The sequence below is a fragment of the Bartonella sp. M0192 genome (assembly GCF_016102305.1).
GTDB lineage: Bacteria > Pseudomonadota > Alphaproteobacteria > Rhizobiales > Rhizobiaceae > Bartonella > Bartonella apihabitans.
In genome coordinates, this window is the sequence record NZ_JACFOU010000001.1 from 2,158,700 (window position 1) to 2,216,370 (window position 57,671).

The 57,671-nt window shown below is 45.0% G+C and carries 46 protein-coding genes, 1 tRNA gene, 1 pseudogene and 1 CRISPR repeat array (2 of these 49 running past the window's edge); of the genes and pseudogenes, 24 read left to right on the plus strand and 24 right to left on the minus strand.

The genetic code is table 11. The features are described from left to right. Window positions 1–632 carry the end of a formate--tetrahydrofolate ligase gene (locus H3S82_RS09405; protein ID WP_198237141.1) on the plus strand. It extends 1,042 nt beyond the left edge of the window, so 632 of the gene's 1,674 nt are visible here — the last part of the coding sequence; the start codon falls outside the window, past its left edge; its stop codon occupies window positions 630–632. A gap of 1,142 nt (window positions 633–1,774) precedes the next feature. On the opposite strand, the gene H3S82_RS09410 is transcribed toward H3S82_RS09405, so the two are convergent. Then, window positions 1,775–4,960, minus strand: a complete 3,186-nt coding sequence (locus H3S82_RS09410) for an efflux RND transporter permease subunit (RefSeq protein ID WP_198232757.1) — start codon at window positions 4,958–4,960, stop codon at window positions 1,775–1,777. Continuing rightward, on the minus strand, window positions 4,957–6,321 hold the full coding sequence (locus tag H3S82_RS09415; protein WP_198224118.1) for an efflux RND transporter periplasmic adaptor subunit: 1,365 nt from the start codon (window positions 6,319–6,321) through the stop codon (window positions 4,957–4,959). Before H3S82_RS09415 ends, H3S82_RS09410 begins: the two co-directional genes overlap by 4 nt. 219 nt (window positions 6,322–6,540) lie before the next feature. On the opposite strand from H3S82_RS09415, the gene H3S82_RS09420 reads away from it, so the two are divergent. Then, a complete protein-coding gene (locus H3S82_RS09420) occupies window positions 6,541–7,173 on the plus strand; it encodes a TetR family transcriptional regulator (RefSeq protein WP_077972250.1) in 633 nt (210 codons plus the stop codon). A 665-nt stretch (window positions 7,174–7,838) separates the two neighbouring features. On the opposite strand, the gene pgi is transcribed toward H3S82_RS09420, so the two are convergent. The 3 genes from pgi to H3S82_RS09435 form a co-directional block, all read right to left on the minus strand. Further along, window positions 7,839–9,488, minus strand: a complete 1,650-nt coding sequence (gene pgi, locus H3S82_RS09425; protein ID WP_198232756.1) for a glucose-6-phosphate isomerase — start codon at window positions 9,486–9,488, stop codon at window positions 7,839–7,841. A gap of 374 nt (window positions 9,489–9,862) precedes the next feature. Then, entirely contained in the window at window positions 9,863–13,105 is a 3,243-nt protein-coding gene (locus tag H3S82_RS09430) for an efflux RND transporter permease subunit (protein WP_198232755.1), read from the minus strand. Beyond that, entirely contained in the window at window positions 13,105–14,352 is a 1,248-nt protein-coding gene (locus tag H3S82_RS09435) for an efflux RND transporter periplasmic adaptor subunit (RefSeq protein ID WP_198232754.1), read from the minus strand. The genes H3S82_RS09430 and H3S82_RS09435 overlap by 1 nt, the downstream gene beginning before the upstream one ends. Before the next feature lie 369 nt (window positions 14,353–14,721). On the opposite strand from H3S82_RS09435, the gene H3S82_RS09440 reads away from it, so the two are divergent. Next, window positions 14,722–16,206 (plus strand): ATP-binding protein, encoded by a 1,485-nt coding sequence (locus tag H3S82_RS09440; protein WP_198232753.1) that lies wholly within the window; start codon window positions 14,722–14,724, stop codon window positions 16,204–16,206. Between the two features lie 376 nt (window positions 16,207–16,582). Then, window positions 16,583–16,659, plus strand: a tRNA-Arg gene (locus H3S82_RS09445). Between the two features lie 362 nt (window positions 16,660–17,021). Here H3S82_RS09445 and H3S82_RS09450 read toward each other — a convergent pair. Next, window positions 17,022–17,669: a helix-turn-helix transcriptional regulator gene (locus tag H3S82_RS09450; RefSeq protein WP_077972257.1), complete on the minus strand. Its 648-nt coding sequence runs from the start codon at window positions 17,667–17,669 to the stop codon at window positions 17,022–17,024. Between the two features lie 533 nt (window positions 17,670–18,202). On the opposite strand from H3S82_RS09450, the pseudogene H3S82_RS09455 reads away from it, so the two are divergent. Beyond that, window positions 18,203–18,589 (plus strand): annotated as a pseudogene (locus tag H3S82_RS09455) (ornithine cyclodeaminase family protein); the annotation flags it as partial. A 208-nt stretch (window positions 18,590–18,797) separates the two neighbouring features. After that, the gene (locus H3S82_RS09460) at window positions 18,798–19,148 is read left to right on the plus strand and encodes a hypothetical protein (protein WP_198232752.1); all 351 of its coding nucleotides are present in this window, start codon (window positions 18,798–18,800) and stop codon (window positions 19,146–19,148) included. Between the two features lie 5 nt (window positions 19,149–19,153). Here the strand turns inward: H3S82_RS09460 and H3S82_RS09465 are convergent, their stop codons facing one another. The 11 genes from H3S82_RS09465 to H3S82_RS09520 form a co-directional block, all read right to left on the minus strand. Next, on the minus strand, window positions 19,154–19,426 hold the full coding sequence (locus tag H3S82_RS09465) for a hypothetical protein (RefSeq protein ID WP_198232751.1): 273 nt from the start codon (window positions 19,424–19,426) through the stop codon (window positions 19,154–19,156). 1,315 nt (window positions 19,427–20,741) lie between these two features. Further along, the gene (locus tag H3S82_RS09475) at window positions 20,742–21,074 is read right to left on the minus strand and encodes a membrane lipoprotein lipid attachment site-containing protein (protein ID WP_198232750.1); all 333 of its coding nucleotides are present in this window, start codon (window positions 21,072–21,074) and stop codon (window positions 20,742–20,744) included. Window positions 21,075–21,428: 354 nt separating this feature from the next. Beyond that, window positions 21,429–21,779, minus strand: coding sequence for a hypothetical protein (locus H3S82_RS09480; RefSeq protein ID WP_198232749.1), 351 nt, complete (start codon window positions 21,777–21,779; stop codon window positions 21,429–21,431). Between the two features lie 346 nt (window positions 21,780–22,125). Next, entirely contained in the window at window positions 22,126–22,479 is a 354-nt protein-coding gene (locus H3S82_RS09485) for a hypothetical protein (RefSeq protein ID WP_198232748.1), read from the minus strand. 15 nt (window positions 22,480–22,494) lie between these two features. Next, window positions 22,495–22,788 (minus strand): hypothetical protein, encoded by a 294-nt coding sequence (locus tag H3S82_RS09490; protein ID WP_198232747.1) that lies wholly within the window; start codon window positions 22,786–22,788, stop codon window positions 22,495–22,497. Beyond that, window positions 22,781–23,014 carry a hypothetical protein gene (locus H3S82_RS09495; protein WP_198232746.1) on the minus strand — a complete coding sequence of 78 codons (234 nt, stop codon included), beginning with the start codon at window positions 23,012–23,014 and terminating at the stop codon, window positions 22,781–22,783. The genes H3S82_RS09490 and H3S82_RS09495 overlap by 8 nt, the downstream gene beginning before the upstream one ends. 251 nt (window positions 23,015–23,265) lie before the next feature. Beyond that, window positions 23,266–23,757 carry a hypothetical protein gene (locus H3S82_RS09500; protein WP_198224094.1) on the minus strand — a complete coding sequence of 164 codons (492 nt, stop codon included), beginning with the start codon at window positions 23,755–23,757 and terminating at the stop codon, window positions 23,266–23,268. Window positions 23,758–23,843: 86 nt separating this feature from the next. Next, entirely contained in the window at window positions 23,844–25,205 is a 1,362-nt protein-coding gene (locus tag H3S82_RS09505) for an aspartate ammonia-lyase (RefSeq protein WP_198232745.1), read from the minus strand. 14 nt (window positions 25,206–25,219) lie between these two features. Beyond that, window positions 25,220–25,582: a hypothetical protein gene (locus H3S82_RS09510; protein ID WP_198232744.1), complete on the minus strand. Its 363-nt coding sequence runs from the start codon at window positions 25,580–25,582 to the stop codon at window positions 25,220–25,222. Between the two features lie 991 nt (window positions 25,583–26,573). After that, a complete protein-coding gene (locus tag H3S82_RS09515) occupies window positions 26,574–27,005 on the minus strand; it encodes a carboxymuconolactone decarboxylase family protein (protein ID WP_246785262.1) in 432 nt (143 codons plus the stop codon). Beyond that, window positions 27,002–27,466, minus strand: a complete 465-nt coding sequence (locus H3S82_RS09520; protein WP_198232743.1) for a hypothetical protein — start codon at window positions 27,464–27,466, stop codon at window positions 27,002–27,004. Before H3S82_RS09520 ends, H3S82_RS09515 begins: the two co-directional genes overlap by 4 nt. Window positions 27,467–27,655: 189 nt before the next feature. On the opposite strand from H3S82_RS09520, the gene H3S82_RS09525 reads away from it, so the two are divergent. The 6 genes from H3S82_RS09525 to H3S82_RS09550 all read left to right on the plus strand — a co-directional run bounded on the left by H3S82_RS09525 (window position 27,656) and on the right by H3S82_RS09550 (window position 35,436). Then, window positions 27,656–28,825 (plus strand): hypothetical protein, encoded by a 1,170-nt coding sequence (locus tag H3S82_RS09525; RefSeq protein ID WP_246785263.1) that lies wholly within the window; start codon window positions 27,656–27,658, stop codon window positions 28,823–28,825. After that, window positions 28,822–30,033 carry an ATP-grasp domain-containing protein gene (locus tag H3S82_RS09530; RefSeq protein ID WP_198232742.1) on the plus strand — a complete coding sequence of 404 codons (1,212 nt, stop codon included), beginning with the start codon at window positions 28,822–28,824 and terminating at the stop codon, window positions 30,031–30,033. The genes H3S82_RS09525 and H3S82_RS09530 overlap by 4 nt, the downstream gene beginning before the upstream one ends. A gap of 563 nt (window positions 30,034–30,596) precedes the next feature. Then, window positions 30,597–32,060 (plus strand): PLP-dependent aminotransferase family protein, encoded by a 1,464-nt coding sequence (locus tag H3S82_RS09535; RefSeq protein ID WP_198232741.1) that lies wholly within the window; start codon window positions 30,597–30,599, stop codon window positions 32,058–32,060. 310 nt (window positions 32,061–32,370) lie between these two features. Further along, window positions 32,371–33,282 carry an aldo/keto reductase gene (locus tag H3S82_RS09540; protein ID WP_198232740.1) on the plus strand — a complete coding sequence of 304 codons (912 nt, stop codon included), beginning with the start codon at window positions 32,371–32,373 and terminating at the stop codon, window positions 33,280–33,282. Between the two features lie 52 nt (window positions 33,283–33,334). Continuing rightward, window positions 33,335–34,144 (plus strand): NADPH-dependent F420 reductase, encoded by an 810-nt coding sequence (locus H3S82_RS09545; protein WP_198232739.1) that lies wholly within the window; start codon window positions 33,335–33,337, stop codon window positions 34,142–34,144. Continuing rightward, window positions 34,144–35,436 carry an NTP/NDP exchange transporter gene (locus H3S82_RS09550; RefSeq protein WP_198232738.1) on the plus strand — a complete coding sequence of 431 codons (1,293 nt, stop codon included), beginning with the start codon at window positions 34,144–34,146 and terminating at the stop codon, window positions 35,434–35,436. Before H3S82_RS09545 ends, H3S82_RS09550 begins: the two co-directional genes overlap by 1 nt. A 167-nt stretch (window positions 35,437–35,603) precedes the next feature. Here the strand turns inward: H3S82_RS09550 and uraH are convergent, their stop codons facing one another. From uraH to puuE, 4 genes are all read right to left on the minus strand, one after another. Next, window positions 35,604–36,050 (minus strand): hydroxyisourate hydrolase, encoded by a 447-nt coding sequence (gene uraH / locus H3S82_RS09555; protein ID WP_198232737.1) that lies wholly within the window; start codon window positions 36,048–36,050, stop codon window positions 35,604–35,606. A gap of 3 nt (window positions 36,051–36,053) precedes the next feature. Continuing rightward, window positions 36,054–36,581: a 2-oxo-4-hydroxy-4-carboxy-5-ureidoimidazoline decarboxylase gene (gene uraD, locus H3S82_RS09560; protein ID WP_198232736.1), complete on the minus strand. Its 528-nt coding sequence runs from the start codon at window positions 36,579–36,581 to the stop codon at window positions 36,054–36,056. A 93-nt stretch (window positions 36,582–36,674) separates the two neighbouring features. Beyond that, the gene (locus tag H3S82_RS09565; RefSeq protein ID WP_198232735.1) at window positions 36,675–37,277 is read right to left on the minus strand and encodes an ureidoglycolate lyase; all 603 of its coding nucleotides are present in this window, start codon (window positions 37,275–37,277) and stop codon (window positions 36,675–36,677) included. Between the two features lie 39 nt (window positions 37,278–37,316). Further along, window positions 37,317–38,237 (minus strand): allantoinase PuuE, encoded by a 921-nt coding sequence (puuE, locus tag H3S82_RS09570; protein WP_198232734.1) that lies wholly within the window; start codon window positions 38,235–38,237, stop codon window positions 37,317–37,319. A gap of 666 nt (window positions 38,238–38,903) precedes the next feature. Here puuE and H3S82_RS09575 point away from each other — a divergent pair. The 10 genes from H3S82_RS09575 to H3S82_RS09620 all read left to right on the plus strand — a co-directional run bounded on the left by H3S82_RS09575 (window position 38,904) and on the right by H3S82_RS09620 (window position 50,185). Beyond that, entirely contained in the window at window positions 38,904–40,346 is a 1,443-nt protein-coding gene (locus H3S82_RS09575; protein ID WP_198232733.1) for an FAD-dependent oxidoreductase, read from the plus strand. Between the two features lie 805 nt (window positions 40,347–41,151). Next, window positions 41,152–42,378 carry an ABC transporter substrate-binding protein gene (locus H3S82_RS09580; RefSeq protein ID WP_198237142.1) on the plus strand — a complete coding sequence of 409 codons (1,227 nt, stop codon included), beginning with the start codon at window positions 41,152–41,154 and terminating at the stop codon, window positions 42,376–42,378. A gap of 44 nt (window positions 42,379–42,422) precedes the next feature. Beyond that, window positions 42,423–43,196: an ABC transporter ATP-binding protein gene (locus H3S82_RS09585; RefSeq protein ID WP_198232759.1), complete on the plus strand. Its 774-nt coding sequence runs from the start codon at window positions 42,423–42,425 to the stop codon at window positions 43,194–43,196. 1 nt (window position 43,197) lies between these two features. Beyond that, complete coding sequence (locus tag H3S82_RS09590; protein WP_246785265.1) at window positions 43,198–43,980, plus strand: ABC transporter permease; 783 nt, start codon at window positions 43,198–43,200, stop codon at window positions 43,978–43,980. 52 nt (window positions 43,981–44,032) lie between these two features. Continuing rightward, window positions 44,033–44,980, plus strand: coding sequence for a LysR family transcriptional regulator (locus tag H3S82_RS09595; RefSeq protein ID WP_198232730.1), 948 nt, complete (start codon window positions 44,033–44,035; stop codon window positions 44,978–44,980). A gap of 222 nt (window positions 44,981–45,202) precedes the next feature. Then, complete coding sequence (locus H3S82_RS09600) at window positions 45,203–46,024, plus strand: bifunctional allantoicase/(S)-ureidoglycine aminohydrolase (RefSeq protein ID WP_198232729.1); 822 nt, start codon at window positions 45,203–45,205, stop codon at window positions 46,022–46,024. Between the two features lie 329 nt (window positions 46,025–46,353). Beyond that, on the plus strand, window positions 46,354–46,614 hold the full coding sequence (locus H3S82_RS09605) for a transcriptional regulator (protein WP_198232728.1): 261 nt from the start codon (window positions 46,354–46,356) through the stop codon (window positions 46,612–46,614). After that, the gene (locus tag H3S82_RS09610) at window positions 46,611–46,922 is read left to right on the plus strand and encodes a type II toxin-antitoxin system RelE/ParE family toxin (protein ID WP_198232727.1); all 312 of its coding nucleotides are present in this window, start codon (window positions 46,611–46,613) and stop codon (window positions 46,920–46,922) included. Before H3S82_RS09605 ends, H3S82_RS09610 begins: the two co-directional genes overlap by 4 nt. Window positions 46,923–47,222: 300 nt before the next feature. Next, a complete protein-coding gene (locus H3S82_RS09615) occupies window positions 47,223–48,257 on the plus strand; it encodes a dipeptidase (protein WP_198232726.1) in 1,035 nt (344 codons plus the stop codon). Between the two features lie 716 nt (window positions 48,258–48,973). After that, complete coding sequence (locus tag H3S82_RS09620) at window positions 48,974–50,185, plus strand: MFS transporter (protein WP_198232725.1); 1,212 nt, start codon at window positions 48,974–48,976, stop codon at window positions 50,183–50,185. Window positions 50,186–50,414: 229 nt separating this feature from the next. Here the strand turns inward: H3S82_RS09620 and H3S82_RS09625 are convergent, their stop codons facing one another. Further along, window positions 50,415–51,791: an MATE family efflux transporter gene (locus H3S82_RS09625; RefSeq protein WP_198232724.1), complete on the minus strand. Its 1,377-nt coding sequence runs from the start codon at window positions 51,789–51,791 to the stop codon at window positions 50,415–50,417. Window positions 51,792–52,222: 431 nt separating this feature from the next. Between H3S82_RS09625 and H3S82_RS09630 the strand changes: the two genes are divergently transcribed. Together H3S82_RS09630 and H3S82_RS09635 are read left to right on the plus strand one after the other, a co-directional pair. After that, on the plus strand, window positions 52,223–53,617 hold the full coding sequence (locus tag H3S82_RS09630) for a DHA2 family efflux MFS transporter permease subunit (RefSeq protein WP_198232723.1): 1,395 nt from the start codon (window positions 52,223–52,225) through the stop codon (window positions 53,615–53,617). 649 nt (window positions 53,618–54,266) lie between these two features. Then, complete coding sequence (locus H3S82_RS09635; protein WP_198232722.1) at window positions 54,267–55,490, plus strand: acyltransferase; 1,224 nt, start codon at window positions 54,267–54,269, stop codon at window positions 55,488–55,490. 21 nt (window positions 55,491–55,511) lie between these two features. Next, a CRISPR array of direct repeats spans window positions 55,512–56,076; the repeat unit is 36 nt; unit sequence GTTGCGGCTTGACCGCATTTTCTAATCTGTTACAAC. A 637-nt stretch (window positions 56,077–56,713) separates the two neighbouring features. On the opposite strand, the gene H3S82_RS09640 is transcribed toward H3S82_RS09635, so the two are convergent. Both H3S82_RS09640 and rpmA read right to left on the minus strand, forming a co-directional pair. Then, on the minus strand, window positions 56,714–57,313 hold the full coding sequence (locus H3S82_RS09640) for a GNAT family N-acetyltransferase (protein ID WP_225868304.1): 600 nt from the start codon (window positions 57,311–57,313) through the stop codon (window positions 56,714–56,716). Between the two features lie 116 nt (window positions 57,314–57,429). Further along, on the minus strand, window positions 57,430–57,671 hold the 3' portion of the coding sequence (rpmA, locus tag H3S82_RS09645; protein ID WP_075868982.1) for a 50S ribosomal protein L27. It continues 28 nt past the right edge of the window; only the last 242 of its 270 coding nucleotides appear in the window; its start codon lies beyond the right edge, outside the window; its stop codon occupies window positions 57,430–57,432.

Sequence of the window (57,671 nt, forward strand, 5' to 3'; positions counted from 1 at the left end):
ATGAAAATGTCGAGGCATTGAAAAAAGGTACTGCCAATTTGTTGCGCCATATTTCCAATATGGAAAAATATGGTGTGCCGGTCATTGTGGCGGTCAATTATTTTAATTCCGACACCGATGCGGAAATTGACGTTTTAAAGAAAGCCGTTGCTGAAACCCACCATCAGGCCATTATTTGCCACCATTGGGAAAAAGGTGGTGAAGGTGCCGAGGAACTCGCCCGTGCTGTCGTGCAGATGATTTCAGAAAACAAAAGCAACTTTCACCCACTCTATGCCGACAACTTGCCGCTTTTAGAGAAGATCAACACCATTGTGCGCGAGATTTATGGTGGGCGTGGTGCCGATATTCCGGCCAATATTCTGAACCAGTTGAAAGCCTGGGACGAGGAAGGTTACGGGAACTTGCCGGTTTGCATGGCGAAAACACAATATTCATTTTCGGCCGACCCGAAACTCTTGGGCGCACCGCAAAATTTCACCATTCCTGTACGCGAGGTCAAATTGAGTGCCGGTGCCGGATTTGTTGTGGTGATTTGCGGTGATATCATGACCATGCCGGGGCTTCCCCGCCACCCCATGGCTGAAAAAATCCACCTTGATGAAAACGGGAATATTGAAGGCCTTTCGTAATCTTCAGTCCGTTTTCATGAATAAGATCGGCTAACGGGCAATATATCCTGTTACCTGCCATTTCACGCGCTCTATAAGGTCGAGGTGCATGAAACATCCGTTCTCGTGACTGTTTTTGTCAGGCTTAATAACATTCGAGCGGCCCTTTTCATGCGGCTTTTACGCCCTTGCCGTGAACTTTGCTGGATAGAACTTCGTAAGATTTATCTTGCGGTCGAGTGAAATCTTTTTACTCTGGTTCTTAACTTCATTAGATTTATTACTGCTATGGGGTAGCGCATCCCCTCTCTGTTCCTCAAACGCAGGGAATTTTTCTCGCTGGAAGGAACCAGCTTCTCATCCCATTCGCAAGCTTCAATGGATTTATTGGTGCCGCCGTATATCGCATCCTTGGCCTTTTTAGCGACTTTGGTAAATTTATTTTTCTGCCGAGCGCTAACTTGCTAACCTGTTTTCAAGCCTTCGGAGATCTATTCTTGCAGGTCAGCTGCGTTTTCTGCTCTGCTCCCTATTCAGAGGAATTTTTCTTGCTTGTGGGCACCGGCTTCTCATCCCATTCGCAGGCTTCAATGGATTTAATAGGTGTTGTGGCATCGCATTCTCGGCCTTTTTAGCGACTTTGGTAAATTTATTTTTGTTGCCGAGCGCTAACTTGCTAACCTGTTTTCAAGCCTCCGGAGATCTACTCTTGCAGGTCAGCTGCGTTTTGCTGCTCTGTTCCTCAATTCAAAGGAATTTCTCGCTGCCGAGCACCATCTTCTCGTTCTGCTCCTAAGCTTCAATGGATTTATTGGTTTTACAAAGTAGCGCATCCCCGCCCTTTTCCCCGAGTTTGATGATTGTTCCTGCCAGCGGTACTCCTTCTCTTATCCTCCCCCTACCCTTTTTCCGCCGGCAGTCTGGTTTTTCTGCCTGCATCTTGCCCCTTTCCGTTTTCCATTCGTCGTCGGGCTATCATTTTATTCAAATCCTTAAAATTACATCGCTCCCCCAATCCTTTGGCTTGTACCGTGTGCCGCTGTGGAACCCGAAAGGATGACCGCGAGATTCAAGTCATTGAAATTCAAGTTATGGAACAATCGGGGCAATAAAAAACCCCGGTTGGAGACCGGGGTTTTGTTTTTGGCTTGGTCAACAAGCGATCAGGCTTGTTGGACATTATTGCCTGACTGATTATCGGGTGCGGATTGAGCTTCCGGTGCATTGCCGCCATTTGTCGGCTCTCCACCAGCAGTTCTTCCGGCACGGTTTCCGCTAAACAGCCTGTAGAACATCGGGATAAAGAAGGTTGCAATACATGTTGCAGCCAACATACCGCCGATAACACCGGTACCAATTGCGTGACGGCTAGCGGAACCGGCACCGGTAGATCTTGCCAAGGGGACAACACCAAGGATAAACGCCAGAGATGTCATCACAATCGGGCGGAAGCGAAGACGTGCTGCAGAAATCGCCGCATCAATAGCCGATTTGCCGTTTTCACGCTCGAGCACAGCAAATTCGACAATCAGAATAGCGTTTTTCGCAGCCAGCCCCACAAGTGTAACGAGGCCGATCTGGAAATAGACGTCGTTGCTCAGCCCCCTTAGGTAAGTGAATGTCAAGGCGCCGGCAATTGCGAACGGCACAGCGGTGACAACCGCAAAAGGCAGGCTCCAGCGTTCATATTGCGCAGCCAGAATGAGGAACACCATAATGATACCGAAGATCATAGCGGTTGAACCGGCACCACCGGCCACAACTTCCTGATAGGCGGAACCTGTCCAGGCGATCTGGTAGGTATTGGGCAAAACCTTACCGGCAACTTCGGTCATGGCCTTGATCGCATCACCGGAGGTAAAGCCTGTTCCCGGATCACCCATGATCTTGGTGGCATAGAAAGCGTTGAAGCGTTCAAGCTGGTCGGAACCGGTAATACGCGTTGTTTGGACAAGCGCATTCAACGGTATCATGCTGCCGGAATTGGACCGCACAAAGACCTGCTTGATGTCTTCCGCACTTTTACGGAACTCGCCTTCGGACTGGATTTTAACCTGATAGTTACGTCCGTAAAGGGTGAAGTCATTGATATAGATGTTACCGAATGTTGCCGAAAGGGCATCATAAATCGAATTGATCGGCACATCCATAGCACGGGCTTTGACACGATCGACATGGAAGTCGTACTTCGGAACGTTCGGGTCAAAAGTGGTGCGGACATTCTTCAATTCTGGACGCTGGTTGGCAGCTTTGACGAGTTTCATGGTCATATTGAAGAGTTCGTCAATCGAGCCACCGGCGCGGTCTTGTAGATACACTTCAAAGCCGCCTGTTGTCGACAAACCGGTAATGGGCGGTGGGTTGAAAGCAATGGTGACACCGTCCTTGATGCCTGACGTCATGCCGATCACTTGTGGAGCAATCACACGTGCATCATCCTTTGGATCGGGTCTTTCTTTCCAATCCTTGAACATGACGAACATAGCGCCCGAACTTGTCTTCAAACCACCCGAAAGCAGGTCATAACCGGCAAGTTCTGCAATGTTCTCGACCGCAGGGTTCTGCTTGAGAATTTTATAGGCCTTGTCGACAACACCTTGTGTTCTTTCAAGGGAGGAAGCCGAAGGCAGGAACGAAACGGCAAGCACATAACCCTGATCTTCATCCGGAACGAGAGAGGACGGAACCTTCTCGAACATAAAGACAGCAAAGACACAAACCAGCACAAAACCGATAATGCCATACCAGAATTTATGGACGAAGAAGCCGACACCGGAAACATAAAGATTGGTGATCTTCTGGAATGTTTCGTTAAACCAGCGGAACGGTGCAATCGGTTCACGATGGCGCGGTTTCAACAAGAGCGAGCACAAAGCCGGTGTCAATGTCAAAGCCACAGTACCGGAGATCACAACCGAAATGGCGATTGTTACAGCAAATTGCTGATACATAACACCGGCCATACCGCCCATGAACGACACCGGAATGAACACGGCGCACAGAACGAGCACAATAGCGACAACCGGCCCTGTAACCTCGCTCATCGACTTGATTGCCGCATCATGAGGCGAAAGCTTTTCTTCCGACATAACGCGTTCGACGTTTTCCAACACCACAATCGCGTCATCAACCACAATACCGATGGCAAGCACCAGCCCGAACAATGTCAACATATTGATCGAAAAGCCGAGCACGTAAATACCCGCAAACGTCCCGATAATGGATATTGGCACCGCGATAATCGGAATAAGCGTCGCTCGCCAGTTTTGCAGGAAGATGAACACAACCACAATAACAAGCAGAATAGCTTCGATGAAAGTGTGGACAACTTCCTCGACGGAAACCTGAATGAACTTGGTGGTATCGTAAGGAACCGAATATTCAATCCCCGGAGGGAAGGCAACTTTCAATTCATCCATACGTTGCTTGATCGACTGCATGGTGGCAAGCGCGTTGGCACCCGGTTGCAAGAAGATCAGGATCGGCACCATCGGGTTGCCGTTCAAATTGGATTCAATGAAATATTGTTGGGTACCGAGTTCGATACGCGCAACATCTTTCAAACGCAATGAAGCACCCGTATCATCCGACCGCAGAATAATGTTACCGAATTCTTCTGTTGTAACAAGGCGGCCTTGCGTCGTTGCCGAATAGGTGAAAGCGCCATTAATATCTGGCTGTTCCCCGATACGACCGACAGGATATTGGTTATTCTGTTCCTTGACCGCGTTGATAACATCGGTCGGCGTCATATTATATTGGGCAAGCTTGTCAGGCCGCAACCAGATACGCATCGAATAATCGACATGTCCAAGGACCTGCGCATCACCAACACCGGGAATACGTTTCAAATCGTCAACAACGTTAAGCAATGCATAGTTGCCGACATAAATACGGTCATAGGCATTGGTTGTCGAACGCATGGCAACAAGACCGAGAATGGATGAAGAGCGTTTATCGGCAACAACACCGAGACGCTGCACTTCCTGCGGCAAAGTTGTCAAAGCACGTTGAACGCGGTTATTGACGTTAATGGTTGCCTGATCAGGGTCTGTTCCAAGCGCAAAAGTAACAGTGATCTGCAATGTACCGGACGCGTTGCTGGTTGATTGCATATAGATCATGTCTTCAACGCCGTTGATCTGCTGCTCAAGTGGCACAGCCACAGTCTGCGCCACTGTTTCGGCACTGGCACCCGGGTACTGCGCCGAAACCACCACTTGCGGTGGCAACAAATCAGGATATTGGGCAATTGGCAATATGCGCATACACATAAAGCCGGCCAATACGATGATAATGGATATAACCGACGCGAAAACCGGCCGGTTAATAAAGAAACTATAGCTCATTGTGCAGGTCCCGAAGCTTTTGCATTGCCCCCGTTAGGTGCCTGTTGCGGCGCGTCATCGGTGACATTAACCATCAGGCTCTTGCCCTCGGGAACACGCATCAGCCCCTGTTCAATATAAACCTGGCCTTCGGTGACAACTTCATCTCCGTCACGAAGCCCCTGAACGATCTTGTTTTTGTCTTTTGAATCAAATTCGGCACTGTCAATCAGCCAGTCGCCGTTTTGCATCTTGCGCACGGCCTTGACCGGACGTTGCTCGACAACCATCAACCGACCGGCCGGCTTTTGTGGCTGACCCTTGCCAGCATCGCCACCATTGTTGGCAGCCGGAGCTTGAGCCTCAGCACCTTTCGGAGCGTTCGGGTCGGCCTTTGGCGGCTCGGGCTTTTTCAACAAATAGACAAACTGGCCACTGCTGTTTTGGATGAGAGCCGATTCCGGAATGGTCATGGCATTTGCTAATTTGATACCGGTGACCGTCACGCGTACAAACATACCCGGAACCAGACGACGATCGGGGTTGGCAATAACAGCACGTGCACCCAAGGTTCCTGTCTGCTTGTCAATTGTCGGCGAGGTAAAATCGACCGTACCCTGTTCGGGGTAATCAACCCCTTCACCAAGGCGGACAGTGACTTTCAGATTGTCGATCTTTTCGCCGCGCTTCTGCATCTCGTCCATTAAATGGCGAATCTGGTCATATTCACCATCAGCAAAGGAGAAGTTGACATAGATCGGGTCAAGCTGGGTAATGGTGGTAAGCAAGCTCGACGTCGGGTCGGTTCCGATAAGCGAACCTTCCGAAACAGCCTCGCGACTGGTCAACCCGTTAATCGGGGCGGCAACTTTCGTATATTCGAGATTGAGTTCGGCAGTGCGCAATTCGGCTTTTGCCTGCATCAATGTTGCTTCATCGGCATCGCGTTTGGCAAAAGCCTGATCACGCAATGAAGTTGACTGGACTTTTTGCTTGACCAGTTCTTCGGCACGGTCGGCATCACGAACCGACTGGTCGTAATTGGCTTGTGCCTGCGCAACCTGTGCGCGCGCCGATGCAACAGCAGCCTCGTATTTGTCCGGATCAATCTCGAACAATATGTCGCCTTGCTTGACTTCCGAGCCTTCAACAAAATTGCGGTGCAACAAAATACCGCCGACACGGGCACGAACTTCGGTTTCACGATAGGCAACAACACGGGCTGCATATTCGTAATTTAACGGAACTTCTGCCTGATGGATAACCTTGCCGCTGGCTTGTGATGGCGGCGGCATATGTTTTTCCTGTTTGCCACAGGCAACGAGTCCAAAAGACAGCACGCCAACAAAAAGAGCGGCCGATATTTTCCTTAATAGTGTCATAGGATGTCAGACCTTGATATTTTTTTCGTGTCCGGTAAAATATACATACATGGATGTTTGTAAATAGCTAATTCGCTAATAACCACTTAATAACAGCAATAATAAGGCGTCACAACCGGCAGGAAAGACTTAATCGAACTTTTTTAATCAGGATTTTGCTTTTTTAGGACAAGATGTGGTGTTTGCGGGGACTATGACGGGACAAAAAGGGGTAACAAGATGCGCCGGACAAAAGCCGCGGCAAGCGAGACACGTGAAGCCATTCTTGACGCTGCAGAAACGGCTTTTCTAACCAAAGGTGTTTCCAAAACTTCGCTCAATGAAATTGCCGAACGGGCTGGCGTCACGCGCGGCGCAATCTATTTCCATTTCCGCGACAAACCGGCCATTTATAATGCCATTATCGACCGTATCAAATTTCCGCAAGAAGACCTTATTGATGAAGTAAGCCGCAATGATTCTATCAATCCGATTGATGTTTTAGAAAAATCGGCCTGTGCTTCACTCAGCCGTTTTGCCGAGGACGAGCACCAGCAGCGGGTTATGACAATCATCACTTTGCGTTGCGAATATGTTGATGAATTTTCGCAAATGATATTACGCTTAAGGGAAGCCCATGACAGCATGCTCGATCTTTTTACGCGCATGCTCTATGTGGCGCGAAGCCGCGATATGCTTTCCGATGAATGGGAGCCCGAAGATGGCGCGCGCGTGCTTGTGTGTGTGGTGGGCGGCATTCTCCACGAGTGGCTGAATTCGGCAAAGAATTTCGACCTCTATGCGCTCGGTACACGATTGATTCTAAGCCAAACCCGCTCTTTCCGAAAAAATTCCCGCGAACTTGTCGGATGAATAACTTTTCACTTTGCGCCCTCTCCTCAAAACACATAGCGAATCTATAAAATTGCCACGCTTTGGAAACATTTGCCCCACTCTATAATTATCCCGCTTTATAAATGGATTACCGCGCTTTTAAAAAATTATAGCATTTCATTTAAAAATCGCCCTGCCTTTTAAAAAAGCAAAGTGATTACACTATTTCTTATTTTGGCCTTTCCCCTGTTCTCTTTTGTTTTATTCGAGACCTTACTCTTGACCTACAGGTTTCGGCTTTTCATTAAATTAGCTATCGGCAAAGGGGACGGCAAAAGCGGGCGGCAAAATTTTTTTAGAGTTTTTATGTGAGCCTCGCCGCCCTTGAAATTCTCCAAAAAGAAAAGCCCGCTTCTCGAAGAGATTTTTTACCCCGCCTTCATATTTCTAACGAGCGGGAATTTTCAAAAACCGGATGAGTTATTTTGCTGAAGCTTGAAGAAAGGATGTAGGCAACAGAAAAGCCAGCCTGTCAGATGGCCACCATAACCCGAAAACGAGCTATTGTCCGAACTTCGAGACAAGTGAAAGAAAAGTAAGACGAAAAATAAAAAGCGCCAGAAAAGATAAAGCGGATATAAAGCCCGAAATAAAGGCAGCGTCTCTTTAGACACTGCCTTTAAAATTTTTTCAAACCCGGAATTTCAGTGCGTGCGGCGCTCTTTGACATAAGCGATCAAACCGCTTGTCGAACTATCGTGGCCGTCAGTACTTTCTTGACCTGAAACCATAGGCAATAATTCATTGGCAAGTTCCTTGCCCAATTCAACGCCCCATTGGTCGAAGGAGTTGATATTCATGAGCGTGCCTTCAACAAAAACCCTGTGTTCATAAAGTGCAATCAGCCGCCCCAATGTAAAGGGGGTGAGCTTGTCATGAACAAGCGTCAATGTCGGGCGATTGCCGACAAAGCTTTTATGCGGGGCCAGTTTTTCTGCTTCCGCTTCGCTCATGCCGCCTTTCATCAACATGGCTTTGGCAGCTTCTTGACTTCTACCGCGCATCAGTGCTTCCGATTGGGCAAAACAATTGGCAAGAAGCATGTCGTGCTGATGACGCAAGTTTTCTTCATGCCCGTTCACAGCAACAATGAATTCAACCGGTATAATATCGGTTCCCTGATGCAAAAGCTGGAAGAAAGCATGTTGACCGTTGGTTCCCGGTTCCCCCCAGACAACAGGGCCTGTCGGCATTGTAACCGGCTTGCCATCAATGGTTACATGTTTGCCGTTCGATTCCATGTCAAGCTGCTGGAGATAGGCGGGAAGACGCGACAGACGTTCTTCATAAGGGATGACAGTGCGTGTCGGATAGCCGCAGATGACGCGGTTATAAAAGCCGATCAACCCCAGCCGGACAGCAAGGTTTTCAGAATAAGGTGCGGTGCGGAAATGTTCATCCATTGCATGACCACCAGCCAGAAACTTTCTGAAATTTTTCGGCCCGATTGCCATCATCACCGAAAGGCCGATTGCCGACCAGACGGAATAACGCCCGCCAACCCAGTTCCAGAAGCCGAAAACACGCGACGGGTCAATGCCGAAATCGGCCACCTTGCCAAGTGCTGTCGAAACCGCTGCAAAATGTTTTGAAACCGCCATCTCGCCCAGTTTTTCAGCAATCCATTGACGCGCAACACGTGCATTGGTCATGGTTTCGGCGGTTGTGAAGGTTTTGGAAGAAATAATAATCAATGTTGTTGCCGGATCAAGCCGCGACAAGGTATCGGCAATATCGGCACCATCGACATTGGAGACAAAGTGGCTATTCGGCCCGTCATGATAGGGTTTCAAAGCAAGCGTTGCCATTTTGGGCCCGAGATCGGAACCACCGATGCCGATATTGACAACATCGGTAATCTTGCCGCCATGTTCTCCTTTCAACGCACCGGAGCGCACCCCTTCACAGAATTTTTCCATATGCGAGAGAACCGACTGCACATCCTCGACAATATTTTTGTCGCCAAGCATAATCGTGCTCCCCTCCGGTGCACGCAATGCAACGTGAAGAACCGCACGATTTTCGGTCAAATTGATCGCCTCGCCGTTAAACATGGCCTCGCGCCGCTCTTTCAAACCGGCAGCATCGGCAAGATTATCCAGAAGCTCCAAAGTTTTCGCTGTAACCCCGCATTTGGAAAAATCGAACAGCAAATCATCAAGCCGCAATGAAAAATGTTCGAAACGCTGCGGGTCATTTTTAAATAGTGAGCGAATATCGCCAAGCTCCGGATCTTTTGCATGGGTTTTTAATGCATTGAAAGCGGCGCGAAATTTTTCTTCGTTGCGGAACATGGCAAGCTACCCTCCATTGTGTAAATAGAATTTAAGATGAAACATAGTGAAGTAAAAGAGGTAAAATCGCCTTTATCCATTTCGCTTGAAAGAAAGTTCAACTTCACTGAAAAATAAACTCGACGGGGCTTTAACCAGAGCCCTTTATCGCGCCATTAAAGGCCGGTTTTCTTGAGGCTCCCGATATACGACCGGCAAGGCCGCCAACAAACCGGCAAAATAGCTTATCTCTATTATCCTGCCCGTGCTTTTTGTGTTTATCGTTTGCTTTTATCATCGCCGCTTGAGCCGAGTAAGACGATTTTAAAATTGCTCCCCTTTAAATGCGGGTGCATCACCGCACTTTTTTGTTTGTCTCCTGTTTCGCTCGTCATTCAGCCGGTTGTTTTGGCATTTTGTGCGGCATCGAGTTCTTCCTCAAGCTCGAAATCTTCTTCGGCTTTCGGGCGGATAAAGCGGCCAAGCAAGAGATAGGTAACAGGTGTCACATAAAGCGTTGCAATGGTTGCAAGGCCAAGCCCGCCCACAATCACAAAGCCTAAAGAAATTCTCGCTTCCGCACCCGCACCGCTTGCAAGAATGAGCGGTACACCGCCAAGAATGGCGCAAATCATTGTCATTGATACCGGCCGCAAACGTATATTGGCAGCATTTTCCACCGCCTCGCGCAAAGTTTGGTTGCGGTTTCTGAGCTGGTCGGCAAATTCGACAATCAGAATACCGTTTTTGGCCATAATACCGACAAGCAGCACCAGCCCGATCTCGCTATAGACGTTAAGGCTTACCCCGCTCACCATCATGGCAAAAACGGCGCTGCCAAGGCCAAGCGGCACTGTTGCCATGACTATGAGGCCGGAAATGAAACTTTCAAATTGTGCGGCAAGAACAAGAAGAATAATGACCAAGGCAAAGCCGAAGACGATAATAAGACCGGAAGAGGTTTCACTCAATGTGGCAGCCTCGGCAAGCGGAATGATATAGCTTCCCGCAGGCAATAGCGGTTTTGCAAGTTCAAGCGCCTGCTCAAAAGCTTCACCGAGTGCAAAACCCGGTGCAAGACTTGCCGTCAAGGCGATAGAGCGCATGCGCGATTCCCGTCCGAGTTCCGGCGGAACCGGCTTTTCTTTAACCGTTGTCACCACCGACATCGGCACGAAACGGTCATCTGCCGTTTTCATGAAAATATTTTCAAGATCGGTCGGGTCATTAACGGGTGTGCTATTCGACACGAGCTTCACATCATAGGAGCGGTCGCCAATATAGACCGAGCCGATTTTGCGCCCGTCAAGCATGGATTGCACGGCATTGGCAAGGCCGGTAATGTCAATACCGAGATCGGTTGCCCTTTCGCGATTAATGTCGATGAACAATTGCGGCTGCGTTGCTTCAACACTTAAGCGCGGCTGGACAAAACGCGGGTCCTCTTGCATTTTTCTGACAAGTTGATCGGCAACCGGCTGGAGTTTGGCATAATCGGTGCCGAGAATTGCAAATTGCAAGCCCTGTCCTGCTCCTCTGATACCGAGTGAATTGCCTTCCGCCGCAATGACACGCACAGCCGGAAAACCCTTCATTATTTGATTGATTTCCTGAACAATTTCCTGCTGGCTGCGGTGACGCTCGCCCCAGGGAGCAAGATTGAGCATGAGAAAACCGTTATTGGACGAGCCGAAAGTGCCTGATACCGCATAGGTATTGATGATTTCGCCCCTTTCTTTGAACGGCAAAAGCGCTTCCTCGATCTTGCGCATTTCATCATTGAGATAATCGACAGAAATTCCTTGGGGCCCGTTAATGCGCAAAAACACCTGTGCGCGGTCTTCCGACGGGGTCAATTCCTGCCGCAAAGTGAGGTAGCCACCCGCACTTAGGATAACAAAGCCGATCGAAAGCAAAACCACAATCCACGGATGGTCAAGAGCACGGTGCAGGCTGCGGGCATAAAAATTCTGTAATGCATGGGCAAATTTCAAAAGCAATGCCGGTTTGGAATGCCCGCCGCTTGGCCTCTCCTGCCCGTTGTTTTCCTGAACGCGCCGGTTTTTTTGAATGTTTAAATTTTCCTCGTTATTGGCAACGGCTCCGGCAGGCTTTTTGACATCTTTCAGAAATCTTGAAGCAAGCATCGGGCAAAGTGTCAAAGCCACAATTGCCGAAAGCAGAATGGCAATTGCCAGCACAAAACCGAATTCACGGAAAAGCCCGCCTGCCTGACCTGGCAAAAAGGAAATTGGTACAAAAACAGCAACGAGGGTGAGCGTTGTTGCAATCACGGCAAAAAACACTTCTCTTGTGCCAATGACCGCCGCAGCCCTCGGCCCTGCGCCAAGATTGCGGTGACGCACAATATTTTCCAGAACGACAATCGCATCGTCAACCACCAGACCGGTTGCAAGAACAAGCGCAAGGAGGGTTAGAATATTAACCGAAAAACCGGCAAGATAAATGGCGGCAAATGTGCCGATCAAGGCGACAGGAATAGAAAGGGCGGGAATGAAAGTGGCGCGCAAATCCCACAAAAACAGAAAAATGATCACCACAACGCTTAAAACCGCAACAATAAGCGCCACCTCGACTTCGTGAATAGCGCCTTTGATGAAGCTTGCATCATCACTCGTTATGGTAATCTGCACACCTTCAGGAAGCGTTTTGTTGAGATTGTCAACAGCCGCTCTTATCCCTTCGGAAATATCGAGTGTGTTTGATTGTGCCTGCCGCACAATACCAAGCCCGACACCGGGTTTGCCATTGACCCGCACAATCGAGGTTTCCACATCCGGCCCCAGAGTGACATTGGCAATATCGCCGATACGGACGCGATTGTTGAGATAGACATTTTCGAATTCTTCCGGCGTGGAGATATTGGCGGTTGCTCTCACCACCAGCGCCTGACTGGAACTTCTGAGCGAACCGGCCGGCGCATCAAGTGCCATATCGGAAAGTGTTTTCGTGACATCGGCAATGGTCAGGCCGTAACTTGCAAGTTTTGCCGGATTAATGTCTATTCTGAAAATCTTGTCACGGTCGCCATTGACCTGCACATCCGCAACACCGGAAACCGCCGAAAGTGTGTCGACAATCTGGTCTTCGGTCAAAACCGTCAAATCATCAACACTCATTGTTGTTGACGTGACCGCAAGGCGCATCACCGCATCGGCATTGGAATCTGCCTTGATAATGCGGGATGAATCGGCATCATCGGGTAAATCATTGGTAACACGCGAAATGGCATCGCGAATATCGGCTGCCGCCACATTAAGATCGACACCGTCATTAAATTCGACCGTTACCCGCGAGCGGGCAAAAGAGGAACGCGAGGAAATGGTTTTGACACCGGAAACACGCGCCACCGCATCTTCAAGTTTCTGGGTGATTTCACGGTCGATTGTTTCAGCCGCCGCGCCATCGAAATCGGTTGAAACGGTTACAACCGGACGGTCGACATCGGGCAATTCGCGCACATCAATGCCCTGAAGTGCGGCAAGTCCCGCCACCATGATGAGCACATTGAGCACAAAAGCCGAAACCGGCCGGCGGATGAAAAGCGCAACCAGCCCACCTTTATCCTTTTCGCGCTCCTTTTCGCGTTCACCGGATTTTTGAGAAGCGCCCGCCATTACCGGTTTGCTCCCTCAGGGGCTTTCTTTTCGTATCCCTTCACTTCGTGAGGTTCACCGGCTGTTTTCTGGGCTTCATCCGGAGTCCCTTCTGCTGCTTTTTCATGGTGTCCACTATTGCCGCCGGATTGAGCAGACCGATTATTCTGATTGCCGAGAGAAGCGCTTTTTCCCGCCTCTTTCACCCCTTCATCCGGCAAAATATCGACGGTACTTTTATCTTGCAGATTTTGGACGCCCTTGGTGACAACAAGATCTCCTTTTTGAAGTGCACCGGTGACCAGCACCGAATCCGCATTGCGCTGGACAATGCCGACACGCACATGCTCCACAACTCCATTTTTTACAGACCAGACATAGGCTCCCTCGGCGTTCCACTGGATTGCAAGCGGGTCGACGGCCGGATAAGGGTCACCCGGAAAAGCAAGAGACACAGAAAAAGACATGCCCGACTGGAGCACACCCGAGGCATTATCGACTTCCGCACGAATGCGCAAAGTGCGGCTTTGCTCGTCAATCATATTGTCAATGGCGCTGATGCGGCCGACAAATTCTTCACCGGGGCGGGCAATTGAGGTCGCTTTCACTTGTTGACCGATTTTGATGAGCGGGGCAAAACGTTCCGGCACCCAAACGTCAATCAGAATATGGTCGCGATTATCAATGCGGGCGATTGTTGTATCGGATGTCACGTAATTTCCCGCGTCAACCGGCAAAATGCCGACAATGCCGCTTACCGGCGCGCGAATTGTGCGGCGGTCGGCCGCAAGCTCGGCATCCCGCAGTGCAAGCCTTGCCTTGTCGAGTGCAAGTTTTGCCGACAATTCCTGCACTTCGGTTGCCGTATTGGAGGCACGCAACTTGACCGTTCTTGCCATGGCCAATTCCGCATCATCGACTTCCACTTTGGCGCGCTCGACGGCGATGTCTTCATTATCGGAATCAAGCTTTGCAACAGGATCGCCGACATTGACGTGCATTCCCGCACTCACATAGAGCTTGTCCATCACACCGCTAGACCAGGGGGTGACGGCAACGGTTGCAAGTGCCCTTCCCGTGCCGATGGCACTTAAACGGTCATTGATGAGTTTTTGGCTTACCGGTTTTACAGCCACCTCGTTATTTTTAGCAGATGAGGAAGACGCATGATCGGCATTTTTTCCGTTCTTTAAACCCTGCCAGACAAACAAGCCGACGATAATGAGACCAATAATGACGATGATGGTAATTTTCGACGGGCGTTTCATCGCGCTGCTTTCATCAAAGGATGAGAAAACCGGACAGATTATTATCCGATACTGTCTTTTGTCACTCTGTTTTTAAAGTCTTCTACAAATTTTAACATTCCTCGGAGTCTTGTGAAACGGAGTTTAGATTATTGCCCCGATTTCAATAAAGTTAATTCATGCAAAATCCGCAATTTTTAGTCCAGTTAATTTTCGGTAATATTAGAACGATCACAAATAGCGAACGCATAGTGCAAAAAACAATTTGTTCTTAATCAAGGATTTTTATAGAGTGAATTAAAATTGCGGGTTTTATGAGGCAAAATTGACTCGTTATAGGTCAAACCGACGCGACATTTTGCCGTGAGGACGGTCGTCAAAAGAGGTTGAATGGCTAAAGAAGAAACAAGCGGTAAACAAGCGCCGACATCGGCAGGCCTGTCGCTTCAACATGAGCATGAACAAATACCGTTCCACCGGCGTATGCGTGTGCGCCTTATATTGCTCATTACGCTTTCGGTCTTCATCACTGAAATTATGGTTTTCATGCCCTCTATTGCCAGCATGCAACAAAGCTGGCTTGAAGACCACCACCAGTCGACCAAAGCCATCAGCATGATTCTGGCTTCGAGCCCCGAAATAACCTTAAGCCCGAGCTTGCAGAAAAATGTTCTGACAGCCACCGACGCATTGGCTATCAGTATTGTTAAAAATAACCAAAGAATTAATTTTGCCACCTCGCCGGATTTGACAAAAGTCAATGAAACAATCAACCTTCCCGATTATAGCGAAACCAAGGCGCTGCTTGACTCTCTCTCGACGCTCTATTTTGGCGGCAATAATATCCTGCTCCTGCGCGGTCCCATTGAAGGGACAGATATTACACTTGAAGTAACAGTTGCAGACGCGAAATTGCGTGAGGCAATGATTGACTTTTCGTGGCATTTTATTGTCATCTCACTTACCATTGCGATTGTTGCGGCAACAACGATTTACTTGATTGTGCATGAACTTCTGGTGCGCCCTTTACAAAATATCTACACCAATATGCTGGATTTTGTGATGGAACCGCATAATCCGAGCAAAATCCTTGTTCCGGAAGCGCGGCGCGATGAACTCGGTATCACGCAGAAACGTATTTCGGTTATCGAAAGCGAATTGCAAAAAAGCTATGCCCACCAGAAACATCTTGCCAATCTCGGGCTTGCGGTTTCCAAAATCAATCATGATATGAGGAATATTCTGGCTTCCGCACAATTGATGTCGGATCACCTTGCCGATGCAAAAGACCCGATGGTGAAGAAGATCGCGCCAAAACTTATCCGTGCAATCGACCGCGCCGTCACTTATAGCCAGACCGTCATCACTTACGGGCGCACACAGGAAGAAGCACCAAAGCGCAAAACACTTCTTCTTCACGATCTTGTCGAAGACGTATTTGAATCGCTCACTCTTCCAGGTTCCGATCAGGTCGAATTTATTGATTCCGTCCCTTTTGATATGACCATTGATGCGGATGAAGAACAGCTCCACCGTGTCATCACCAATTTATGCCGCAATGCCGTTCAGGCAATGGTGGAGCGGGAAGACAGCGAAAAGTTCCAGAAAAAACTCACCATTAGCGGGCACCGAATCGACAATGTGGCCGTTATCGACGTCGTGGACACCGGCCCCGGTTTGCCGGCAAAGGCAAAAGAACATCTGTTTTCACCCTTTCAGGGGTCAACCCGCCGCAATGGTTCGGGTTTGGGGCTGACGATATGCGAAGAGCTTATCCACGCTCTTGGTGGCACAATTACACTCATCGAGGACGAACAGGAAGGCGCACATTTTGAAATCCGCGTTCCCGATCTCCCCTCACATAGCGAAGAATGAGAAAGAAAGCGAAAAATAACAGGGAACCGAAAAATGACAGGGGAGCGAAAAACTAAGCCGGAACAGTGATTTATTGCTTTTATGACAACAAATCATCATGGCTTTCACGAAGCCTTGCGATGTTAGAAAGCTTCACTCTATCGTTTTGCCATTATGAAACGCCAATAACGAATTTTTGCTTCCAACCTGCGAAAGGCTGGAATTTCTAGTTTATATGGGCGAATGAACAACAAGAATGAACAAAAAAATAAAATCTTCTCTTGCATTTCTTTCGCGAACCAATTAGGAAACCGCTTGTCAGTCGATTGAAGATATTCGAAACCGGATGTCGACGAGGAGACTGGCTGGAAACATCATTTCGGTGGTTTTCAAAAGTGCACCCGTAGCTCAGCTGGATAGAGCACCAGACTACGAATCTGGGGGTCAGGAGTTCGAATCTCTTCGGGTGCGCCATTTAATCTCCCAATAAATTCAAATAATTATCGAATATATTATCTTGATAAAAATATCATTTGTTTTTATCGAAAATTGATTAGGAGCACGCTGGGTACAACTTTCTATTTTGTCATGCGCATTTAAAATGGAACTATTGCCGTTAGATAAGCCACTTCCAACAGCTCATCTGCGGCGTTGTGCAATGTCGAAAATAGTTGGATTTTATTTCAATCGTCACATATGGAAGCACCAATTTCGCGCACGTTAAGCCTGTAGCCCCTTGCCCAAAGGATCCAGAACCAACAGTTCTCTAACTTCAAATAATCTTTTCGTAATATTGACTGGATTTTGCAGCCATATGCAACTTTTTGATAACGTTTTTACAATGTTTTTGCCAAAATTGGTAACGGCGAAAAAGCAACAATTTCGACGTCGTATAATGGCGGCATATTAGCACCAAAAATATCAAAACGATTTCGCAATTGACCGGAAACTACATGCCTTAATAAAACGCGCCCATCTGCCAGCCAGACGATATTGTTTCGCTTCAACATCATTGTTGTCGGGCCCTCTCGTTTTTCCAACGCGACCGCAATAGAATCAGAAAAGATAGTAGCCGGATTGTTTTTTATATCATAGACCAGCCCATAGCTCCCGGCAGGCGTTTTTATGTCTGTATGAACTGTTTTGAAATGCCTAGCTTCATAAAAATGAACAGCAAAGTTATCGTCAATCGAACCCCGAATATCTAACTTTTCGTTCGCTTCCATATCTTTTAAAGCAGACAGAAAATTGTAGGTCCGCCCGCCGAGTTTTTCAGCGAGATCAAATGGCGAAACTTTCAATACTTCCGCCATCTTTATCAAATTTTCCTGTTGGATGTTTCGTTGCCCCTGCAGCACAAGCGTAATTAATGTACGTTGCATCATTCCGCTTTTCCGCCCTAGCTCGGCATACGAGCGTATGCCCGCTGCCTTCATTTGTTCTTTAACCCAATTGACATCTACCTCATTATCGATCTTCTTCATTTTCTTACCTATGTTTAAAAATTACTGCCAATTATTCAAACAAGTACCTAAAAGTGTCGTCGTGCCCATTGCGCTTAATTTTCCTTGGCACATTTTTCATTAAATAATGATAAAATAATTGTCTACATACTGTCAACAAGTATAAAATTTAATTTTTAAAATTTAAACAAAATAAATAAAATTTGTGAATTTTATGTTCACATTTCGAAATTTTATAATTTGTCATATAAAATTATTTAGATAATTATGAACATACAATTTTCCATTCAAGAATAAGTTCTTATTAAAATTATATATAACAAAGCCAAATTGATATTTTTTAAAAAATTAAAAATCTGGCTGTTGCCCGTGATGCCCGTGAGAAGATTGCAAAACTTTCCGGTCCATTGGTTCTGATACATACGGCATTGACTATTAAACGCGATGGCAATGACAACGCCCATTGCCTGAGCTACTTGTCGGAGGACGTTTCAACTTCCGCCAATTCAGCCTCGGCAAGTGGCACGTGAGCCTGAAAGCTTGTCTCACACCTTAACGCATTAGGTTTTGCGGCCAAACTCAGCGAAAATCTGGAAGCCGATGTTAAAGAAGCAGATATTATAACGTCGGCAACTTTATCGACAGAGCCGATTATCAACGGTGACTGGCTTCAAGAAGGCACGCATGTGGATCTCATTGGTGCTTTTACACCAAAAATGAGAGAATCCGATGATCTCACAATCAAGAAGAGTAAGGTTTATATCGACACTGAAGAAGCATTTGATGAAGCAGGCGATATTGTACAGCCTTTAAAAAGTGGCATTATCAATAAAACCCATATCAAAGCAACATTAACAGATTTGATAAGGGGTAACGCAAAGGGACGCGTCAATGATCGGGACATAACGCTTTTTAAAGCCGTAGGGACCCGGATTGGCTGATTTGGTTGCAGCCCGACTGGTTTATAATTCTGCAACAAAACGGTAGAAAAAACGGACGAAACCTAGTTTTGTCTTCCTAAAGCATTTTAATTTATTCTTTTGTTACACAAAGATGTTTCTTGAATAAATTTTTGTGCAATAAATTGTTGTTTGACTATGTTACACTCCATAAAGATTAAACTTATCAACCCAACCGAGAGAAAAGCCAATGCGTAAGTCTCTTATTTTGGCACCACTGTTGGTGCTTTTGGGCGGCTGTTGGTTTTCAACCAATATCCCTGCTAAAATACAGGAAGCATGGCGAGGTCGGCCAATCAGTGATTTACAAAAAGCCATCGGGCCAGGTGGTGGTTTCAGCGTGGATGAAAAGGGCGAAAAATATTATTACCGACAAAAAGAAGGCAACTTCTTGGTAACTGGTTCAGGCAGTCCGCTCGGGGGCTATGTTACTAAATCATGTGAATTGCGCGTATATGTTGATAATGAGGACAAGATCACAAGATTTGTCACTTATAATAAAGGACTGAATTGCGCCCATTATAGTTCGGATTTGAAATAGTGGGGTTATCTACATTTATAAGGGCTTTCACTCTTTAATTCTTTTCCGCTATGAATATCCGTAATGTGGACGGTGGCTCCAGGGTTGTTGGCGCAAATTGCATTTCTCATCGTATAAATCATGCGTCCTTCAGCATAAATTTCAGACTTTTCCATAATCGGCTTACCTGCTTGATCGACTGCGGTGACTTTGTAGTCACCGCTCATTGTCAAACAACCACTTATGAAGATAGTCGCCATAGAGATTGATGCGATACCGATTGTTTTCATTTTCATCATGTTTTCTCCTGATTAGGGCTCACATACTGGCAGATGCTCGTCTTTCCATTCTTTGCAATAAGCACTATTCACTCTTCTCGAAACACTGCGGGATGGAATAACCGCATTCGGTTGACAAGCAGGTAGGTTTTGGTTCCTGTATGTATAACAGGCGGCATCTCTGCCTACACGTTCTATGACTCTAAAACCAGACTTTCCATACATGATGTGTACTCTACCGCCTGGTTATCTGTTAAGTCATAACCTTGCCATGTGACATAATAAGGTGCAGGATACCCACATTCCATGAGGGCTTTTTTGACCTCTAATTCATCAGCACCTCTTTTGACATAAAGATCGTGGATTGGCCCCGGTGGGTTATCCAAGTGACCAAGACTACAACCTGGCAAAATAGATATCAGAAGAATAGTGGTCATTTTTCTATAAATCATAACCTATCCCCCCTGCTCGCACGTGTAAGCCTTGTGATGGACCAAATGCGCCGCCACCAGATTAACCAGAGCCTTAACAGCTATGGATAGAAAAGCCACGCTTTCCATCAAAACCATCAAACATATTAACCCGTCCCAACAGCATATCACTACCGGAAGGCACCTGCCACGTCACGGCCGGATTTCCACAATATTAAAATAACATTTTTCTTTGCATTGCTTGCCGAATGGAAAAGATGAATGTCCTTATCAACCATCGTATTATTTATAGGCACCAGGTGTTATAAATATTGGAAGCTTGGAACCATGATATTTTGTATAGCTTTGACACGGAATTTTTGCAGATATACCCTGTCCTCTACAGCCTTTATCTTCCACGCAAAAATCACTACTCAGTGCATAATTCATACCGACGTCAGCAGATAGGGATAAACTTTGTAACCGGATTGCCGGCTTCAAGGTAATAGCCCGCCGGTATATTGTTTCTATACTCTCTTTCTTCATAAGTTTGGCAACATGCAGTCGCGTGACTTCATCGCGCTAAAGTCACCACCATGAATGTATCTCGTCTTTAAGGGGTTAAGTCTTTGCCCAAGTACAACTTTATTCTGACAACGCCTCTAAAGGCCATAAAAATAATTCAGGGTTATGGGTGATATGTCACATGACACCCTAGTCGTTCACAAAGCTTTTCGCTTTTTTTTACCATAGCCGGTTTTTCTTGAGACGACGTCGCAGTGGTTTGTTGACAAGCGGTGAGGAAGAGACCCGAAACGATGAAAACAAATATAGTTATTGCAAAGTTTTTCATTTTAACAACAGCCCTAATAAAGACAATTTTTCTACATGCTGAATAAATTAAAAACCAACCGATAACAACTGTTTTACTTTAGCGCGTCTTTAAAACCAAAAGCGCAATTAGCTCCTCTCGAATAAGTATCCAGCCTTGTAATTTTGCCGTGGTCGTCATAGAACGCGCGGGTTTCACAATAAGCTAACTCAGATCCTGTAGGTGTACTTTTTTGAAAAGATTGTTCCCAGTATATATATTTTTCTCCCTTTTTATTTTGTGCGGCATGGAATGGGCCTAACCGGTTGATGATATTTTCAATAGGTTGCCCACGCCATTTATCTTGAATTTCCTGACTAAAGTTGAGAGAAAGCCAACAGCCACTCAGCATAAAGACGACACATAAAAGAGAGAGAAATTTTTTCATTGAATCCTCACCTTGGATTATTTTTTGATAATATCATTTTCATGCATGGACGCCACTTGCAAGAACTTTCACTTTTTATCTCATTGCCCTTATCGGCATCAGTAATGCGCAAAGCCTCGTCTTTATGGCTCGAACAAACGCATTGCACACTCGACAAATACCATAACCGTGGACAGAATATTGAATTCTACTTGTTATTTCTTTTCAATTGGCGTCATAAGCCTCAAAATAGTAATTAACGCTCAATGCCAAACAACCGCGAACCTTTATCCCTAACTGAATGGTCAGCGGTCGTTTTTTTCATTTCAATTTCCTCAAAAAATATACGAATTGTAAAATACAATTTATACTTTTTTAATAAGCGCCTCTCGCCTCACAAATGGGAACTTTTGGATTACGAAAGTTTCTACAAGACTTTATCGCTCTGGTTCCATCCTTAGGCAAATATCCTTGATCTTCCATACAAAACAATTTTTGAAAGACGATATTCTCTCTAACATGTATGTCAAGTTTTGGATCATCTTGATAACGTTCGTCACATTTGTCATATGCTTCAGATATTTCTTCCGGTGTTGCACCTGGCTTTTGATACCATTGACTAGCAGATGGTGGGCCGTGATCTATATAACCAGGCTTAAACACACCACAACCACTAAAAACACTTAATGAAGACAAGCATAGTAATAGAACAATTTTTTTCTTCATATTTGTTTCCACATTTTTAAACGAGCGTCCTTAAACTTTTGTATTTGTAGATATTACAGAATTATAATTATCGCCACAACCAAGCTGTTGGTCTCTAGCAGCTATGAATAGAGAAACCACGCTTCCCATCAAAACCGCCAAACATATTAAGCCATTACAACAGCATACTACTACCAGAAGCACCCACATCGTGGCCGAATTGCCACCAATGAGCAGACCAACAAAATCCCGATTATGAAGTTACAAAGTCATTTCATCTTTTTTACCTACACTCAATTTGTTCAATAAATTGACAGTTGGTTATGCATGAGCTGCTGGGCCAAAGCTCAATAATTACTCCATTATTTTAATTATAAGCGCCCCTCGCCTCACAAATAGGAACTTTTGGATTATGAAAGTTTTTACACGCATCTATCGCTCTGGTTCCACTCTTTGGAAAATATCCTTGATCTTCCATACAAAACCTTTGTTTAAAAATGTTATTCTGTCTAACATTTGGGTCAAGTTTTGGATCATCTGGATAGCGTTCTTCACATTTGTCACTTGCTTCAGCTATTTCTTCCGGTGTTGCGCCTGGCTTTTGAAACCATGCAGCACGAGATGGTGGGCCGTGATCTACATAACCAGGCTTAAACACACCACAACCACTAAAAACACTTAATGACGACAAGCATAGTAATGTAATAATTTTATTCTTCATTTTTGTTTCCACATTTTAAAACGAGCGTCCTTGAGCTTTGATAATTTTAGATTTTGCAGAACCATACATATCACCACAACCTCGCTTCCCAAGACCATAACAACTATGAACAGAAAAGTCTTTGCCATCAAAACCAAACATACCGCCAATTGCTTTTAATTGGTTATAACCTTCGGGTGCCTCATACATTGTTGCAGGATTGCCACCAATGAGCAGACCAACAAAATCATACTTATGACGTTGCAGCTCAACACTATATTTGTTTCCATTACTTAATTTATTTAATAGATCAGCTGTTTTTTCACGCATTGGAGAGAGGTCCATAATAATGAACATCAGTATTGGATAGAACGCCTGTTTCTCCACGTTTATCAAGTGCTGCCATTGCATTAAACCATGTCATTGAACCTCGGCTATGCCCATAAATTTCTAGACCTTGCGAGCCATATCGTTCAGCATAATCTATCATAGCGGCACCCGATTTTGTCATACCCCGAAATTCATTTTCGGGTATTTCCTGATAATCAGAAACCATTATTTCAGGGCTAAACGAATTGGTTTTTTGGAAAAAACGGAAATATATAGAAGCATCAACAGCACCAGTACGCTGATGAGCATATTTGGCTGACAAATGAAGTTACAATTATTTTGATTCCGAAGGCTGATTGCAGCATCTCTATTCGGTTATGAAACGCAATTAATCGTATAGGAAACGAATTGACTATGTTAAACGTGAGTGAGGCCAACTAAAACCCGCCTGACTAAAAAACTCAATGAGGTTTCCCATCAGTTAGGTATCCAGTAATTATCTCTTTTTATCCCATGTTTCTTATCATATTCATACAACGCAGGATTTACTATATATGTAAGTTTGTTCAAATTTTCTATAGTCGGGCATCTAACGCTTCCTGATTCAAGAATATCTTCCTCATAATAAATGCTTTGAATGATATCTTGTTCATTCGTCTTTGCTACAACCCTACATGTATCTCTATTAGATCTTTTCATATCAGTTGATCCTATATTGCTCTGATTAACTGATGCATAAACCCATTTTTCTTCTCCCCATACCCAAATACCTAAACGTTGGTCATCCGGGCTACCCAAGTAGCGGTTTAAGGTTGAGGCAGGTTTACCCACAAAAGTTTGCAATATATCACGTTCGCTATCTGGTCTAGGACGATCTGGGTATTGAGACTCAAATCTGCTGTGGTGAGCTCCACATCCATACAGCACAACAATTGCCAGTAGGTTCATAAATAAGTTTTTATAATACATTATAGCCTCAATCTATTCTGAAGATCCTTATATAGGGGCTTCGAGATTATTGACCATTCAATTTCTGGCATTTTCATAAACGTATTTCAGATGAATTTTTCAGCATTTATTTCCTTATGTTTTTTAAGTGCCTCTGAAAAACTCAGGTCATTTTGAATAATTTCCTTAGCCAGTTGTGCAGCCTTTTCATAGCCTATTTGTTGTGACATGGCCGTGACCATTGCTGTGCTCGATTCCAAAAATTCAAGACAGACATTTTTGTTCGCGGTTATCCCTGCAACGCATTTTTCAGCAAGTGTATGAATGGCATTAGACATGAATTCCATTGATTCCAGAATTTTGAACGCAATGATCGGCTCCATCGCGTTGAGCTGCAATTGTCCGGCTTCAGCGGCAAGTGTGATGGTCTGGTCATTGCCCATGACCAGAAAAGCCGTTTGATTGGCGACCTCTGGAATGACGGGATTGATTTTACCGGGCATGATGGATGATCCGGGTTGCATTGCCGGAAGGTTGATTTCATGGAGACCGCCGCGTGGACCGCTTGAAAGCAAACGCAGGTCATTACATATTTTCGATAAATTGATTGCAGTCCGTTTCAAAGCACCTGAAATCGAAACAAAAGCGCCCATATCCCAACTTGCCGCGATTTTATCCGGTGTCTGCTCGAGTGTTAACCCTGTTGCTTCAGACAGTTCTTCCACAATTGATTTTTGATATTCGGGCTTCGCATTGATGCCGGTTCCAATGGCTGTTCCGCCAAGATTGACTTTTTGAACGAGTAAAACGGCTTGTTTGATGAGGCTGATGTCTTGCTCGAGTGTAGAAGCGAAAGCCTGAAACTCTTCACCCAGCGTCATAGGAACGGCGTCCTGCAATTGTGTGCGTCCAACCTTCTTTATGTCTTTGAACTCGACGCCTTTTTCCTTGAACCTCGCACATAAAACAGAAATGGATTTCACCAGTCTTTCATGAGTGAACAAGATGGCCAGACGCACGGCTGTCGGATAAACGTCGTTTGTCGACTGTGACATGTTGACATCATCATTGGGATGAAGTGCCTGATATTGTCCCCTCTTTTTGCCCATGATCTCAAGGCCGCGATTGGCGATGACCTCATTCATATTCATGTTGGTGGATGTGCCGGCTCCCCCTTGGATAAGGTCAATAGGAAACTGGTCGAGATGATCGCCCTTGATGATTTCGTCACAAACCTGACAAATAATTTCTCCCTTTTTTCGATCAAGCAGTCCAAGACGCATATTCACTTTCGCTGCCGACCACTTGATATAGGCGAGACTTTTAATCAAATCGGGAAAACGGCTAATGGGTTGTCCTGAAATCGGGAAGTTGTTTATTGCTCTCGTTGTCTGAGCCCCGTAATAGGCAGTGGCAGGTACAGTGACAGTTCCCAATGTATCCGTTTCAGTTCGTAATTGTAGTGTCATGATAATAGCTCTTTTTAGTGAACGATCTGGCTTAAAAACTCGCGCGCACGGTCGGTTTTCGGTGATTTAAAAAATGTTTCAGCTATGTTTTTTTCAATGATTTCGGCGTAATCCGTAAATACAATATGGTCGGCAACCTTTCGGCGAGCAAAGCCCGTTTCGGGATCAAGAACCGGACCGATAACTCTCTGTCTTACGTCTTCTACACAGCGTAGAATTTCTTGTGCTACGAGGTTGGCAACAATTCGGTTAGTTTTATCCAGTGGCCGTTCCGGTTCTTCTGAAATTTCAGTGGTAGAGACAGCTCTGAGAGAACTGGCAACATAATCCAAAACAGCAAACATTCGTTCGAAGGGTTTGTCCGTATTTTTGATCACCGAATAGATCCTCCACCCAAATAAATCCGAATTAGCACATTTCGAAGAGAAATACGACTTCTGAATCTTCTATTGGTCGTCGTCTGTTTATAAGGTGCGAGACGATCTTGCTATCTTCACTTATCAACCCGATCTTCGCTTTTCATCCCGCTCCTTGGCAAAAGTCCGAGACAGATTTTCTCATGCACATTCACCCGCTTACCTCAACCGTCGAGTTCGAACAGATCAACACTTCTGCACAATCCTTGCGCGGCACCAAAGCCTATTTTGAACAGATATTACCAAAAGATCTTAAGCGTTTGTCGGGGCGCATGGCGGTTAAGTCTAATCAAATCTGTTTCCGAACAAGCCCGAGCACGTGTTCACACTTACCATCAAAAAATTGTTTATGTTGACATGTTACAGCGTGAGGAATCCCGATCGCTCCCGAACAATAGCAAGTCATTCCTATATCATCGCCCGAAAACCAGTAAGTCCAAGATACGATCGGACAACTTCCATCTTCAAATGAGAAATGAAGTTTGCGTCGACAATTCTGATATTTTCACGTCTTTCAATGTTTGTTAGATCAAGTCTGGCTATCCGCAATACTTGAAGAAAACGCAAATTTCTCGGTTGATCCACCAAGTATATCAAAATGTATTTTTCTATTAATCGGAACGGGTCTTAAAAATAAACTATCGAGTGCTAAAAATGAATAATTCGTGCAAAACAAAATTCAACAAAATAAAAACAACGTATTTTTTATAAATTTTATCGTCTCAATACCATTCCACAATGCTTTTAACGTCTTCATGGAAAGAATTTAATCAAAAGCTTTTATAGACCTTTTGCTCAAACGCTGGTCATTTCTGTTTCAAGATAGATCTCGTCTCTATCCTGATTAAGCGCTTAAAGCTTTAGAAAAGAAATGACCAGCGCCTCAACTAAAATCCGTAAAATTACTTACGAGTTCCTTTACTCAACTGTTCGACATTGTCCTTAATAGAGGTCACTGCCGCATAGAAATGGCAAGTCTGTTCATTCCATTCATCAGCGATATTGCAAATGTAAGGTCTGATATTTCTTTGTCACTAAAGACCTTTTTTAATGCCTCGTAGGACTCGTCATCGGCGTGGCTTGTCGATATGTTGGTTAACTGCTCTGCCCAGTTCAGCGCTGCTCGTTCTTTTTCAGAATATTGGTCACTCACACGCCATCCCGCCACTTCCGCTATGCGGCGCTGTGTTTCACCATCTTTTAGCAGGGAATTTGTATGGAGATTGAGGCAATATGCGCATCCATTGATTTGAGAAACTCTGAGATAGACCAGTTCAATCAATTTTTGTTCTACAACGCTTTTTTCCAACGCGACTTTCACGGCTCTAAAACCACTCATGAGCTCCGGTGACAAGTCAAAATATTTCAATCTGAGATTTTTCATATTCTCTTCTCCTTATTCTCATTATTGTCTTCAAAATATATTAATAACGAAAGTGCAAAACAAACTATAACATTAAAATTAATCATCATTTTTATACTTTGAAAAAATGACATACTTATAATAAATAATATTAATATAAATATATTTGCAATGTTAATGAATTTGTTCTTTACGTTGATAATACATGATAAAGCGATAACTGCTTCTAAAACTGTGACCACCCAGCCAATAACAGGAATCATGTTTTCCGGAGCCCAGGGACACAGGATTGAGACATGTTTAAAAAATTGGGTCATCGAGCCCCATGAAACACCTGTTTCACCGAAATGGCCCCAAAAACCGAAACGGTCAAATACAGCCGAAAGATAGCTGATAGCTAAACTTACTTTAGCAAAATATATTCTCCCTTTAGCAAAAAAAATGCCCCGCCTTTGCGTAGACGATTTGCCAAAGTCAAACATGCTTCACCATTCTCAAATTCTGTGAATGAGACAATGTCGCAAACCCTTTGACTGCGATAGGGACATATCGGGACAATTTGATAGTGACATTCGAATTTTGGTTTCGAACACAAAGAATGCATTGTAGGGGTATGTCATCAGAACAAACGTAAAGATCTGTTTCTTGTCTTTTTGACCTCGAGCGCTGTCATGGAAATTATGAATCCACATGCCTACAGATTTTATTCTCTGCTCGTCCTTCTTTATTTTTCCGATATGGTGTTGTTGCTTTCCAATATCTGGAACTCTCTTCGGGTTACAAATTCACCATTATTCCTTGGCTGCATACTCTCGATAGGCGTGATATTTCCATTAATCTTGAAAAAATTGGCACGTGGTTACGAGCAGAAATCGATAAGTTTAGCCGGCCTTTATCTTCGAAGAATAATTGTATTCGGTTTGATATTGATGAGTAGCCTGTTTGCTATTGCCGACACGTGGATAGGTTTTATCATCACATCGCTTTGCATTGGTTATCTTTCCCTATTGACACTGACAGTATTGGAAGCGGCAAACACAAAGCTTGTCCTTCAGGGACACATCAGCTCGCAAATGGCATCGAGAACGATGCAGACAATCGTTCAGCTCGGTTCCTTTTTCGGAGCGATGGCGAGTGGATATCTGTTATTGTTTCTGAATTATAATAAGCTGATTACGCTGATATGCATTTTCGACATCATCGTCAGCGCAACAGCACGATTTATTTTTTCCGAAAAATCCGGACCAACAATCGGGGAAGCAAATCGACCAGCACATTTCTCAGGAAAGCCTCTCGCCAGAAGTCTGATTTATCTTTGTATCGTCATTGCCTTGGTGGGGCTTCATATTAGCGCATTCAACGTCCTTACACCGATCATTTTTCAAAAAGTAAAAAATTTGAACAGCGAATATTTTGGCTTATGCAGTGCCGTAGCTGGCCTTGGCGCTTTCTCGGCAGCCTTTATCAACATCGGCTGGTTCCGGTTTTTGATACCGGCAATCGTTCTCCTTCTCGCTGATTTGATTTTTACTCTTTCCTGGCATCCCTATATGGCGATCGTGGCATGTTTATTTATCGGTTTTTCGATAAACACGATACGCATTCACGCACGTAAAACCATCATTGATAAGACCAGCAATGATAGCGAGGCCGATCAGGTCAGTAGCGTTAGTGCGCTTATGTATACTTTAGCGCAGTCCATCGGGCCGATGGTTTTTGGCATCCTGACCGGTAAGGCCGTTCTTGGGGCTTATTCGGCAATATATCTTTTTCCGGCTGTCGCCTTGATCATGTTTGTTTGGATAGTCTTCGTTAAACGTTCATCGGGAGCAACGGAATGAATAAAAATTGCGTTATTATTGTTGATCCGATGTCAACCGGTGCTCTTTATGCCCCTTTAATATCGAAACTTGGATATTTGTGTTATTGCGTTCAATCTGACCAAAATCTTCCCCCCAAATTTGCGAATAGTTTTACCGGCGAAGGTTTTTTCGACAAAAATTTATATTCGGCTGATGAAATTAAAAATAAGCTCGGTTCTAACGATGTGTTTGCGGTCTTATGCGGTGCTGAAACGGGTGTCTACTGCACAGAAGCGCTTGCCGATTATTTCGGCGTTCCAGGCAATGATGTGCATCATACAAATTGGCGCCGTAGCAAGATTGACATGCAGAAGCGGCTCAAAATCAATGGCCTAAAACATATCAAGACAATCGAGATTACTCGGGAAACGACGGATTTTCCTATATTTTCATCTCCAACCGGATATGTATTAAAACCGAATGAATCCTGTTTAACCGATGATGTTCTGTTTTTTGAAAACCCTGATGACGTAAAGCAGCACATCAAAGAAATCGACTGGGATAGAACAAATGCTGTTGGCCAGAAAAACACGTCATTTCTCTTACAAGAAAGACTGACGGGCGATGAATATGTCGTTGATCTCGTTTCCTTCAAAGGAGTGACAAAAGTTTGTAGTCTATGCCGGTACAGAAAAGGAACGCATAATAACAGCCATTTTGTTTATGAAGCGCTGGAGGTTCTGGACCTGACAATCAAGGACTATGCGCCATTATTGTCCTATGCTGTCGAGTGCATCAAAGCTGTTGCTATCGAATATGGGCCGGCTCATCTGGAACTTATATGGACAAAGACAGGTCCGGTGATGGTTGAAGTCGGAGCGAGATTACACGGCGGCATTGCCCCGCTTTTGTTCAACGAGTGCTATAGTAACGGATTGCTCGAGACGGCCGTTTCTGTATGCTCGGATAACTTCAATTCAAAACCCGCAATTCTTGAAACAAATGGGCGTATCATCTTTTTGATAAATGAAAAAGCGGATAGACATGTCAGCGATACGTCACGCTTGATCAGAGATTTCCAATCTATTCCGGGTGTTTCCACTGTAAAACTTTTTTTCGGTGACAATAGTCCAATCCCTTTGACGACCGACTTGGCCAACTGTCCCGGTATCATCACGACCGTTGCAAAAGATCCGGCGAGTTTGGATGTGATCGAGGATAAAATAAGAGCGCTCTTTGCTGCATGAACCACTTCTTTGGCCCAAAAACCTATGGTCCAAGAATGATCGCTTGAATAAGAAAGTTCACTCTGGCACGCGGTAGGCTGTGCTCTTGATGGTGTCTGCTACCGTATTAATAATTCTGCTACCGCATGAAAAATAGAAAACGGCTTTTTCTACGCTTTTTTCACATCACTTTTTCGGCGCGTCTGGATTATAAATCCGACATGTTTTGTTTTCTTTTTTTGAAAAAAGAGATGCAAAAAATATCAAACATGCGTTCATTTTTCTTATGAAAACGACATTGTCCCGCCAACCCCTCTGCCATTCGTTAAACTCATGATGCCGACCTCTTGAAGAATGCCTTTACCGTCAACCGATGACGGGAAACCGGATTGTGATGAGCCGTGGGTCGCCTCGTCATGATTATAATTCGTTTAAGTCAGTAAAATCAAAGTCGGGCAGAAAAATCCGCTCTCGCTCATGTGTAAAGTTTTCGCGCTACTCTTCACCGGTTTGACCCATTCAATGCTAATATATATTCTTTCTAAAATCGATTGTTATGAATGTTTCTGACGGCGAGGAAACGAATGTCAAACGGGCTTAAAAACGTAAAATTGACGGGCACAAGCTATTCGCCCAAGTCGTCCCGCGCAGGAATTGGTGATAGGCTCTACCAAAAGATCATTAATTTAATTGATAGCGGTAGTTTTCAAATAGGACAGCGCGTACCCTCGATCAGGGCTCTTTCGCTTGAACTGGGGGTTGGAAAAAACACTGTGGAAAGCGTATATAGTCGTCTTATTGGCGATGGTTATCTCGTCTCCAGAGGGCCTGCCGGCACATATGTTGCAAGCCATTCCCTCGCCCCTGAAAGCTCGTCAAAAAAGACTAAGACCAATTCCGTAAAACATCGGTCCATTTATGCCGAAGGAACGGCCTTCAAAAAGCTCCAGATCGGTTTACCGGCCATTGATTTATTTCCCGCAAAATACTGGAGTGGTCTTCTCAAGCGAAAGATTGCTGAAACGCATAACTCGTTATTTTATCCCCATTCGACAGGGCTTAAAAAGTTAAAGGAAAGCATTACCCGTTACGTCGGGCTGTCCCGTGGAATCGTTTGCGAACCTGATCAGGTCTTCATTACTAGCGGCTTTCGCGGCGCTTTAAATTTGCTCATGCAAGCTCTTGGTAAACCGCAAGACACAGTATTTTTAGAAGACCCGTGTTTTCCGCCCACTTTGGACATTGTTAGAAGCTCGGGTGCACATATTGTACCCGTTCCTGTCGATCATAACGGAATGCAGATTTCCGATGCTTTGAAAAGCCATCCCGACGTTAAATTTATTATCGTCACAGCCAATCATCAAAGCCCTCTCGGCTACGTTCTGGGAGACGATAATCGAAATACATTATTAGATTGGTCTGAGAAAAATGGTACATTTATAATAGAAGATGATTACGATAGCGAATTCAGATATGACAACAATCCGCTACCGGCTCTCACCAGTCTCAATAATCATAGAAACGCCAATATGATCTATATCGGTAGTTTCAGTAAATTAATTAATCCTGACCTAAGACTAGGCTATTTTATTGTTCCAAAGTATATGGTTCCAAAAATAACCGATTTTTATCAAAGATGGATAGATGGATTTCCAATATTAAATCAATCTGTATTATCCGAATTTATGGATTCTGGTAATTTTGCCAAACATTTGAACAAAATGAGGCTTAATTATAAAAAAAGACAAATGTTTTTACAAAATGCATTGAATAGATATGTTTCCGATATATTCCATGTAAAAAATTTCAATCACGGACTTAATACATTATTGCTATTAAAGAATTGTTTTAAATGTAACGATCTGGCATTAATGAAAATCGCACAAAAAGAAAATTTTGGAATTGGTTGCATTTCAAACCGTCAAATAGAAAGAAGAGATTTGAGCGGATTAATATTATCCTTTTCTAATTTGAAAACCCAAGAAGAGGCATATAAAATAATCTCGGATTTCAATCGGATCATCAGACCATATGTTTCTTCGAAATAAATATTTTTATATTTTAGTATAACTCACATTTATGAATTATTTAAAAAAATCTATTTTGCTTGATGTTTGTTGATATTGCTGCTGTAATTGAAGCGAATTTCTGAAGCTTTCATCTGTCGAAGTGGCTTTTTTTCGATGAGCGTTGTGACCTCATGAGAAGCTTTTCAGTCTCTAAAGCGTGGCTTGATAAAAATTCTGTTTCTCCGATCATTCATGATTTTCATTCATCGTTCAAATGAACAATAATATCTTTCTCGTTTTTGAAAGCTCGATTATACTTGCACTCAACAAAAACAGGAAAGGCGCTAGAATGGACATAACACGTCGACAATTTGCTATCGCCTGTGGTGCAGCTTTCATGGTTAGCCCGACAATTTCGGCAAATACACAAGCCACAGCTTTAAAAAACCCTTTAATCCGTCTTAAAACCGGCCGGATGATCCCGACGCTTGGCATGGGAACATGGACACTTGCAGCCGGTCAACGCCCTCTTAAACAAGAAGAGGAAGCGCTTGCAACCGGTCTTGAACTTGGCATGAATCTGATCGATACCGCCGAACTTTATAGTTCCGGTAAAGCTGAAGAAATGGTTGGCCGTGTTATAAAAAAGGCCGGAACAAAACCTTACGTGGTTTCCAAAGTCATGCCTTCGCACGCAACAAAAGCCGAAGACATTCGCAATGCCTGCAAAAACAGCCTTCAACGCTTGGGATTAAAGCAGATGGATCTTTATCTTTTGCATTGGCGTGGCGGAATTTCAAACCTCAAAACTGTGGTTGATACGTTTGAAGAATTAAAAAGCGAAGGTGCCATTGTCGATTGGGGCGTTTCCAATTTTTCCGTCAATGACATGAATGATCTTTTCAGCCTTGAAAAGGGCGACCAATGCGCAACCAATCAGGTGGAATATTCACTTGTTGACCGCTCTATCGAAGGTGGCCTTCTCGATTGGTCAAAAAATAACGCTATGCCGATTATGGCCTATTCACCGCTTGGTTCCGGCAAGACACCACTTTTGCAAAATGCGGTTTTAAAAGATATTGCGCAAAAACATCAAATGACTGCTGCGGCCGTCGCAATCGGCTGGACAATCCGAAACAATTTTACCATTTCCATTCCCCAATCAGGTTCGCCCGCACATTGCCGTGAAAACAGTGCCGCACTTTCTCTTCATCTTGATGAAGACGATCTTGCAAAACTTGATAAGGCTTTCCCGATTTGAACAAGAAGGTTTACCGTTCTGGACAACAAAGTTCAAGACAAGAAGGTTCAACATGTCTCTTGATCGTCGTTTTATATTGAAATCGGCTTTGGCTCTGTCTCTTGCAGAGATTTTTTCGCTTTCAAAAGCTTTTTCACAAAATACTGAAAATTCGGCGGGGAAGACTTCAAATTCATCCAAAACAGAAACAGTCAACGATAGCCCCGCAACAAAAACGGAAGCCGATGTCAAAAAACTTAAAATCGGGGTCATTGGCGCCGGCTCGCTTGGCGGAACCGTTGCAACCCTTCTCGTGAAATCCGGCCATTCGGTGATGTTTTCTTCGCGCCATCCGGATGAGTTGCGGCGCTTGACAAACCCGCTTGGCGAAAAAGCTTCAATTGGCACTCCGCGTCAGGCGGCACAATTTGGTGATGTTATTCTTGTTGCAGTGCCGTTTTCGGCCTGGCCAGAAATCGGCAAAGATTTTGCCGCCGAAATGAAGGGAAAAATTGTTATTGACGCGACAAACCCGCCTTTATGGGGAGGAACTTTAGAGCCTCTTTCAATTGAAGCGAAGAAAAACGGCGTTGCCGAAACGGTAAAAAAATATGTGCCGGATGTGCGTCTTGTCCGTGCTTTTTCGGCGGTTGACGCCACAGTCATTGAAGATTGTTTCAATAAACGAATAGAAGCTGTGGGTATGCCGATCGCTAGTGACGATGAAAAAGCGTTGGACGTTGTAGCCGAGCTTGTGCGCGAAACCGGTTGCGAACCTATCATTACCGGCAAACTTGAAACAGCGCATATTTTTGCCCCCGGTGAGCCGGGTTTTCGTGCTCACCTTCCGGCAGATAAATTGCGAAAACGCCTTGGCTTATAATGACAAATAAGCTGCAACATATATTTGAACGTCTGTTCGCGCTAAAAGCGCATGAAACGGTTGCCTTTTTGGGCGGCTTTTTCACGCTTTTTCTTGTCTTTTGCAGCTATTTCATGTTGCGGCCGGTGCGGGAAACATTCGGCATTGCCGGTGGTGTCGATCACCTCTCATGGCTTTTTACTGCCACTTTTTGCGCCATGTTTCTCGTTGTGCCCGTTTTCGGCTTTATCAGCCAGAAAATTAAAAAGACCAATCTCTTTATCTATTCAACGCTCTTTTGTAGCCTTATTATGCTCGGCTTTACGCTAAGCCTTTATTATAATAGCGGCAATGTCTGGGTAGGGCGGGCATTCTTTGTCTGGGTTTCGGTTTATAACCTGTTCGTTATTTCGCTGACATGGAGCTTTTTGGCCGAGGTTTTTACCAAAGAACAGGCAGAACGCCTGTTTGGCCCCCTATCGGCAGGTGCAAGCCTTGGCGGCATAACCGGCCCGCTGATAAGCGCATTTCTGGTTGAAAAAGTGGGCTATGCCGGCCTGCTTTTAATTTCGACAGCGCTGTTTTTATCAACGCTTTTTCTCTGGCTTTTTCTCGTGCACTGGCGAAATGATTTCGGCCGCGGCAAAGACATGAAACAAGACAAACCCGGAATGATCGCGTCGGAAACAGCAAACGGTGAAACCTATTCCGGCATATGGATTGGCTTGAAACTTATCGTAAAATCGCCTTATCTGCGCCAAATTGCCGTTTATGCCATTTTCACTTCGGCCGGAACCACTTTTCTATATTACGCGCAGGCGCGCCTTGTTCAGGCGACCTTTACCAATCCTGCTGAACAGACACAGTTTTTTTCCATTATGGATACGGTTGTGCAAACCTCGTCCATTCTTATCCAGATGTTCGTTACCGCCCGCATTGCAAAAAAATTCGGCGTGACATTCTTGCTTGTGAGCCTGCCTGTCATGATGGTGATCCTGTTCGGACTACTCGGCATATTCTATTGTTTTCCGATTTTGGCAATTGCGATGATATTGCGGCGTGTGGGAGAATATGCACTTGCCCGCCCTGCCTGTGAAATGCTCTTTTCGGCAGTTGATGAAAATTCGCGTTTCAGTGCCAAAAACGCTATTGATACTTTTGTCTATCGCGGGTCGGATGCATTCTGGGGCTGGGTCGATACGCTTATGAACAAAGTTGCCTACCCGCCGGTTATTATGCTGCTTGCACTTGTTTTATCCTGTCTCTGGGCAATTTCCGGAAAGAAAATCGGCAAGCGTTACGACGAACTTTAAACCCAAGAGCGCTAAAAAAACTCAACGAGCCTGAAACATCGGCTTACAAACTTGTGCCTGAAAGTGGCGGCGAGAATGATGTGCGCGTCTCATTATATCCGGTCATAATATCCGGCCTCATTTTAATATCCGGCCTGATTTTATAACTGCATATCGAGCCTCGTTTTTCAACTGCCGCGATAGGTTGAATAGCTCCACGGACTTACAAGGAGCGGCACATGATAATGGGCGGTGTTATCGGCTATTGAAAAGCGGATGGTGATTTCATCAAGAAAAGGCGGGTTATCAAGTTTTGCGCCTTGGTTTAAAAAATAGGCTGCCGTGAAAAAATGCAATTCATATTGCCCTTTTTCCATTGCCTTTTCATCAAGAAGCGGCTTTTCCGTTCGCCCGTCCTGATTGCTCTTTGTTTCAACAAGCAATTTTTTGACGATGGATTGCGTTTCTTCGCACGCGAAATGCGTTTTTTCGTCCATTTCATGAGGTTTGTTTATTGTTCCGTTATTTTCATTTTCCGGAACATTTTTTTGGCAAAGCTTATAGAGCTGAATTTTGATGCCGGAAGCCGGTTTACCGGATGCCGTATCAAGAATATGGGTTGTCAAACCGGTCATGTTTTATCCCTCGCTGTCGATGAGATCTTCTAGCCGCAAGCGCGCAATGCGGAAGATTTCCGTCAACGCTGTGGCTTTTTCTTCATCTTTATCATTGTTCAAGCGCTTTTTCATATTGGCGAGAATGGAATATTTGTCATGGGCTTTGCCACCATGCCCCCGCACCGCAATGATAAAGGGAAAGGAAAATTTTGCCCGATAGGCTTCATTCAATTTCTGAAATTGATCGAATTCATCTTCGCTTAAACGATCAAGCCCAGCCCCTTTTTGTTCTTTTTCCGATTGCTCCGTCAATTTCGATGAACGGGCGAGTTTACCCGCAAGATCGGGGTGAGCCAAAATCAACCTGTCTTTCAACTCTTCCGGAGCTTGTCTGACCGCTTCGACCATGGCCTCATAAAGCGCATCGAGATTTTTAAATGGCCGTTTTTTCGCAACACTTTCCCCCACCCAAGGGGAATGCTCGAAAATGCCGCTTAAACAATCAATAAAAACGGCGGCTCTAAGAGTGTTCAATTGTTCAATTTTCACGGGGCCTATTTCCCTCTATTTGTTTGCCTGTATTTATTTTTTATATTTTGCTCAATTCCGTTTTTTAAAACGCAAATTCGCGAAGCCTTTCCGTCATTTATCAAAATCCGGCAACCGGCTTATTTGCCAAGCCTCATCTTCATAAAAATATTCTTCAAGATTGTTTTCGACACCACCGCGATCAACCACATAGAAATCGCTTGTCCTGAAAAGTGCCAGAAGCGGAAAATGCCAGACATTTTTATGATAATTAACGCCGACACGTGGCGGACAATAAAAGGCTTGCGGGGCGGAAGGTTTGCCCCCGTCATCCTTTGCCACAACAACGAGAAACGGATTGTCGCCCGCTGGCAAAAATGCCTGCGAGCCATAAGGGTGACGCTCCATCATGGCAATGATTAAGGGAAAACTGATCGGCAGAGACCGAAAGACATTGATGAGAACGCGGGACTTTTCCCCCTCCGCTTCAACCTTTGCAAGATCATCAAAGCGGGTTGCCCGCCCCTGATTGATCGGGATCATAACCGGATTTTTTTGGTAAGCCGAGCCTCTATTATTTTCTTTACCCATTTGGTCGGGCGCAATTGTTTCTTCCCTCACGTCGATTACATCGCCAAAAGGAGAAAATTCGGCTTTTCCGATTTTTAAAACGGCAAGCTCGTGCAATTGTCTTTTATGATTTTTGTGCTCGACCATTGTTTCCTGTTCTCCGGTTTTTCTTATTCTGTTTGAGGCTTATTTGGCCGGATGCACTTTTTGCCAATGGCGGGCAATATCTATTCGCCGCGCAATGTAAACCGACTTTTTGGCTGCCACATAATCGAGAAATTTTTCAAGCGCTTTTGCCCGCCCCGGATGGCCGACCAGGCGACAATGCAAGCCGATAGAAAGCATTTTCGGCGAGCCTTTTTCGCCCTCTTCATAAAGAACATCGAAACTGTCTTTAAGATAGTTGAAAAATTGTTCGCCACTGTTGAAACCTTGTGCGGTTGCAAAGCGCATGTCATTGACATCCAATGTATAAGGAATCATCAGAAACGGCTTTTCAATGCCTTCCACCCAATAGGGAAGTTCATCGGCATAAGTGTCTGACGAATAGATAAAGCCGCCCTCTTCCATGGTAAGCCGCAAAGTGTTGATCGACGGTTTTCCCTGATAGATTCCATATGGGCGTTCACCCGTTAGTGCTTTCTGGATGCGTATGGCTTCGCGAATATGAAAACGCTCTTCCTCTTCGTCGACATCCTTATATTCAAGCCAACGAAAGCCATGGGTGGCAATTTCCCAATCGGCCTCGACCATGGCTTTTGCAACAGCCGGATTGAGTTCCAAAGCCTTGGCCACGGCAAAAACTGTAAGCTTCATATTTCTTTCGGTAAAAAGCCGGTAAAGCCGCCAGAAGCCGACACGCGCACCATATTCATACAAGGATTCAATATTGAGGTTGCGCTGCCCTTCCCAAGGGACTGCGCCGACAATTTCGGACAATAAATGCTCGGAGGCTTTGTCGCCATGAAGAATATTGCTTTCCCCGCCCTCTTCATAATTGATGACAAATTGTACAGCAATTTTTGCCCCGTCCGGCCATTCGGGGTCTGGCGGGTTCGGCCCATAACCATAAAATTGGCGGGTGCGATAATCTTTCTTGGATTTCATGGTTCTTCTTCCCCAAACAACAAAATTGAAAAACACTGTCCGGAAAACACTTCGATCTAAAACCGCGTAGAATTTCCGCATCTGAACAGTTGCTGAAAATATGAAAAGCAAGAGCCATGCCACTTAACTTTCGGGTTATAATAGCGCCGACATTTCAGAAAAAACTTTTGTGCGTGTTTTTCCTTTCCGGCAGTGCTTTTTATCTGTCCGCTTTCATCCTTTCCGGAAGTGCTTTTTATGAGAACGTAATGCCCTTCCGGTGTTTCACTTGATTGTCGGAGCCTCGCTTAATTGCGGCGCAGCAGACCGCACTGATTGTTTCCGTTCCTTTATTTCACCTCGTACGAAATCAATACTATTGAACGAGCGACAAACTATCAAAAAAAGAAAAAACAAAACGAAAAACAAGCAAAATAAAAGCCCATTTATACGTGTTGCCCAATGGGTTATGCTTGAAATAACAGCAAATTATATTTGATTTTGCCTATTTTTTAATCTTGACAAGTTTCTGCCTTATATTTAGCCTTACAATCACCGGCATAAAGCGTATTGCGGGTCGATCGGGTCGATCCGGACAAAAAGTGTCATCCTCGTTTTAAACCGGCAGCCAAGGTTCTTCTAAAAGCCGGAGCTTGTTCCTTGGCCTGCCAATAATGGGGAATAGACATGCCAGAAAATAGCGAAATAAATCTTGCCAAGCTTGAGCGACAGGCAAAATATGATCTTGAATGTTTGAACTATCCTGCCCGTCAATGGGTAAAACCGAAGACATATCACGGCAATCCGGTGAAGGATGTTGTGATTATTGGCGGCGGACAAAGCGGTTTGACATTGGCGCTACAATTGCGGCGGGAAAGCGTTACAAACATTGCCATTCTGGATAAAAATGAAGCCGGTTTTGAAGGGCCATGGCGCACTTACGCCCGCATGCACACATTGCGCACGCCGAAATATGTGACAGGCCCTGATCTCGACATTGGCAGTTTGACTGTGCGTGCCTGGTGGGAAGCGCGTTTCGGGCATAAATCCTGGGAAGAGCTTTATAAAATCCCGACCAATCTTTGGGCGGAATATCTCGACTGGTTGAAAAAAGTTACCCATATAGAGGTGACAAACCGGACAATTGTAACCGACATAGAGCCGCTGCAAGATGGTGTTTTTGCAGTTCATATCGAAAGAAACGGCAAAGCCGATATGATCTATACGCGCCTTGTGGTTTTAGCGACCGGTATCGAGGGCAGCGGCCAATGGGTTGTGCCGGATATGTTCAAGGATGCTCTTGACAAGAAGGTTTATGCCCACACGGCCGAAGCAATTAATTTTGACAAACTTGCTGGTAAGCGTGTTGCCGTTGTGGGTGGTGGCTCGTCTTCTTTCGACAATAGTGCCACAGCTTTGGAACACGGTGCAAAATCGGTAAAGCATTTTGTCAGACGTTCCATTTTGCCGACAGTCAACCCTTACCGTTTTATGGAATATAGCGGGTTTTTGCGCCATTTTGCAGATCTTGATGACGACAAGAAATGGCAGTTCATGAAATATCTCTTCGATGTCAACCAGCCGCCAACACAGGATTCCTATTTACGGTGCACAAAATTCGACAATTATGAATTGAAACTTGCAAGCCCCATAAAAAGCTGCCGAATGGATGGTGAAAAGCTTGTCCTTGTCACACCGCATGAAAGTGATAAATTCGATTTTCTGATTGTCGGCACAGGCTTGATTATCGACCTTAAAACGCGGCCGGAAATTGCCCGTTTTGCTGATAAAATCGAAACCTGGGGCGACCATTTTACCCCGCCAGCGGGTGAAGAACATGCGGTGATTGCAAGCTGTCCTTATCTTGGGAAAAACTTCCAATTTCAGGAAAAGGTGAAAGGTGAAGCGCCTTACCTCAAGCGCATTTTCACTTATACTTTTGCCGGTATGCCGAGCCTTGCCGCATCGGCCGGAATTTCGGCTTTGAAATTCGGCGTGAGAAGACTTGCCTATGGGGTGAGCAGTGAATTGTTCTGCGAAGATGCCGATTATCATTATGATCTTCTGAGATCATTTGATGAGAAGGAGCTCACAGCACCCCAACCGGTCGCCATGGGAAAAGCCGGTTAAAAGCCATTCGGGTGAACGGATAATTGGCAATTGCCAAAACCGGCTCGCTTGAAAAGCAACAGGAACTTTCATGTTCCTTTCAATCATTTAGAATCGCGCCCTTTGTGGCGCGATTTTTATTGTTTTCCTGTTTGATTTTTTAAGCCCTGATTTCACTCTTTCCCCCGCTCGAAAGTCGAAAGCAATATTAAGAGAATTTAGATCAACCCGTGCGAATTTTAAGAACGCTCAATAAAAGCGCAGAGGTTGCACCGGAGCCGGTCAATAGTGTTTTTTCAAATCATTGATTTTATTTGATCTTTTTATTTTTTCATTTTCTTATTTGTAAAATTGCATAAAATTTAATCAATAAATAAAAACGCCTATTTTTTAAGTTTTTTCTCTTGTTTTCACTTGTTGTTCGTGTAAGTCTTGGGTCGTCGGAAATAAAACCGGTTTTCTTTTTTGAAGAAGAAAAAAACATCTTCAAAGAAAGAGAATAAGGTTTTCCGGCAAATACAGGATGACACTATAGGTTAAAAAATACGCTTGGTTTCGTAAGTTGAATATCTATACGCCGCCTTTCTTGTGCTGATTATCCGCTTTTTTGAAAACGGATAATACCCGACAGCACAAATGGCATAACTCAAAATTGTTCATAATGCCCGTTCGGTTTTTCGGGTTTTTCAAAAAAACCGGAATGCTTTTTTAAGCGGGAGAGGAAAAGTTCATGCAGGCAAAATGCCGAAATAATAGCGACAGTGCTTTTTATTCCCTCCCTCGCACCGGCTTTTCAATGAGCCTCACTTCTTGCCTCGAAGGCAAAATGAAAATTGCAACTTCGAAAATACTGTGCCTCAAAAAGCCCGCTATAAAAAGCTTTATTCGCAAGCAATCCGAACAGGCATTTTCGACTTTTAAACACGCTTTTCCGCTTGCTAGTTTTCAGGCCATGAAATTTGCTTTGACTAGTTTTCAGGTCATGAAATTTGCTTTGAAAAGTCTTTTTAAAACAAGACTTCTTTCGGCCAGTTTTCTTTCATCAAGCCTTCTTTGTGGGAGTTTGGCGCTTCTTTTGTTTTCCCAAACGATTGAGGCCAAAGAGGTTCAAAAGGCCCCTGACAAAGTGCGTTTTCAACTCGACTGGTTACCTGGTGGTGATAAAACCGCCATTTATGTTTGTGTAAACAAAGGGTTTTGCAAATCCGAAGGGCTTGATGTTGCCATTGAACCCGGACGTGGCGGCAATGATGCCATTACCCGCATTGCTGCCGGAGTGAGCGATGTGGGGGCAGCCGACATCACCGCGCTTATGGCTGCGCGTGTAAGCGCAAATGTGAAGGTGAGCGCGGTTATGGCAATTTTCAACAAAACGCCGCATGCGTTTTATGTCCTTTCCGACAGTCCCATCCACTCAATTGCCGATATAAAGGGCAAAGCCGTTGCCACCTCGCCTTTTACCGCTTCCAACCTTTTCTTGCCGCCTTTCCTGAAAACCCAGAATTTATCCATGGATGATATTGCGCTTACACGCGTCGACTCCGGTGCTTTGGGGCCGATGTTGATAACCGGAAAGACCGATGTGATTATTGCATGGCTCACCGACTATACGCGCTATGAAGAGCAGGCGAGAATTGCGCATAAAGAAATCAGAGCCTTTCCGTGGGTCGAAAGTGGCCTTGATCTTTATGGCAGTTCGCTGATTGCCGCAGACAAATTCATTTCCGAAAAGCCTGATGTTCTGACCCGCTTTATCAAGGCCTATCGGCAGTCAATCATATTCATGCATGAACATCCCGATGAAGCGGTGGATGCGGTAATGGAAAGTGTTCCCGAACTTGATCGGCAGAGTGTTAAAGGGTCGCTTCTTGATACATTGAAGCTCATTTACAATGACGAGACAGATGAATACGGCCTTGGCACTTACCGCCGCGACAAGCTTCAACGCACATGGCAAAAAACGGCCGAAGCTTTAAACCTCGACCCGAATGCGATAACTGCTGAAAGTGCTGTTAAAACCGGTTTTTCCGAAAATCTGGAGGGCTTCAAATGACACCAAGCCAATTGCAATCTGTTGAAATGAAATCCGGCAATGCGATTTCTCCCCCCTCTATCCGTTTTGAAGGGCTAAGCCAGTTTTTCACAACATCGACAGGGCGAACAGAAGCCCTTCACAACATTAGTTTCGATGTCCGCTATCACGAATTTCTTGCGGTATTGGGGCCTTCCGGTTGTGGCAAATCCACGCTTTTGCGGTTGATTGCCGGACTCTTGAAACCGACACAAGGCAAGGTGGAAGTTTTCGGGATGCCGGTTACGGAACCGCGCGAAGATGTCGGCATTGTTTTTCAGCGCCCGACATTGCTACCATGGCTCAATATTGTGGACAATATTACTTTTCCCATCAAACACAAGTTCGGCAAGGTCAATTCCGCCGATATTGATAAAGCCCACGAACTTGTGCGCATGATCGGGCTTACCGGTTTTGAAAAACGCATGCCGGACGAATTGTCGGGCGGTATGCAGCAGCGTGTCGGCATTGCCCGCGCGCTCCATCTCGACCCCGATATTTTGTTGATGGACGAACCGTTTTCCGCCCTTGATGCGCTAACCCGCGATGAAATGGGTTTTGAACTTTTAAGAATTTTTGCCGACAGGCCGAAAACCGTGTTGTTCATTACCCATTCTGTCAATGAAGCTGCCATTCTTGCCGACCGTGTGCTGGTTCTTGCCGGTCGGCCGGGAACTGTTTTAACCGAACTCGACGTGCCGCTCGGACGGCCACGCAACGCCGAAACTGCAAACCAAAAGGTGGTCCATGACTTCGCTCACACCCTCAGAAACCTCCTCATCAAGCCAAAGCTCGCTTAAGATGAGGAAGATAAAGCTGTTTCACTTCTCCTCGCTGCTCTCTGGCTTACCGGCAGTGTTGCTGATTGTGGCTATTCTTGTGATCTGGCAAATCGCGGTGACAGTATTTGCCATTCCCTCTTTCATCCTGCCGGCGCCGATTGAAATTTTTAAAGCTTTCCATGTGATTGATGGGGCGCGTTGGGCTGTTCATATATTTGCAACCTTGCGGGTGGCACTGCTCGGCTTTTTTGTATCCATTCTGATTGCCTTGCCGCTTGCTGTCTGTCTTATCCGCTCGCCGCTTTTATCAAAAACGGTTTATCCGTTATTGGTCATTATCCAGTCGACACCGGTTGTTGCCATTGCGCCGATTGTCATTGTCGCCTTCGGTTCGGGTGATTTTCCGCGCATTCTCATCACCTTTCTTATTTCGTTTTTTCCGCTGGTCATTGCCACTTCGACAGGGCTTCTTGCAACACCGCCCGAACTTATCGAATTGTCAAAATCGCTCCGCGCACCGGTTCGCCGTGAAATATTGCAAATCCGCCTGCCCTATGCCGTGCCCTATATTTTCTCGGCCTTGAAAATTTCCATTACTTTATGCGTTATCGGTGCGGTTGTTGCCGAATTTGTTTCGGCCGACAAGGGCATCGGTTTCTTCCTCCAGCTTTCCACCTCGATTTATAAAATACCGCAAGCCTGGGCGGGGCTTTTTGTGCTGGCTGCCATATCGCTTATCTTGTTCCAACTTGTTATTCTTACCCAGAAACTTCTCTTCCCGTGGAGTATCAAAAAGGGTTGAAATTAGGAAAGCTCCAAAAGATAAAAAACGGACAAGGGGGGGATTAAACATTTTGCAACACCGTTTGATGAAATATCTTGACGAGGTGGCGCGTTCCGGCTCGATACGGAGTGCCGCACAAAAGCTTCATGTTGCCGCTTCTGCCATCCAGCGGCAAATAAAGCTCTTTGAAGAAGAAATCGGCACACCGGTTTTTTCCCGCAGCCATAAGGGGCTGGAACTCACCGCCACCGGCGAACTGGTGCTTGGACATATCCGCGAAACAATGCGCAATGAAGAGCGGATGTTGAGCGAGATTAAAGCTCTCAAAGGTGTTATCCGCCAGAATTTGACAATTGTATGCGAAGAAAATCTCGCTAGCACCCTTCTTTTTTCGGCAATTGTCGACTTCCAGCAAAACCATAAATCTACAAAAATCAACGTATTGACCGCGCAAAACGAGGATGTGCAGAATGTGCTTCTTGATGGCAAAGCCGATCTTGCTTTGGCCTATGACATTGAAAAGCAGCCCCGTTTTGCCATTGATAAAGAGGTGAAATGCCCGCTTGGGCTTTTTCTTCGCAAAGGTCATAGTCTCGAAAAACGTTTGCATGGAAAAACCAAAGTCAATCTTGCCGAAATTATCGGCGAAGCTTTGGTGCTTCCTGAAAAAGGCACAAAATTGAAATCGCTCATCGAAACGCTTGGGCCCCCGCTTGTGACCGCCGTTCCGATTGTCGAAACATCATCCATTCCATTGATCGTTCAACTCGTTGCAACGGGAAACTATGTTTCCATTTTAAGCCGCACAGAATTGCCGGAAGGGTTTGACAATGAATTTCTCTTCATTCCCGTTATTACCCATCCGGCCTTCCGCATTTTGACATTGTTTCACCAGACAAGCCGCGTACTCAAACCGGTTGAACAACAGTTTCAACATGTATTGACGAGAAAAATGAAAGAAAGTCTTGGCCCACGCAATCCAAACTTTTCCGGAGGAGAAGCAAAAGAGGCAGAGTAAATATTATGAAACCTGTCTGCGATCGCCTAAAAAAGGTTCAAAGATTGTCTGCCCAATTTTTATAAACCTCGGCCGATAAAACAGGCAAAACAACGATAAATTGGAGCAAATTTTTGAAGGGGTTTTAAAAGCTTTTTGACGAGCCGGGCTTGCGACGAAAGAGACTTTTTAACAAGTGAGACTTTTTGAAAAAGCTTTCACAAAAGAGGAGACAACAATTCGATGAATGAGAAAGACTATTATTTTCCGCTTGGCGGATTACAACCACGTTCCGAACTTTTGAGCAGCAAAGCGACCTTCAAAGACGCTTATATGGTGATGCCCGCTTCTGTCATGACGGATATTGTCACAAGCCAATTGCCGTTTTTTACAAAATCCCGCTTTTGGGTGTTGGCGCGCCCGATGACAGGTTTTTCAGAAACATTTTCCCAATATATCGGCGAGATCGAACCTTCGGGCGGGTCAACACATCCCGAAAATGACAAGCGTGCGGAAGCCGTTTTCTTTGTGACCGATGGTGCACTCACCATTGTGCTAGAAGGCAAAAAACATGTTCTTCACAAAGGTGGTTTTGCCTATCTTCCAGCGGGGCACGATTATCAATTATGGAATGAAGCAAAAACCACCGCGCGCTTTCACTGGATCCGCAAGGCTTATGAAAAAGTGGAAGGGCTTGATAAACCTGATGCAATTTTTTCTTCCGACCAGCAAATAACGCCTGCCGAAATGAAAGGCCATGAGGGTGTATGGTTGACAAGCCGTTTCATGGATATGAACGACTTGCGCCATGACATGAATGTTGCCATTGTCACCTTTATGCCGGGCGCCCATATTCCTTTCATGGAAACCCACGTTATGGAACACGGGCTTTATGTCTTGCAAGGCAAAGGCGTTTATCGGCTGAATGATGATTGGGTGGAAGTCGAAAAAGGCGATTTTATGTGGTTGCGCGCATTTTGCCCGCAAGCCTGCTATGCAGGCGGACCGGAACCATTCCGTTATCTCCTCTATAAAGATATAAACCGGCACGCAAAACTCTGGTAGAGCGAAACTACGGGTTGTCGATGCGAGACTTTGCGAAGGCGAAATTTGGTGGGGCAAAACTTTAGTAAAGCGAAAATTTTCGAAGCCAAAACTCTACTCATGTTTTGAAATTGCGAGTTTTGAATAGCAAACAGCCGTTAAAAGCCATCCATGCGTTAAAATGCTCATCGTCGTCGTGAGGAATCGCCACATCTTGTCTTCAGGATGTTCGACGGCATTGTGCTGCAGTTTCCGTCCAGTGTGTCAGATGATCGCTTGTGATGACGACTGAAAGCTCTCCTTGACTTGTCTTCAATATTGGTTATTTGTAATACAATAAAGGAGATCGCATGGCTCGCACAACAACAATGACGGTACGCATTGGCGAAACACTAGGTGATTATGTTGCCCGCCAAATAGGCGATAACGGGCCTTATGAAAATGTCAGCGAATATGTGCGTGATCTCATAAGAAAAGACAAGGAACGCCACGACGAACAGGCGTTTAACCGGCTGAAAGCCGAATTGCAGCTTGCGTTTTCCGAACCTGACGAGAGTTACATTACTATTTCGGCGGCAGACATTATTTCCAGATACAAGAACAAGTCATGAGCGGTTTTCAGCTGCAACAGGCAACAATTTTCCGTCTTGACGAGATCTATCGCTACACGTCAAACAAATCGGGCGCGGCACGGGCAGAAGACTATTTGAATGGTTTATTCAACTGTTTTCAGGCAATTGCCGATGGTCAGGTAATGTCACGACCGATACCTGCCAAATTTTCCGTTCACGGCTATTTCTATCACTATAAACATCATTATATCTATTGGAAAAAGCTGAAAAACAACGATACAGGTATCGTCACAATATTGCATGAGCGTATGCACCAGATCGACCGTTTTAAAGATGATTTTATCTGAAACGCGAAAAGAGTGCCCGTGTGAAGACAGCTTTGATTGGCTGCAACTTTGATGACGAGCTTTTAAAATTTTCATAAATATAGGGCTTGGCATAAATAAAAATCTTTATGAAACCCAAGCTTTCATTGCCTCACGCTTAAACAGGCAATGACGGGAAGTCAGCACTTTGAACTTGCCGCTGTCATCAGCGCTACGTGTTCTGTCTCGTTATAATCAAACTTTTGTCAGTTGCTGTTTTAAAGCTCAATAGTGGCGTATAAGAATAATGATTTGAAAACACATTCTGATAAGGCAATTTTTATGGCTGAAACACTCATCCAATGTTTTGACGGGCACAATGACATTCTCTCCAAAATCCGCGACGAGAAAAACCTTGACCCTTCGGCTTTCATCAATGGTTTTGAAAGTGCAGAACTTGACCTGCCAAAGGCTGAAAAAGGCGGCCTTATTGGCGGGCTTTGTGCAGTTTATCCGCCATCGGTTGATCTTCAGCCCGATAAAAACGGTGTCTATCCTGAATTATTGTTAAAAGACGCTACAAAGCCCACCATGGAAATGGCAAAGCTTCTCCATGATATTGAAAAGCTGAAACCTGAACGTTTCAAAATTTGCAAAACCGCGCGCGATATTAAAGAGGCAATCAAGGCGCATCAATTTGCTGCGGTTTTTCATATTGAAGGTGCGGAAGCCATTGGCGAAAATCTGGAAGAACTTACCCGTCTTTATCAGGATGGATTGCGCAGCCTCGGCCCCGTCTGGAGCAGACCCAATATATTCGGTTTCGGAGTACCGTTCAAATATGGTTCGACCGGCGACATCGGACCGGGCTTGACAGATACGGGTAAAAAACTTGTTCGCGAGTGTAACAAGCTCGGCATTATGGTTGATCTTTCTCATATGAATGAAAAAGGCTTCTGGGACATTGCAAAATTGAGCGATGCGCCGCTTGTTGCTTCCCATTCAAACGCCTATCACTTGAGCCATCAAAGCCGCAACCTCACCGATGAGCAATTGCGCGCTATCGGAAAAAGCAAGGGCTTGGTCGGCATTAATTTCGGTGTCAAATTCCTGCGCGAAGATGGCGAACGCAACCGCGACACACCGCTTAAAACCATTATCAACCACATGCGCTATATTGTCGATATTGTCGGCGTGGAACATGTCGGCCTCGGTTCGGATTTCGATGGCACAACAATTCCGAATGAATTGCATGATTGTTCACAATTGCCGAAGCTCGTCGCCGAAATGGAAAAATCCGGTTTCAACCATGACGAGATCGAGAAAATCACCTCGAAAAACTGGATCTCGGTTCTCGAACGCACCTGGGGCGAATAAAGCTTTTTTGAAAAGCCAATGCGTTCGGACGGTTCGTCGCATTGGCAAAATATGTTTTCGCAATTTACGGCATAAAGAAAGACAAAAGACAACACTGGTACGTGAACCGGCGTTGCCTGCATTGAAAAACCACCGCGCATCAAAACGCTACAGTTTTAACGGGAATATTTTTGGCTCTCCAAAGTTCCGGCGAAGATACATTTTCCTTTAACAATCTTGAGGCTCATGGCAACTGCCCCGCTCAGGAAAAGAATTTTTCAGCTATAGCTTTCAAAGCCGATTGCGGCAAATCTTTGCGGATGAATTCAACGCCTCGCTTTTCTCTATGCAGCACAAGGCAGTAAGCGCATTGTGTTTACATCTTTCCAATAAATCGAATGGGACTCGCGCGCTTCTTTTTTCTTCCCGCCGATAGTCATGGCAAAATGGTCAGGATTTTAATCCATCAACCGCATTCCTGAAAAATCAATCAGTATATTTTAAATGGAATTGATCACGCGTTTCATTTGAACAATAGCTGCTTGCGTTGTATTCGTGTTTTTTTGAGATAATTTTGCTTTTCCCCTGCCAATCAGGCAGAATGGATAAATAGTTTTTCAAGCAGCTATTCATCCCACAATTAACGGCATTCATTTAAAGGCTGCAGAAATTGACATAAGCACGTGATGTCAATAGATGAAGGAAACGCCTTTGAAGGGCGCTTGAGGACATTTGTCATGGCCAATATATATCGCGAATTATTCAAAAAACCCGGCACTGTTGCCTTTTCGGTAACGGGGGTATTCGCACGTATTCCGATATCGATGATTTCAATCGGCATTATGACAATGTTTGCCATTGAAGGTTTGGACTATGCCACCGCCGGTCTCGTTTCGGCAAGTTATGTCCTCTCCAATGCCATTATTACGCCGCAAATATCAAAACTTGCCGATGAATACGGGCAAGCCCGTGTGGCGCGTCCGGCACTTCTGATTTCTTTCCTGTCGCTTTGCGGCTTGTTGATTGCCGCACAATATAAAGCGCCGCTTTTCATCTTGATTATTGCCGCAATTCTCATCGGTTTTATGCCGAGTTTCGGCTCTTTCGTGCGCACACGTTGGTCGCAACTCTATCATGGTTCGCCGCTTTTACGTTCGGCCTTTGCCTATGAATCAATTGTTGATGAATTGATCTTCATGGTCGGCCCCATTATTGCGATCGAGCTTACAAACCATCTGTTTCCGGCTGCCGGACCGCTTGCTGCCGGTCTTATCATGCTCGTTGCAGGCTTGATCTTTACCTTGCAAAAATCGACCGAGCCGGTCGCCCATGGCAAGCGGCAAAAAGGCTCCACATCGGTTATCCGGCTTTTTTCGATCGAGCTTCTCACTGTGATTATGTTTTGCGTCGGTACCATTTTCGGCACTGCGGAAATTTCGGCCGTGGCCATCGGCAAATCGCTGCAACAGTCAAATTACACTGCGCTGCCACTTGTGCTTTATGCGGCAGGCTCTTTCATTGCCGGCATTGTTTATGGTGCACTGCCTGCCCGCATGACATTGTCAAAACAGCTTCTTGTTGCCACCATCGTTGCTGCGGTTACAACATTGCCACTCTTGCTTGTCACAAACTTATGGAATTTGAGCGTCGTGCTTCTTATTGCAGGTGCGGCCTGTTCGCCAACAATCATCATTGCGATGTCGTTGATTGACACAATTGTACCGCCTGAAAAACTCACCGAAGGCATGTCGTGGGGAATTACCGGAATGGCAATGGGTGTCGCGGCAGGCGCTGCCATTTCGGGAAAACTGATTGATGCTTTTAACCCCGAAAGCGGCTTTTATGTTTCCATTGTCGGCGGCTTTCTTGCACTAATTTTAACGGTTTTCGGGCAAAAATATCTCAAACCCAAAACACCAAAGCCGAAAACCATTCTAGAAAATTCCTGAACGGTGCACGCTTTCGGCCTTTCGCTGTTTCGTCACTCTCTTCAAAGTCCACCAGCTTTGGCAGATTCTGCCTTAAGCCGCTTATTCTTGGGCCTCCCTTCAAGCAGCTTTTTATCCCTTGCCACAAAAGAGCTTTTCTCCCTCTTTTTTGCTCTCTTTTGAAGCAAGCTTTTCCTGTTAAATTTGCTTGAAGAGCCAAGCGCGATCAAGCTGTCGCTGCTTTAGAGGACTAGAGCACTTTTTGCTTTTTCCAAGTGCCCGAAAGATAATAGGAAAGCGCCAGAATGAGCGAGGCAAAAGCACCGACGGTGAAGCTCCACCAGATGGCATCTGCCTTTATGGAGCCATAAAACATGTAATAGAAGCCGAGCCGCACCGGATAGACAGCAATGAACAGGCAAATGAGCGGCACAAGAACCGCGCCATTGGCACGAACTGTTGAAAAGAGCACCATTGCAAGGCCGAAAAACAGAAAGCTCCAGCTTGCAATCGCCTGAATATGCTGCGCCATTGGCACGGCCGCGCTATCATTGCCCAAAAACAGGATAATGACCGGACGATCAAAGATGAGCAATAAGCCAAGCAGAATGGCTGTCATGACAAATGTTGCTGCGCAGCCGATCAATGTGGTTTTTGAAATCCTGTTCCAGCGACCGGCGCCGATATTTTGCGCAACCATTGCGCTAACCGCCGCCCCCACTGCCATGGAAGGCATTTGCAGGTAGGTCCATAATTGCTGCATGATGTTATAGGCGGCAATGGTGGTCACACCTTCCTGATTGACAAGACCGATCATGACAAGGCCGGATGTGGCAATGATGACCATTTGCAGGCTCATCGGGAAACCTTTCAGCACGATGAAGCGCATCAGGCTAAAATCCGGCCAGATATAGGTGAGTTCCCGCCCTTTAAGCCGCAAAGGCAATTTCTTCACATAGATATAGATAATCATGGCAAAAAGCGCGAGATAGCCCGAAACAGATGTCGAGGCGGCAGCCCCCGCAATGCCCATTTCCGGAAAAATCCACAAGCCCAAGATGAGCACGGGGTTGAAAATAATATCAAGCACAACATTGACGCACATAAAAATGAGCGGCGTCATAGAATCGCCCGCCCCGCGAAGCCCCATCATAATCATGACCATCAAAAGATCGGGGGGTGCAGCAAGGAAGATAACACGCAAATAATCTTCTGCCAGCGTAAAAGCATCAGCCGGTGTTTCAAGAAAGCGCAAAATTTCGGGCGAAAAAAACCACCCCAAGACCGCCAGAACCACCGAGAGAAACAGACAAAAGCCGATGGATGCGCCGAATGCCTGCCGCGCACGGTGCAAATCTTTGCGCCCGATGGATTGGCCAACCATAATGGTTGCCGCCATACCGAAACCGAAAACAAGGGCAAACAAAAGAAAGGTGATAATATTGGCATTGGCCGTTGCCGCAAGTGCACTTTCGCCTAAAAACCGCCCCACCCAGATTGTGTTGATCGAACCGTTGAGCGATTGCAAAACATTGGACAGCAATGTCGGAATGGCAAAGAGAAGCAACGTTCTGGTGATCGGGCCTTCAGTCAGATTAGTGAGAACAATTGTTTTTTTATGCGGCAAGTGAACGCTCCATCAGCGCATTTTATTGATCACCCCGAAGCGGGTAAAACGTTATTTTTAAAGAATGATATAAAACATATAGGTGTCGTAAATGTTATGTGTAGCCCTTTCGGACGTTCCATGAACATTAACGATGAAGAATTTATTTTTCCCTCAAGGTCAAGAATGAAATGAAAAACCACGATAAAGTGAAGCCGGTTTTTGTCGCTCTCACTGTTCTTCACAGTTGAAACCGGTCAAGATAATGTCGGCCTCAATGATGCTATCGGGATTGTCGCGATTTTCAGTCATAAACAGTTTTCAGGTTCTATCGGTTTAGGCCATATCAGTTTTTCATGTATAAGGTTTGAGAGTCATCAAGGTTCTTCGCGCTATATAGGCACACAGGTTATAAAGGTTCCATCGTTCAAAAGTCGGGTTCGGGTTATTTAATGCACATTCTTCCTATGGTTCTGGCTGTCGCTTTGTTTATGGAACATGTGGATTCCAATGTGATTTCCACATCCCTTCCCGCCATTGCCGCCGATTTGAACACAAGCCCCATCGCGCTCAAACTCGCCATGACTTCCTATCTCGTGGCACTTTCGGTTTTCATTCCCATAAGCGGGTGGATCTCCGACCGTTTCACCGCCCGCATCATCTTCCGTGTTGCCATTGTGGTTTTTCTTGCAGGCTCTGTTTGCTGCGCTTTTTCCTTCTCGCTCCATTCCTTTGTTTTATCGCGCTTTTTGCAAGGCATAGGCGGGGCAATGATGACACCTGTCGGCCGGCTTCTTCTCGTTAAATCCACCCCGAAAAACCAGCTTGTCATTGCCTTCCAGTGGTTCTCCATTCCCGCCCTTGTTGGCCCGCTTGTAGGCCCGCCGCTTGGCGGCTTCATCACCACCTTTTTTTCATGGCACTGGATTTTTCTCATCAATATCCCGATCGGTTTTATCGGGCTTGTGCTGTCATCAATCTATCTGCCAAAAAATGAAAAGAGATATATCCGCCCGCTTGATTGGACAGGCTTTTTCCTTTCGGCAATCAGCCTTTCCGGCTTTATTTTCGGCCTTTCGATTGTGAGCCTTCCCGCCTTGCCGCAAAGTGTCGGCATCAGTGTCACCATTTTGGGCGTGATTTTCGGCACCATATATATCAAACACGCAAAAAACCGCACAGCTCCGCTTCTTGACCTTAAGCTTTTTTCCGATCCGGTTTTTGCACGCGCCATTATCGGCGGCAGCGTTTTCCGGCTTGGCATTGGCGCCGTGCCTTTCCTGCTTCCCATGATGCTGCAACTTGCCTTTGGCCTTTCGCCGATTGAATCCGGCCTTATGGTTCTTGCCGCGGCCATCGGCTCGCTCGGCATGAAGTTCGGGGCAAAAGAAGTTTATGCCCGTTTCGGCTTTCGCAAAGTGTTGATGGCGGGTTCTCTCGTCTCGGCAATGTTTACCGCTTCCAATGGCTTGTTTTACCCCACCACGCCCTATTTGCTGATGATTATCGTGCTCCTGTTCGGCGGCTTTTTGCGCTCGCTTTTCTTCTCCGGTGTCAATGCGCTTGCCTTTTCCGATATTGCCAAAGAAGACATCAGTCAGGCAACGCCGATTGCCGCTGTTGCCCAACAGGCTTCAATGGCGCTCGGCATTGCAATTGCTGGCGCGGTTCTGGAAATTGCGAGCTCCTTTCACGACAATATATTGAAACTTGGCGATTTTCATACGGGCTTTTTCGTCGTCGGCTTCATCTCGGCACTTGCTTTCTTCATCTTCCGCACATTGCCACGTGATGCAGGCCATGCCTTGAACGAAAAAAGCAAACAGTCCACCGCACAACACTTATGAAACCGAAACATCTTCTACAGCCGCTTGACCGCATTTTCTAATCTGTTACAACCCGAAGCCCGAACGTTGTTCGAGAGCTTCAGTTGCGGCTTGACCGCATTTTCTAATCTGTTACAACTGGCTGAAATCGCCTGTGAAATTTCGATCTGTTGCGGCTTGACCGCATTTTCTAATCTGTTACAACACGCCACCAAAACACTAAGGGCGGGCGCGTGATGTGGCTTAACCCCATTTTCTAATGTGGTGCTTCGTCCGGAGACTTCATACATGGCTACCGATCGTTGCTATTTGACCAAATTTTTTGACCTGAAACAACGCTGTTTGCGGCTTCAAGTTTTTCTGGTTTTAGTGCTCTGTTGTCTCGCGATAACGAAGTCGAGTGGAATTACTCTTAACATCTTCAAGTCTTTCAAGGCTCATGACTCGACCTCGTTCTCTACAGATCCCGTCTTCACCAGCACTCTCACCGCAACGCTACCCGATTATCCATTCTCAGTCATAATATTCCCGTTTCACGGGATAGGAGTTATTTTACGATTTTTCCGAAGTTTCAACGCTGATGTTGTGAGTTCTCCGCATATGAGCGCAATAAAAGAGTAAAAGCCCCATCCAATCCAATTTATATTTTATACTAGAGCGGTAATTAATTATGAATACAAAGACTAAGCTTGATGCTTTAACGTCTCTACGATTTTTTGCTTGCTTAATGATTATTTTCCATCATTGTTCGACAACATTTTTCGGAGAGATAACACCATTTTTTTCCGTTATAATATCTCGGCTTGCGCAAGGTGTTTCATTCTTTTTTATTTTATCCGGTTTTATATTGGCATATGCATACAGAGAATTTAATAACGAACGAACTATTTTTATGTTCTTTAAAGCCCGTTTCGCGCGTATATTTCCATGCTACATATTTTGCTTTTTGTTAGGATATTTTTTATTACATTATCGTATTAATTGGAGTACTTTAATTCCTTTTATATTCATGGCACAATCTTGGATACCGAATGTGCGTTATTATTTTTCATATAATGCAGTGTCATGGAGTATTTCTACTGAATTTTCATTTTATATTGTATATCCATTATTGTTAATAATTCTACATAAAAAACCTAAATTGTTAATTTTTATATCTTCCATTCCTTTATTGCTAATTATCTTCATTAATGGTTACTTTTCTATACCATGGATGGCGCCAGATAATAATAAGTTAATACAATTAACAGGGCATGCCCTTCTTTACATTAATCCATTGTCGAGGATTTTTGAGTTCTCCATCGGTATGTTCCTATATTATTTATGGGAGCAAAAGAATAATAAAGAAAATTACAAAATAGCGACTGTTTACCAATTTATTTCCGTTTTTGCGCTTATTATCTTTATTCTCTTCCCGTCTATTTCTGATACTTTTTATAGAATATATTTTGGACCTGTTGTATATAACTGGTCAACTTTGGTGGGCGGATTTGCCGTAATGGCTGCTGTAATCTATTTTTTTGCACAAGATGGGTTACTCTCTCGTTTAATTTCCAATAAGTTATTTGTTACATTAGGTGAAATAAGTTTTTCTATATATATGTGTCATCAGATAATACTGGTTTTTTTCAGTAGTCACAACGCCGTACTTTTTCGTTTTTCCGGCGGAATAAATTTTATATTATATTTTTTATATGTAATTCTTTTATCTTATGTAATATGGGTTTTTATAGAAACACCTATAAGAAAATTTATTGTAGGCGGGAAGATTGTTCATAGGTCAAATCTTATGAGCGAAACAATGAAAATTAATAGTGTTTTTAGCCTTTATTCTATTATCGCTTTGGTAGCGTTATTATCTATATCCTTCTACATACATTCGTTACTCAGGTAACTTGATGCGCTAATAGTTTCGGCTTCGGCTTGACCGCATTTTCTAATCTGTTACAACGCACTGGAGTGCCACTGGTTTTTCCCCGATGTTGCGGCTTGACCGCATTTTCTAATCTGTTACAATTCTTTTGCAACTTTGGGAGCAGTGTCAGCCGTTGCGGCTTGACCGCATTTTCTAATCTGTTACAACCATCGGCAACGAATGGTCCGCGCCCATCGCAGTTGCGGCTTGACCGCATTTTCTAATCTGTTACAACCGCAGCGATTAGCGAGCTTTCAGTCACAAATGTTGCGGCTTGACCGCATTTTCTAATCTGTTACAACCGACCATTCAACGTTTAATGAACAAAGCTGTTGCGGCTTGACCGCATTTTCTAATCTGTTACAACTGACGGTAAGCTTGCGTTTATTAACGTCTTGTTGCGGCTTGACCGCATTTTCTAATCTGTTACAACATTGAACGCTCGGAGTGCAAAAGGTTTCGTGTTGCGGCTTGACCGCATTTTCTAATCTGTTACAACCACTGGCGTTTGTCTGAACCGTTGGAGGCAGTTGCGGCTTGACCGCATTTTCTAATCTGTTACAACCGATGTCCACTTAACCCTTTGTTTTATAAGGTTTAAGTGGATATTTTTTTTAAAAAAAATGCTGTTTTTCATTAAAATAACACCGGTAAATTTCGATTTTTTTTGACGTGCCTTTCACGTTTTACTTGAAAATCTAACAATATTTTCACATAAGCACACGATCAATTTGCTTGTCCCGTAAGGCAAAAAAAATATCGAAATTTCATCGTTCGGGCAAGGTAGAAGTGATCTTACCAACACAGGATAAGCCGGCATGTTCGGGCTTTTTTTTACAAAGACCTCAAGCAATTTTGCCCCCCACGGTTTTCGATTTTTTAGGAAAGCTTTTGATAATATACCGGTGAATGCGTCGTGCTACTTAACAAGAAGTCCGCTTTGATAAAGCAGACTTTAAGACAGCGTGATAAACCTTAAGACAGCGAGTTAAACCGGTTTGTCGCATCCGTTTTGCTTTTGTCAATTTTTAAGCGTGGCTAAAATGAAAAAGCCTGCACCACTCGGCCAGTTTCACCAAATCGTCCCGATTGAAACGGCCTCATCAGGCCTTTTTTATAAAAGGCCTGATTGTTCAGCCAAGCTTTTGAGGCCTGCCAGTTCAACTTAGTTTATTCAGGCCTCTTTATTGAAGCGGGCGTGTTCAGGCGCATTTGCTCAACTGGCCGATCCATTTTTCGCGTTCGAGGACATAATTGTCGGCGATAACCAGACCGGAAACCAGCGAGTTTTGTTCGGATGTTCCGATATATTCAAAGCCCTGTTTTTCGATAACGCGGCGGGAAGCTTTATTGGCCGCGAAATTCGAAACATAAAGCGCATCAATATCGGTTGCACGGAAAGCGGCATCAATCAGGCTGCCAACCGCTTCAGTTGCATAGCCTTTATTCCAATAGGGTTTGCCAATCCAGTAACGCAGGCTCAAGCCTTCGCCCTCTTCGCGGTCCTTTATATGACAGGCGCCGATAAATGCGCCATCTTCGGCTTTTGTAATGGCATAGGCGCAATAGCCCATCTCGCCCGCCACCGAACGAAGAATGTATTCTGCTGCATGTTTTCGTGTGAATGGAAAAGGCACGGATTGAAGCATGGCAGATACATTCCGGTTGTTGGCGAGATCGGCAATGGCGTCCATGTCTTCTACATTGGGTGCGCGTAAAACAAGCCTTTCAGTTACCAGAACCGGGCAATCCAAGGTTCTGGGCGGCCTCTTTCTTATTTCTTCTAATAATTCAGTGCTCATAGTTACCTCCTGGAGCAAAAGAAAAAGGGAAGGATGGTGTCCCATCTTTCCCTTTAATTTGCTTTGGAAGCTAACCGGGGTCCAACGGGACGCCGGTTTTATTTAAGAGCTCCGGCTTACTCTGCTGCCTCCGCCATCGGAATCACCGACACATAGGAGCGGTCATTCGCTTTGACGCAGAAAGATACTTTGCCCGCTTTAAGGGCAAATAATGTATGGTCTTTACCCATGCCGACATTTTCGCCAGGGTGCCATTGTGTGCCGCGTTGCCGGATAATGATGTTACCCGGAATAACTGCTTCACCACCAAATTTTTTAACGCCTAGGCGTTTTGATTCTGAATCGCGACCGTTACGCG

What these genes read in the sequence shown, in the direction of transcription:
- H3S82_RS09410 (WP_198232757.1), bottom strand. Translation starts at nt 4,960, where the DNA reads ATGAGCTATAGTTTCTTTATTAACCGGCCGGTTTTCGCGTCGGTTATA.
- H3S82_RS09415 (WP_198224118.1), bottom strand. Translation starts at nt 6,321, where the DNA reads ATGACACTATTAAGGAAAATATCGGCCGCTCTTTTTGTTGGCGTGCTG.
- H3S82_RS09420 (WP_077972250.1), top strand. Translation starts at nt 6,541, where the DNA reads ATGCGCCGGACAAAAGCCGCGGCAAGCGAGACACGTGAAGCCATTCTT.
- pgi (WP_198232756.1), bottom strand. Translation starts at nt 9,488, where the DNA reads ATGTTCCGCAACGAAGAAAAATTTCGCGCCGCTTTCAATGCATTAAAA.
- H3S82_RS09430 (WP_198232755.1), bottom strand. Translation starts at nt 13,105, where the DNA reads ATGGCGGGCGCTTCTCAAAAATCCGGTGAACGCGAAAAGGAGCGCGAA.
- H3S82_RS09435 (WP_198232754.1), bottom strand. Translation starts at nt 14,352, where the DNA reads ATGAAACGCCCGTCGAAAATTACCATCATCGTCATTATTGGTCTCATT.
- H3S82_RS09440 (WP_198232753.1), top strand. Translation starts at nt 14,722, where the DNA reads ATGGCTAAAGAAGAAACAAGCGGTAAACAAGCGCCGACATCGGCAGGC.
- H3S82_RS09450 (WP_077972257.1), bottom strand. Translation starts at nt 17,669, where the DNA reads ATGAAGAAGATCGATAATGAGGTAGATGTCAATTGGGTTAAAGAACAA.
- H3S82_RS09460 (WP_198232752.1), top strand. Translation starts at nt 18,798, where the DNA reads ATGCGTAAGTCTCTTATTTTGGCACCACTGTTGGTGCTTTTGGGCGGC.
- H3S82_RS09465 (WP_198232751.1), bottom strand. Translation starts at nt 19,426, where the DNA reads ATGATGAAAATGAAAACAATCGGTATCGCATCAATCTCTATGGCGACT.
- H3S82_RS09475 (WP_198232750.1), bottom strand. Translation starts at nt 21,074, where the DNA reads ATGAAAAAATTTCTCTCTCTTTTATGTGTCGTCTTTATGCTGAGTGGC.
- H3S82_RS09480 (WP_198232749.1), bottom strand. Translation starts at nt 21,779, where the DNA reads ATGAAGAAAAAAATTGTTCTATTACTATGCTTGTCTTCATTAAGTGTT.
- H3S82_RS09485 (WP_198232748.1), bottom strand. Translation starts at nt 22,479, where the DNA reads ATGAAGAATAAAATTATTACATTACTATGCTTGTCGTCATTAAGTGTT.
- H3S82_RS09490 (WP_198232747.1), bottom strand. Translation starts at nt 22,788, where the DNA reads ATGCGTGAAAAAACAGCTGATCTATTAAATAAATTAAGTAATGGAAAC.
- H3S82_RS09495 (WP_198232746.1), bottom strand. Translation starts at nt 23,014, where the DNA reads ATGGTTTCTGATTATCAGGAAATACCCGAAAATGAATTTCGGGGTATG.
- H3S82_RS09500 (WP_198224094.1), bottom strand. Translation starts at nt 23,757, where the DNA reads ATGTATTATAAAAACTTATTTATGAACCTACTGGCAATTGTTGTGCTG.
- H3S82_RS09505 (WP_198232745.1), bottom strand. Translation starts at nt 25,205, where the DNA reads ATGACACTACAATTACGAACTGAAACGGATACATTGGGAACTGTCACT.
- H3S82_RS09515 (WP_246785262.1), bottom strand. Translation starts at nt 27,005, where the DNA reads ATGAAAAATCTCAGATTGAAATATTTTGACTTGTCACCGGAGCTCATG.
- H3S82_RS09520 (WP_198232743.1), bottom strand. Translation starts at nt 27,466, where the DNA reads ATGTTTGACTTTGGCAAATCGTCTACGCAAAGGCGGGGCATTTTTTTT.
- H3S82_RS09525 (WP_246785263.1), top strand. Translation starts at nt 27,656, where the DNA reads ATGGAAATTATGAATCCACATGCCTACAGATTTTATTCTCTGCTCGTC.
- H3S82_RS09530 (WP_198232742.1), top strand. Translation starts at nt 28,822, where the DNA reads ATGAATAAAAATTGCGTTATTATTGTTGATCCGATGTCAACCGGTGCT.
- H3S82_RS09535 (WP_198232741.1), top strand. Translation starts at nt 30,597, where the DNA reads ATGTCAAACGGGCTTAAAAACGTAAAATTGACGGGCACAAGCTATTCG.
- H3S82_RS09540 (WP_198232740.1), top strand. Translation starts at nt 32,371, where the DNA reads ATGGACATAACACGTCGACAATTTGCTATCGCCTGTGGTGCAGCTTTC.
- H3S82_RS09545 (WP_198232739.1), top strand. Translation starts at nt 33,335, where the DNA reads ATGTCTCTTGATCGTCGTTTTATATTGAAATCGGCTTTGGCTCTGTCT.
- H3S82_RS09550 (WP_198232738.1), top strand. Translation starts at nt 34,144, where the DNA reads ATGACAAATAAGCTGCAACATATATTTGAACGTCTGTTCGCGCTAAAA.
- uraH (WP_198232737.1), bottom strand. Translation starts at nt 36,050, where the DNA reads ATGACCGGTTTGACAACCCATATTCTTGATACGGCATCCGGTAAACCG.
- H3S82_RS09565 (WP_198232735.1), bottom strand. Translation starts at nt 37,277, where the DNA reads ATGGTCGAGCACAAAAATCATAAAAGACAATTGCACGAGCTTGCCGTT.
- puuE (WP_198232734.1), bottom strand. Translation starts at nt 38,237, where the DNA reads ATGAAATCCAAGAAAGATTATCGCACCCGCCAATTTTATGGTTATGGG.
- H3S82_RS09575 (WP_198232733.1), top strand. Translation starts at nt 38,904, where the DNA reads ATGCCAGAAAATAGCGAAATAAATCTTGCCAAGCTTGAGCGACAGGCA.
- H3S82_RS09580 (WP_198237142.1), top strand. Translation starts at nt 41,152, where the DNA reads ATGAAAATTGCAACTTCGAAAATACTGTGCCTCAAAAAGCCCGCTATA.
- H3S82_RS09590 (WP_246785265.1), top strand. Translation starts at nt 43,198, where the DNA reads ATGAGGAAGATAAAGCTGTTTCACTTCTCCTCGCTGCTCTCTGGCTTA.
- H3S82_RS09600 (WP_198232729.1), top strand. Translation starts at nt 45,203, where the DNA reads ATGAATGAGAAAGACTATTATTTTCCGCTTGGCGGATTACAACCACGT.
- H3S82_RS09605 (WP_198232728.1), top strand. Translation starts at nt 46,354, where the DNA reads ATGGCTCGCACAACAACAATGACGGTACGCATTGGCGAAACACTAGGT.
- H3S82_RS09610 (WP_198232727.1), top strand. Translation starts at nt 46,611, where the DNA reads ATGAGCGGTTTTCAGCTGCAACAGGCAACAATTTTCCGTCTTGACGAG.
- H3S82_RS09615 (WP_198232726.1), top strand. Translation starts at nt 47,223, where the DNA reads ATGGCTGAAACACTCATCCAATGTTTTGACGGGCACAATGACATTCTC.
- H3S82_RS09620 (WP_198232725.1), top strand. Translation starts at nt 48,974, where the DNA reads ATGGCCAATATATATCGCGAATTATTCAAAAAACCCGGCACTGTTGCC.
- H3S82_RS09630 (WP_198232723.1), top strand. Translation starts at nt 52,223, where the DNA reads ATGCACATTCTTCCTATGGTTCTGGCTGTCGCTTTGTTTATGGAACAT.
- H3S82_RS09635 (WP_198232722.1), top strand. Translation starts at nt 54,267, where the DNA reads ATGAATACAAAGACTAAGCTTGATGCTTTAACGTCTCTACGATTTTTT.
- H3S82_RS09640 (WP_225868304.1), bottom strand. Translation starts at nt 57,313, where the DNA reads ATGAGCACTGAATTATTAGAAGAAATAAGAAAGAGGCCGCCCAGAACC.